Below are 57,671 nucleotides of genomic sequence, written 5' to 3' on the forward strand. Positions count from 1 at the left end.
GAACCGACCTCAGATATTCAGATCTGTATAGAGAAAATAAAAGAGGCGTATTCTACCTTTTTTATCTCCGTTAGAAAATTTATTTTGCGTTTTTACACATGATCCCTGAGTCATATAAATATATAAGATCTTTATATAGATCTTTTATTGGATCTACTATTAAGGGAAAGGATCTTTGTGGATAAATCAAAAATGATCAACAAGATCATTATGTTCAAAGCGATCAATTTTTGTGATCAAACGTTGATCTGATCGAGGATTAGCTGGGATCAAATTTGATGGTTATACACAAGCACTCTTTGGATGATAAGTTGTTATTTGGATAACTATAGCTTCTTCACTGGATCTTTTACTATTTATCCACAGACAGGATTGTTCAAATATAAACCAGATCATAACCATGGGGATAGTTTGGTTCTCCCGGAATGATAAACCTTCCGGGAAGAGAACCTGGTATCAGAGTTTAAAACGGGAGACCAACTGGTTTTGTTTATCAGAAAGCTGGCTCAGAGATTCACTGTTCCGGGCCAGTTTTTCTGAGTCCTGGGCAATATTTGCCGTCATGTCTGAGATAGCGACAACATTTTCGGCTACATCTTTAGCAACAATGCTCTGTTCTTCGCAGGCTGCTGCAATAGAACGGCTCATGTCATTGATCAGATTGAGCCTGCGAACCATGGTGTGGAGTGATTCACTGGTTTCTGCTGTTTGTCTGAGTGACTGGTCCGCATATGACTGGTTGTTTCCAACGATCGAAACTGCCTGGCGGGCTTTGATCTGTAAACTTTCGATCATCTGCCCGATCTTATCGGCAGACGATCCGGAACGGTTGGCTAACTGGCGAACTTCATCGGCTACGACAGCAAATCCTCTGCCGTGCTCACCGGCACGGGCAGCTTCGATAGCTGCATTCAGCGCCAGCAGGTTGGTCTGTTCAGAAAGCGTTTGAATTACTTCCAGTACGGCCTCTATCTGATCTGTCTCTTCAGACAAGGTTTGCATGATCCCGGTTGCTTCATCCAGTGACGATTTCAACTGATTAACAAATTCAAGATTACTTTGCATATGTTCCATGTTGGTATTGGCCAGCCCGGTGACTTCTTCAACTTTCAGGCTGGCTTCTCCGGCATGACTGGCAACCTCATTAACGGCTGATTCCATTTCAGTAATCGCTGTTGCAATAGCATCAGTTTGTAGCCGCTGCTGATCGACATCACGGCTGGTTTTCTCACTCATCATATAGCTGTCGTTTGCGACATTACTTACCGTATCCGATGATTGCTGAACCTGCCCGATCAACTGGTTAAGCTGATCTCCCAACTCATTGATATGACGGACGACGATTCCCATTTCTGAACGAAACTCAGTTTTGATTTTCCAGGAGAGATTACCGTTTGCCAGTTCATTGAGTGATTTTGTAATGACTGAAAGCGGTTTTTTGATCGAGATAATGACGGTCACAGCGATAACAACTGCAACAATGATCGAAATCAGAGCCAGAGTAATATTGATCATCACAGACTGCTTCGATTCCGCTTTCGCTTCCTGAAGGGCGTTATCCGACATGCTACGGATCCGGGTCGTCATTTCTCCGGCTTTCGTCAGGATAGAATCAACGATTTGTCCGATTTTCTGTAATTGTTCGGCACTGCTTTGTTGCAGAGCGATATATTTCAGATGTTGTTGCAATAATCCTTCCGGTTGTTTGATCGAGCGGTTAAGCAGATCGAGATAGACTTTGAGAGTCTGTTCACTGGAGGGCATTGTTTTCATCACCCGGTTAGCTTTTTCCGTGAAGATCTTAAGATGATTGAAAACCTCTTTCTTCAAAGGTTGAAGATCGGCATCTTTTTCTATAGAAAGAACTTTTTGCAGGTATCCTTTGACACCTCGTCCCTGAGCTAAAAGGACATCGACATCCCAGATGACTTGCTGAATATGATCGAATTCAGCATCAGATTTCAGATCGGTCATATCCTGTTCAAAGAATAGCCATCCTGATTCAAAGTGGTTGAGCTCTGCTGCTGCATTTTCCCTGGCTTTGACTCTTTGCTCCTGAATATCCAGATGTGCTGTTGCCATACGGATAAAACCCTGTGCTTCTGTTCCTAAAGATGACAGAGATGTGGCCAATTGAGGGTAGCCTGCTAATTGCCCGGAGAAACGATTAAATATCTGCTCGTATTGCTCCACGGAATCTTTGAAACTCTGGCTGAGTTGCTGACGTTTCTCTGCATCCAGTGTATTTGCATGAACAAGAGTCTGGCGGTTGATTTTTTCAAGATTCAGGTCGAGGGTATTTGAGCTATCAAGTAAATCGGTCAGCGTTGATGCGGTGAGTTTAAGCTGCTGCGCCATTTTGACCTGAGAAATGTACGCAGAATAACCAATTCCCAGAACAAACAGAATGACTATCGCAAACCCTGCCGTGACTCGCTGGATAAGAGATAAATACATGATCAACCTCAACATGATGTGCAATTAATATTCAGATATTTGCAACATACTGTGATTTAGATTAACAATCAATAAGGTGGATGTTCCATAGAAATAGCATTGATTTGATGTATTTATTACGGGATATGGATGCCAATGACCGGAAGTTAATTTTAATATCAATGAGTTGCTGATTTAATTTGTGGAAAAGTTGGGAGTTGATTCAAGGCGATTTTAAACCGCCCTGTGGATAAATATTTTATGAAAGGTTGAATTGAGTCATATGATTCGCCAGCCATTCGCCAGCGGCATCTTCCGGAACCGGATATTCCTGAATATCAATAGTGCAGCAGTCAGCCAGAGGAGTTGCTCCGATATCGAGCAGGAGATCGTATGCATGTTTACCGGCTGCACAAAAGGTGTCGTAGCTGGAATCTCCGATCGCTATGACTGCAAATGATAGTTTATCAGTTCTTGGTGGTGTGTCCTGAAGAGCCCGGATAAATGGCTGGATATTATCCGGATATTCTCCGGCACCATGCGTTGATGTAACAATCAGCCAGATTCCTTCCGCCGGAATATCCGAGAAATCAGGCTGATTGTGTATCACAGTTTCATGTCCTTGTTCTTGCAACATCTCATCAAGATGATCACCGACATATTCGGCGCCTCCCAGAGTGCTGCCTGTAATTATGTGGATCATATTTATCCTCTTCACTATATGGAATGCTTTGATTGTTTTGAAATAAAAGTGTCGATATACAGACTTTAGCGTAAGAGTAATCAAACCTGAGAGGGAAAGAAAGATAAGGTCTGTATATCGTGTGGATATAATGAGTTTAACCCGTGTATGAAAATGATCTGAAAATCGATCATGGTATGTATCTTTATGTGTGTTATTTGTGGGTAAAGATGAGGATAAATAAACAAAGGTTCAAAGATCCTGCCGTTCCTCGATCCTGATACCGACCGGGCTAAATTGTATAGAATAGTGTTGATCTTCTGATTTCATGGATCAACTGGTGACTGGACGAATAGATGTCTTGTTGACATTTAAGGACTTTCAATGATGGTATAGTTGCTTATGGTTCAGATAATACGGCTGGTTTTATCAGTACTGAAAATATGAGGAAGGAACAGTCATATGAAGCACTCAACAGATTTGCATCCGGCACTTGCGCCTGTGTTTGCTACGGCATTGCAGGAGAAGAGACTCGTTGGATGTGTCGCCACCGTTTCGCATCGCGGAGAAATCATTTACCAGCAGGCTCATGGAATGGCCGATCGGGAGAGTCAGCAGCCGATGGCCGAAGGGACATTATTCCGTCTGGCTTCAGTTACAAAACCAATTGTTACTCTGGCTGCACTCCGTTTGGCTGATAAGGGAATTCTTGATTTACAGGCATCGGTGACCCGCTGGCTGCCTGATTTCAGGCCTGAATTAGCCAATGGTGTTCAACCGGAGATTACTATTCACCATTTACTCACACATACAGCTGGTCTCGCCTATGGATTTAATCAGCCTGACTACATTCAGCAGGGGATTTCTGACGGTATTGATCGGGTCGATTTCGATTTATATGAAAACCTGCGCCGGATTGCTGCTGCGCCACTGTTATACGAGCCGGGGAAAGGCTGGAACTATTCGCTGGCAATGGATGTGCTTGGTGCTGTGATGGAACAGGCTACCGGTCAGTCTCTGGCGACGGTGATTGAGGAAGAAGTTTCCCGTCCCCTGCAGTTAAAAGGTCTCGGCTTTGTGGCCGCACAAGAGATGAATTTAGCAACACCTTACGCCAACGCATCTCCTGAACCGGTCCGGATGACGGAAAACATGAATGTATTGTTCCCTGATGGTGGGAATGCTGTGCGTTTTTCTCCATCAAGAGTATTCGCTGCGGATGCTTTTGCATCTGGTGGTGCTGGTATGTTCGGCTGTTCTGATGATGTGTTCCAGGTGCTGGAAACGTTCAGAACTAATCACAATAACTTTTTGTCTCCGCAGCTCTATCAGACACTGTTTAAAAACTATGCTGTTCCATCTGCTGCAGTCGGTGATCCCGGCTGGGGATTCGGCTACGGTGGTGCATTTCTTTTTGATCCGCTGCAATCCGGTACGCCTCAAAGTGAGGGAACACTTCAGTGGGGCGGTGTTTACGGGCATAACTGGTTTATCGACCCGACCCAGGAACTGACGGTTCTGCTCCTGACAAATACTGCCTATGAAGGCATGATCGGTCGGTTGACTCTGGATATCCGCAATTCGGTCTATCAATTACTTGCCTGATGAAACCAAAGTAATTATTCAGGCTGGTGGAGTGGGGGATAAATAGTGCAGGCTTGCCGTTAGGAAGTACTGGCACCGGTATTTGGGATAAATAGCCGGTGCCATAGATGGGTTAAGACTCAGACCTGAATCGGATGATACCCAATCGACTCTTCCAGATAACGCTGTAATACTTCCCGGGTAAACTGAGGTTCTTCAATACCGCTGCCCTGCAAGAAACGTTTTACATGGCTGCAATCCCATCGATAGGTATCCTGATATAGCTGAACAGTTGACTGGTCATCTACCATTTTATCTTTGAACAGACTGAGCAGTGGGTAAAGCGGGGCTTCCGGATTATTTTCCCATTGTGTCAGCCAGTCATGAAACGGAATAGTTTGAAAGGTGAGATCAAATTGTTGAGCCAGCAGCCGGAAAAAAGTTTTCAGTGTCAGGTTATTCTGCTGTGCATGAATTAAGTTGAATTTAAGACCGAGCGCATTTGGATTGCGGCTGATGTATGCGATGGCCTGAGTCATGTAGTCGACGGTTGTCAGCCCTTCTCTTAACTGACGCAAATCCGGGATAGTTTTATGCTCAAGGCAGGTTTTGACCAGACGTCCCCACCATTGATAGTCGGCGCTGACGCCTGTCTGACTGTGGCAGGTCGCGTACCCCAGACGAAAAGTCATAAGTGGCAATCCTTTACTCGCAGCCAGATCTGCGATTTTCTCCATTACCCATTTACTGCGGACATAACCAATGTCTGTAATCACAGCCGGCAGGTTCTGGTCAATATCATCATCTTCATGCATGACATGCTTACCTGTGTGGAGATGCCCCCAGCTATACACAGATATTGTGGATAATAATATCAGGGGCTTTGTACGCTGGTGGACAGCAAACCGGAGTATCTCCTGTAAGCCCTGAACATTATCCCGTTTCATATAAGAGTAGGGTTGAATGAAATTCACCGAGCTGGCTGAATGATAGATGAGATCAACCTGTTGGCTCAGTGCAACATAAATAGCCGGAGGTAGTGCAAAGTTTGGTTCGGCCAGATCTCCGTAGAGTGGCTGAATACGGATCAAAGCTTCTTCCGGCAGTTTAATTTTGTAACGACACAAGGTTTGGAGAATACGTTGTCCTGCGTGTTCCTGAGATTGCGCCCGCACCAGACAACAGATTTGTGCATGAGTTGTCCTGAGAAGCTCTGCCAGTAGATGTGCACCGATAAATCCGGTAGTTCCAGTCAGAAAAATAGTGTTAGGAGCATGGAGCTGCTGTGTATCGAAGTGAAATGTCGGCTGCCAGTTTTCGGGGAGACGAATATCTTCATGAAGCGCATAGACAGGCTCATGATCAACATCTGGCTGTTGATATCCGGCTCGTTTAGCAAATACTTTTGCCTGTTGTCCAAGAGTCGGGTAGTCATAAATGTCCCGGACATAAGCCCGGATTCCCAGTTTTTGGGTAATGAGAGTAGTGAGCCGGACAGCCATCAGAGAATTTCCACCAGCATCGAAAAAAGTATCTTCCGGTGTAACTGAAGGGCGATCCAATAAGCTGCACCAGATGGTTGCTAACTGTTGCTCCTGTTCAGTCATGAATATACTGGTTTTTTGCTGAATCAACTTGCGGTAATTCTGATAGGCAGCCAATAACGCTGGTTTGTCTATTTTTCCGTTCGGGTTTATCGGTAATGACTGCAACGGCACTATCTCTGCGGGTTGGAAATAATCCGGCAGAGATAAGTGGATATGCTGTCTGATTTCCTGAATGACATCTGATTGCATTTCTGGTGTCTGATCCTGTTTGTTCAGGACAATAAAAGAGAGAATTTTTTTATCTGCCAGATGATGATTTTCTGTGACAATCGAAGTCGCATTTCTTACTGATGGAAGCTGAAGAATAATGTGGGTCAGTTCTGTCAGTTCAATTCGGTTGCCACGGATTTTGATCTGATCGTCAAATCTTCCCAGATACTGCACCATACCGTTTGGCAGCCACTGAGCACGATCACCACTGCGGAACAGTTTTTTCCCGGTCAAATGGGGTAGAGATACAAACTTTTCCCGGCTTAAATCAGGTGCATCAAGATAACCGAGTGCAACCCCCGGACCTGCGATGTACAACTCGCCGGATTCTCCCATTTTTACCGGCTGCTGCTGTTCGTCCAGAATCCAGATTTGAGCACCGGCGACCGGACGGCCGATGGTATCCGGCGGATTCCGGCTACAACAACCCACCGAATTACAAGTGGTGAAAATGGTTGTTTCTGTTGGGCCATAATAATCGATTAATTGATAAGTGATTTGTGTCAGGTTCACCGGATGCAGCTTTTCTCCGGCAGTGAACAGATAATCCAGAGCGAGATGTAATGGTTGTGGAATTGAAGTGATTTCTGCAACCATTACGGTAGGAACAAAAGCGTGAGTCAGTTGATGATCCGCGAAAAATCCCAGCAGTTCTCTGGGATCTCGTCGGGTATTTTCATGCGGAATACAGAGCGTTGCACCACAAATGAGTGTTGACCAGATTTCCCATTGGGCAACATCGAATCCGATACCGGCATTCAGAGAAGTGCGGCTTTTCGGTGACATTTCAAACCTGTGGTTATGCCAGTCGAGCAGGTTGTACAGTGAGGCATGAGATATCATGACCCCTTTGGGTTCACCGGTTGTTCCAGAGGTGAAAATAATATAAGCCACTGACTGTTCCTGTACATCCACATACTGAGGATAATGTTGCGGATACTGATTCAGTGTATCAATGGCAATCACAGTCTTATCCATATAAGGAATCAGAAAATTCAGTTCCTGATGCGTGGTTAATACCAGCGGCGAGCGACTTTGCCGGGTGATCATCGTGATTCTTCTTTCCGGATAACTGGCATCAACCGGAATGTAAGCAGCACCAGTTTTGATGATTGCAAGTATTCCGATCACCAGCTCAACACTCCGACAGGCAATGATCGGAATATTATCGCCGGGAATTACACCTTGCTGTTGTAATACGCCAGCCAGATGATCACTTGCCTGATCCAGTTCCTGATAGGTCATTTGCCTGTGTTGATCAAACAGTGCGGTATGGTAAGGGGTTAAAGAGCACTGCCGGAGAAAACCATGAAATACGGTTTGTGTCATTGAACGCTCCTGACGTTTCTGTGAAATAACCGTGATGGTGCAGATGGCAGCGCATGTTCTGAATACAAGGGATTCCCGGGGAAGTTTATCCTTTCTTATGCCGGAGCCTGGGTAACGGACAGATATCGGTCCATCAGAATGCTGCATTGTACTAATGATCGGTACTGAGCTGATAGATTTCGCTGTGAAGGGCTCTTGTTGTAAAAAGAAACAATATCTCGCCGCAATCATCGTCACGCACGGATGATTGATTCATTTGAGTATAGAAGTCTGGTTTTCGGCAATTGATCCAATCTATCAGGATGAGATAGAGCGCTATTTTTCAGGCTTTCTTAGGATGTGCTTCATCAATAAGTGTTGTGGAAATCATGCCGTTGTTGGATTCCATGACTCATGTTATACATGAAAATTACACGTATTTTCCCGGATGAAAACCGACAGGCTTAGAGAAATAGGCAATAAATGGGCGGTTTCATTTATTGTGAAACTATAGATGAATGTAATAATAGCAACCTGAAAAATAGGGAGTACGTGATCTCCTAACCAAGATTTTTGTATTGAGGTAAAAATAAATATGACCACAGATAAATTGGCTATCAACTCTCCGTCACAAGTTGGTGTCTGGAGTGCTGTTCTTTCAATGTCATTGTGTGTTGCCATGCTTATCGCCTCAGAATTTATGCCGGTGAGTCTGTTAACTCCGATGGCTCATGGGTTGTCTGCAACGGAAGGACAGACCGGGCAGGCGATTTCGGTCAGTGGGCTGTTTGCTGTTGTTGCAAGCCTTGCTATTACAACGGTTGCCGGAAGAATTAACCGAAAAGTAGTTTTGCTGGCGATGACCACTTTCATGTTGTTATCACTGGTAATGATTGCTGTTGCTACCAATTTCACCACCCTCATGATCGCCCGTGCACTGCTGGGAATTTGTATCGGTGGCTTCTGGTCACTGGCAACCGCAGTCATCATGCGACTTGTACCTGAAGACCGGGTTTCTTCTGCTTTGGCGGTGATGTATACCGGTCAGGCGATGGCAGCTGCTTTTGCTGCGCCAATCGGAAGCTATCTGGGCGGCATCATTGGCTGGCGGGGTGTATTCTGGGTGCTGGTTCCTATTGTGACGATAAATCTGATCTGGCAACTGATTTCTTTACCATCACTGCCAGTGAAAAAGAGCCAATCTGTCGGAGCGGTGATTCAGGTGATGAAACGTCCTTATTTTATCCGGGGCATTTTAGCCGTTCTGTTTACCTTTTCCGGTGCTTTTTCAATGTTTACCTATCTTCGGCCATTCCTCGAAACAGTGACGGGTGCCGATGTTACGTTACTATCGCAACTGCTTCTCGCTCTTGGATGTGCTGGATTTCTCGGTACCTGGATTGGTGGTAAATATGCCAATAATCATGTGGTGAGAATGCAACAGGGGATTCCGGTTTCAATGGGATTGGTCACTGCGGGTTTGCTTGCATTTGGTCAAAGTGCTGCGGCGGCAGCGCTGTTGTTGATTATCTGGGGGGCAATGAACACCGTTTTGTCTATCTGCTGGATGGCCTGGATTTCTCAGAATGTTGATGATGAGCCTGAGATTGGCGGTAGTCTGATGGTTGCGGCAATTCAGGCGGCGATTCTGTTTGGTGCCGCCTTTGGTGGTGCGCTGCTGGACAGCTTCAGTATTGAAGAAACCTTCATTGGTAGTATTACGTTATCAGCATTGGCGCTTTTGGTTGTCGGTAGCGGTAAAGGTCTGCAGAAAGCAAGATAATACGCGGATAAGAAACAATGTATTCAGCCAAATCCGCCGACAAATGTCGGCGGATTCATTTTATTAACGAAGGAAATTTTTATGACAGTTAAAGCTTATGGTTCCCTTGCAGGAGATAAACCGTTAGAAAAACTGGATATCACCCGTCGCGCACCCGGCGCACATGATGTACAAATCGATATTCTTTATTGTGGGATCTGCCACTCTGATCTTCATCAGGCCAGAGCTGAGTGGGCTGGTACGCTGTTCCCTTGTGTTCCCGGACATGAAATTGTTGGTCGCGTCAGTGCTGTTGGTGGGCATGTGACCTCTCACAATGTCGGTGATTTGGTCGGTGTTGGTTGTATGGTGGACAGTTGCCGTGAATGCTCCGAGTGTCATGACGGACTGGAAAACTACTGTGACGGTATGATCGGCACTTATAACTTCCCGACATCTGATGAGCCTGGCCACACGTTAGGTGGGTATTCACAGCAGATCGTGGTACGTGAAGAATATGTGCTGAAGATTCGTCATAAAGAAGAAGAGCTGGCAGCTGTTGCCCCGTTGCTTTGTGCCGGGATTACTACTTATTCTCCGTTGCGTCACTGGAAAGTCGGTCCGGGGATGAAAGTCGGGATCGTCGGTATTGGTGGTCTGGGTCATATGGGAATTAAACTGGCAAGTGCGATGGGCGCACATGTGGTTGCGTTCACAACTTCTGAAAGCAAGCGTGAAGAGGCAAAAGCGCTGGGAGCTGATGAAGTGATTCTGTCTAAAAGTCAGGATGAAATGGCATCGGTAGCCGGAAAGCTGGATTTCATTCTTAATACAGTTGCAGCGCCGCATGATTTGGATGCTTACCTGAATCTGCTTAAACGCGATGGCACCATGAGTCTGGTTGGCGCACCATCAGAGCCGCATCCGTCACCGGGTGTTTTCAACCTGATCTTCAAACGTCGGAGCATTGCCGGTTCGATGATTGGCGGGATTCCTGAAACGCAGGAAATGCTGGATTTCTGTGCCGAACACGGTATCACATCCGATATTGAAATGATCCGAGCCGAAGATATCGAAACTGCTTATGCTCGTATGCTTAAAGGTGATGTGAAGTATCGTTTTGTGATGGATATTGCGACGATTTAACCGGTTGATATTGCAATCAACTCAACAGAAAAATGCCTGACAATCGTCAGGCATTTACTGGCTTGGCTGAAAGTACAGCTAAGAATTATGGGTTACTCACCACATCAGAAATGGTATGCTAACCCCAGGCGCAGGGCGATCAGAGAAGTAGATTTATCATCACCTGCAACATTGATCTCGTCACTCGCGAAACTGACTTCGAAATTTGTTGATAGGTTGTCACTGAACTGATACCCCGCGCCGATTCCATACAGCAGACCAAAACCACTTTGATCGGCGTGCTGGCCGTCTAATGTCACGTCGTACTCCAGATTAGCAAGCCCGGCAATCACATAAGCTGAACCTCCCCATTTCCAATCATGACCCAGATGGGCTTTTACACCATACTGAGACTCTACATTGACGGTATCGCCGTTCGAATCATGATTATTCTGGGCTGTATCGTTGTAAAAAGCTTCGCCTGCAACAAACAATCCACTGATAAGCGGGTGTTTATATCCAACGAATACTCCGGCGGATGTCATCGAATGATCTTGCTCTTTAGTATTTGCTCCTTCATCAACAACAAATCCTGAATGGACTGCTGCAACACCAGTGTAAAGACCGTAATCTGCCGCATGAACGCCGGCGGAAGCTGATACTAATATTAATCCCGGGATGGTGAGTAATATCTTCTTTTTCATATTTTCCTTTTCCTTAGGTTGTGTTGGAACATATTGCTTCAAGTTTATTTTTCATCATGAGTTTCATCCGTATATTCCAGAATATCGCCAGGCTGGCACTGTAATACTTCACAAAGCTTTTCGAGTGTTGAAAAACGAATCGCTTTTGCCTTGCCCGTTTTCAGAATCGATACATTAGCCAGTGTCAGGCCGACCTGCTCTGAAAGTTCAGACAGTCGCATTTTTCTTTTAGCGAGCATGACATCCAGATTGACGATAATTGGCATAGTTGATCGTGTATTTCCTATGTTTTTAAATCGGTATGTTGAGAGTCATTCAAATCGTTAAGTCCGCTTCTTCCTGCATAAGCGCTGCCTGTTCCATAATCTTGGCAATCAACCAGAAAAACAGACCGGGAACCAGATAATCAACATTGAATATCAAGGCATACTGTAGATCAGGCATCTGTGGCAGGATTTGACGATAATACAAATATCCGCCAACCAGCGGGATTAAGGCCACCTCAGATAAGCATATTCCGAGGAGTAACCAGCCTGTTTTCATAAAGCAATAGGCATTTTGTACGGTAAATACCTGATTGTTGCGGTAAAACCGACATAGTCGCCAGAATTGGTACAGGATACCGAGCCATAGCACCTTTTCGATACTCAGTAATCCAAACAGAACGAGCTGATCCTGCATCGCAAAGCTGGAGAATTCTTTTGTCCACAACTCTCCCTGAAGGTAGAGCGTAATTGGGATGTCGCTGAAAAAGAAAAATCCGGTTTCGATCAGAGCAAAGATCGCGGCAGCCCAAATTAACAAATTCAGCCAGAGGGCAATCCGCTGAATTTTCGATGTTTCATCAGTCGGCGAGGTCATATATCACAACCAGTCAGTCTCTATTATTCGTGTTCACAATAAGGATAAAGGAAAATGTTGTCAAAGAAAATTTATCGTTTTTCGATAAATTTTTATTGTTATAAGCTAAATATAATCCCGGTTTTAGCGTATGTCTGGCTGCTCTAATTTACTGGATAAGGCGGTTTTTGTCGGTGAATGGAATAGAGAGTTGCGGGAAGTGCGGTTGTATCTCAATAACCTGATTACCTTTGATGAAATGCAGTTACAGCAAGAGGATGTGGTGTAGGTTGAAATGCGAAAGGAGAGCGAAGCTCCTTTATTATCGGTAGATAAAAATTGTCGTTGTTGGAGCCACAATTACGTTACTGATCTTTTTTAAGTAAGGTTCGAAGTGCGGCAATATTGGCTTTTGCACCTTTTGCTTCTTTTAGGCGGCGACGTTGATCAGCGAAGCGCTCAAACTCTAATTTTGCTTTGTCATCCATAACGAAGCCTTTGATCAGATACTCTTGTGAGGTTTGCGTTGCCCATTGGCGAAACTGAGTGCCACGGCTCGACCGGACGCGATAACCAACAGCTAAAACTAATGGCAGGCTAAAGAATTGAACATTGTATGATTTGCCATCTGCCGCAGTTGTTCGGTATAACCGAACAACTGAATTTTCGTCCAATTCACCTTCAGTAAAGATATTTTTTATACAATAACTTACCCACTTCACTTCCCGATACAGAAACTAGAAAAGATCCGTCCCAGTAAGTCATCAGAACTGAATTCACCGGTGATCTCGTTGAGATGTTGCTGGGTGATGCGCAGTTCTTCGGCGAGGATTTCTCCGGCCATGTAGCCTTCGAGCTGTTGCTGGCCGATAGTTAAGTGCTCGGCGGCTTTGTCCAGTGCATCGAGGTGGCGGCGGCGGGCCATGAAACTGCCTTCCTGACTACCGGTGAATCCCATGCAGTCTTTCAGGTGGTTCCTCAGTGCATCGACACCTTCACCGGTTTTGGCTGACAGCCGGATAAGAGTCGGCACACTGACATGACAAATTCCCATTTCTTCACTGGTTTGATCGGCTTTATTACGGATTACCGTCATACCGATATTGTCCGGCAGACGATCAACAAAATCCGGCCAGATTTCTTTGGGATCGGTTGCGGACGTGGTGGTTCCGTCAACCATAAACAACACGCGATCGGCTTGTTTGATCTCATCCCAGGCCCGTTCGATTCCGATCCGTTCCACTTCGTCAGAAGCTTCCCGCAACCCGGCGGTATCGATAATATGCAGCGGCATTCCGTCAATGTGGATGTGTTCTCTGAGCACGTCGCGGGTGGTTCCGGCGATGTCGGTCACAATAGCTGACTCTTTACCGGACAGTGCATTGAGCAGACTGGATTTTCCGGCATTCGGCCGACCTGCGATGACCACTTTCATTCCTTCACGCATAATCGCGCCCTGACTGGCTTCCCGTTTCACCTTTTCCAGATTATCGATAATGGTTTGCAGATCTCCGGCCACTTTGCCGTCGGCCAGAAAGTCGATTTCTTCTTCCGGGAAATCAATCGCTGCTTCAACATAGATACGCAGGTGAATCAAAGACTCAACCAGCGTATGAATGCGGTTGGAAAATTCTCCCTGGAGGGACTGAAGGGCTGATTTCGCGGCTTGCTCCGAGCTGGCGTCGATCAAATCGGCAATAGCTTCGGCCTGAGCCAGATCCAGTTTATCGTTCAGAAAAGCCCGCTCTGAAAATTCTCCGGGACGAGCTGCCCGAACACCGGGAATCGATAGAATTCGCCGGATCAGCATATCCATGACGACGGGGCCGCCGTGTCCTTGTAGTTCAAGAACGTCTTCCCCGGTAAAAGAGTGCGGATTGGGAAAATACAAGGCAATTCCCTGATCAAGCTGAATGCCGTCTTCATCCTGAAAGGGAAGATACTCGGCATATCTGGCCCGGAGTGTTTTGCCGGTTACCTCTTTGGCAACTGCTGCTGCGTGTGGGCCGGAAACACGAATAATCCCGACACCACCACGGCCTGTCGGTGTTGCCTGTGCAACGATTGTGTCTGTTGTCATCATCAGTTTGTCTGTTTAATCAGTGAGGGCTGAATGTGTATTGATATTGTCTCTATGAAGCATTGTAATCAGCAGCTAATAAAAAGGCGACCTTTTGGCCGCCTCTTTCAGATTTGCTCAGGTCTACTTTTTCGAGTGTAAACCTTTTTTCTCCAGTGATTTGTAGATCAGTGTCTGCTGGATCAGTGTTACGACGTTCGAAACCAGCCAGTACAGAACCAGACCTGACGGGAAGAACAGGAAGAAGACGGTAAATGCGACTGGCATAAACGTCATAATCTTCTGTTGCATCGGATCGGTAACCGTTGTCGGGCTCATTTTCTGCAGCATAAACATACTGGCACCCATTAATAATGGCAGGATGTAGTATGGATCTTGTGCAGACAAGTCGTGAATCCAGGCAAAGAATGGCTGGTGGCGCAGTTCGACAGATTCCATCAGTGCCCAGTAGAGCGAGATGAAAATCGGCATTTGCAGAATAATCGGGAAACAGCCGCCCAGCGGGTTCACTTTTTCTTCTTTATACAGCGCCATCATTTCCTGACTCATACGCTGACGGTCATCACCGATACGCTCACGCATGGCTTGCAGTTTAGGCTGTAACATCCGCATCTTGGCCATGGAGGTGTATTGTGCTTTGGTTAGCGGATACATCGCACCACGGACAATAAATGTCAGACAGATAATGGCAACACCCCAGTTAGAGACGAAGCTCTGAATGAAAGAAAGCAGACTGTGCAGCGGCTTGGCGATAAACCATAACCAACCGTAGTCGACCACCAGATCCAGATTTGGCGCTGTTGCTGCCATCTGGTCTTGCAGCTTAGGACCAACCCACAGCGTTGCTTCGAATTTGGTATTTTCGCCGGTTGCAATCGTACGGGTTGGCTCTTTAATACCGATGTCACCGATATTACGGCTGCTGATCACCCGGGAAAACAGCTTGGTGTCCGGTGCGTTACGTGGAATCCACGCAGCCGCAAAGTAGTGCTGGATCATTGCAGCCCAGCCCTGACCATTATTCAATGTTTCATTGAGGTTATGGTCTTCCATATCGCTGAAACTGAATTTCTTGTAGCGGGTTTCTTCAGTTGAGTAAGCACCACCATGATAAGTTGACATGGCAAAACTACCGCCGGATGTTTCCAGATTCTGGCGCAGATGAGCATACATACCAACCGTTGCATTTTGCCCTGATTGGTTATCAATGTTGAAATCAACATCAACCGCATAGCTGTTCCGTCTCAGGATAAACGTTTTGGTATAAGTGATCCCGTTAGCCTGATAAGTCAGCGGTACGCGTAGTTCATCCTGACCATCAGCCAGTTGATAATTGCTTTGAGTCACCTGATAAGTCGGACGACCGCTGCTTTTATCGATTCCCTGAGGACCAATCAGACCACTCTGGGCAATAAACTGCAGATTGTTGTTATCTTGCAACAGGGCGAAGGGCTGCTCGGAATCCAACTCTTTTGAATATTTATTGAGTTCCGCAGAAACCACATCACCGCCCACAGTATTGATGGACAGAGTGAGAACATCGGTTTTCACGGTCACTGTTTTTCCTGCAACATCCTGAGTTGATACGGGTTCAAACTCATCTGAGCCTGGAGGAGCAGCAGGAACTGAACTACTTGATTGTGTCTGCTCAACCGCTTGTGGTGCCGGATTCTGTGCTACTTGCCATTTCTGGAACAGTAGAAAGGAAACCAGAGCCAAAGCGATTAACAGGATATTACGTTGAGAATCCATCGTTATTTATCTCTGTCTTGTCTTCGGTTAGGTGGAACGGGGTCATACCCCCCTTCATTCAGAGGGTGGCATTTTAATAGACGTTTGCCTGATAACCAACATCCTTTTACAAAACCGTGAGCTTTCAATGCATCGATCGCATATCGGGAACAGGTTGGAGTAAATCGACAACGTGGTCCTATCAGAGGGCTAATCAGCCACCTGTATAGGTAAATGAGTCCGATGACTAACCACGATAAGGGCGAGACAGGCGTTGCCATAGTTTATCAAACAGCTTCGTTATTTCGTCATTGCTGAGTTCCTGAGCGCTTTTCTTCGCAATAACGACAAAGTCTTTATGCGGCAATTCGTGCTGCTTCAGGCGAAAACTTTCCCGGGCAAGTCGTTTAAAACGGTTGCGGCCAACGGCAGTTTTTATCTGTTTTTTCGGAACGGCTAATCCCAATCTTGGATGGGAGAGGGAGTTTTTACGGGCAATGATGGTAAAGTGAGGCGAGCCAGCACTATGGGCTTGCTGGAATACGTGTTGGTAGTGTTCGGGAGTTAACAAACGTAACTCCCGACGAAAAGCGTACTTGTTCAAAATAAGTCAGAGATTATTTTGACAGGCGAGCACGGCCTTTCGCACGACGTGCGTTAAGTACTTTACGACCGTTCTTAGTTGCCATACGAGCACGGAAACCGTGAGTACGTTTGCGCTTCAGAACTGTAGGTTGAAAAGTGCGTTTCATGGTTTTTACCTTACTGATCAGTAGTTTCTAGGTTCTTGTTAAACCCGGCGTTGGGTTAGCTCTCCCTCTTTTTCAAGAGGCAAAATTCCGACGCCTTTCAACAAAGAGGCGGAATTGTAATCACTGCCACCGATGGTGTCAATAATTGGGGAAACGAAGTTCTTGAATCTCTCTCATTGATTGCCTATATAAAAGCAAACAATCCGATGATTCCGACTTCTGTTTCAACTTGGTCGGGCGATTATACGTTGTACGGATAAAATCTCAAGGATCCTTAATCGATCCCGACCTGATTTAAGAATTTTTGTAAGCGGATATCCTGTGGATGATTGAATATATCCTGTGGAGATCCTTGCTCAACGATTTTACCTTCAGCCATAAAGATCACACGATCGGCGACTTCTCTGGCAAATTGCATCTCATGTGTCACCACCAGCATGGTCTGATGAACCCGGGCAAGTTTTTTCATTAAACTCAGGACTTCGCCCACCCACTCTGGGTCGAGAGCAGATGTCGGTTCATCAAATAACAGTAGTTCGGGTTCCAGTGCCATTGCCCGGCCAATCCCGACCCGCTGTTGCTGACCACCGGAAAGAGATGCCGGATATTGATCACTTTTATCCCCAAGCCCGATTTCACTGAGAATTTCGCGGGCACGATCATAAGCCTGATCTTTTTTCCAGCCGCGTACGGTGATCAATCCTTCCGCAATGTTCTGTTTCGCTGTCAGGTGGGAAAATAACGCATAGTTCTGGAATACGAATCCGGTTTTCCGACGCAGGGCCAGTACGTCATTTTTATTCGGATTTGCGCTGTCGACACTGACATCGCCTATGGTAATGCTGCCTTGATCGGCATTCTCCAGAAAATTAACACAGCGCAGGAGTGTCGATTTACCGGTGCCGCTGGAACCGATGATGACAATGATCTCGCCCTGATTGATCTCAAGATCAATACCTTTGAGAATTTCACTCTCTCCGAAACGTTTATGAATATTAGTTAACTTGATCATCTCATATACGCCTTATTGAGTTTGTGTTCTGCCCAGTTCTGGACTCGGGTCAGGAGAAGTGTAACTCCCCAGTAAATAAAAGATACCGCGAGGAAGGCTTCAAAATAATGAAAGCTCGAAGACGCTTCCATTTGCGCTTTGGCCATGATCTCGGCAACGCCCAGAGTAAATGCCAGTGAAGTTGATTTGATCATATCGATGAAATAGTTCATCAGTGAAGGCAGCGCGATGCGGGTTGCTTGCGGTAAAATAATGCGACGCATTGCCTGGACGGTGGTCATACCGACCGAAAGACTGGCTTCCATCTGGCTCCGGTCAACACCAATAATGGCGGCACGAATCGTTTCTGCCATATAGGCAGAAAAATGGAGTGCCAGACCCAGAATTGCAGCACTGTAGGCGTCCATTCCAGTCATGACTGGAAAAATTTGCGGTAATCCGTAATAAAAGAGGAATAGTTGCACCAGTAGTGGTGTACCACGAAAGTAGCTGATATAAAGCTGGCAAATCTGATCGAGTACTGGAATTCGAAAGACCCGGATATTTGCAATGATGACTGATAAAATGATGGAGAGCACCATACCCCAGCAGGCTAACTCTATTGTTATTCCGAGATACTTGAGCAGAATTGGCATCAGCTCCAGCATGTATTGAAAATCAAATCCCATAATCTGTGTCTTCTTTTTTATCGTCTCTCTGTTATCAGAAAATGCCTGTTAAAGAAGCGGTATTTTCTGAATATGAGTGTGTAAATGCATGTATATACCCAGATGACCTCAAGATGCAGTTTCGGCGAGAATCACTGGGTATAGATGTCGGTAAAAAATAAAACCCACTGCACAGCATTTTGGGCAGTGGGTTACGATATAATTCTGGTTCTTCAGAATCATAGCTGTGGTTCAATTATTTTTTAGTAATATCGGTATTGAACCATTTTTCTGAGATCTGGCTGAGTGTACCATCTGCCCGCATTTCAGTGAGAGCCTTGTTGACTTCTCCCTGAAGTTTTTTGCCTTGTGCATTGTTCAGAAATGGCCAGGCATTCTCGATGGTTTCAAATGGTTTTCCGGCCAGTTGCAGTGGCAAACCTGACTTCTGAATCACTTCCAGAATAGACAGACGATCCATTACAAAGGCATCAACCCGGCCAAGTGCAACATCCTGTTCAAAGCTTGAGTCATAAGTTTTGATGTTGATTTGGTTATCGGTGTCGTATTGGCGCAGTAGTTGCTCAAAGTTAGAACCCAGATTGACAGCAACTGTTTTACCTTTGAGGTCATCCAGGCCGTGAATCGTATCATTGCCTTTGCGTACTGCAATTTGAGCGCCGTCGATCACATACGGATCAGAGAACAGATACTTCTGTTTACGGGCATCTGTAATCGTGATCTGATTGGAAATAGTATCGATACGTCCGGTTTCCAGCAGACCAAACAATCCAGAGAAGCTCGCTGTGACGAATTTCACCTGATAGTCATTACGCTTGCCGATTTCTTTCCATAGATCAACTTCGAAGCCTTGTAATTCATCTTTTTTGACAAACGTGAACGGAAAGTAACGACCGGACATGCCGACTTTAACTTCCGTTGCTGCCTGTACATTCATTGTTGTAAAGACGAGAGCTGCAATTGCAGCGGTGAACCATTTTTTCATGTTGATCTCCAAAATCTTTCGTACGCTTATTTTAATGATATATATCATAACAAAAGAAATAACGATAAGTTATGGATCATAACCTATGCTCGATATATGAATCATGATCCATATTTTCATTTGTCTCAAAGATCTTTAGCAGGATTCGATGCAGGTCACTCCTTGCTTAAAGTGAATACTCTAAACTGGGGATAACTTTGCAGGATCAACCTTTTTGTGCACGGATATGTGGGTAAATTAGGGACATTTTGGATAGATCCAAGAATAAATAGGGCAAAATGTGTGAATAACTTGGATCTAGTTTACAGGTTTGTCGATCATTTGCTGGCGATCTTTGAGATCAACAGGTAGAATTGCCAATCTTTATCGATCATCTAATCAGAGTGAGGGAACAGGTGTCATCTTCTCTTTGGTTGCAGTGTCTGCAACAGCTTCAGGAAGAGCTTCCGGCGACAGAATTCAGCATGTGGGTTCGACCGCTGCAAGCCGAGCTCAATGACAATACTCTCACTTTATTCGCCCCAAACCGTTTTGTGCTTGATTGGGTACGGGATAAGTATCTCAATAGCATCAATCGTCTTCTCAACGAGTATTGTGGGAATGATATTCCAAGTTTACGTTTTGAAATTGGAACCCGTCCGGTTGCTGAACCCAAACCGGCTCCGGTAAGAACGCCGGCAGATGTTGCTGCTGAATCTTCAGCACCGGCCCGGCTTCAGGCCAGAAAACCCGTACATAAAACCTGGGATGATGAATCTGCACCGATCGAAATTAATTATCGATCGAATATGAACCCGAAACATAAGTTCAATAACTTTGTTGAAGGTAAGTCCAACCAGCTCGGTCTGGCTGCGGCAAAACAGGTTGCTGATAACCCCGGCGCCGCTTATAACCCGCTATTTTTATACGGTGGAACCGGCCTGGGTAAAACTCACCTGCTGCATGCTGTCGGTAATGCGATCGTTGATCATAATCCACATGCAAAAGTGGTTTATATGCATTCTGAGCGTTTTGTGCAGGATATGGTTAAAGCACTGCAAAACAATGCGATAGAAGAATTTAAGCGTTACTACCGTAGTGTTGATGCACTTTTGATCGATGATATTCAGTTCTTTGCAAACAAAGAACGATCTCAGGAAGAATTTTTCCATACTTTTAATGCGTTGCTTGAAGGCAACCAGCAAATCATTCTGACTTCCGATCGTTATCCGAAAGAAATTAACGGTGTGGAAGATCGTCTCAAATCCCGTTTTGGTTGGGGACTGACCGTCGCAATTGAGCCGCCGGAGCTGGAAACGCGTGTGGCGATACTGATGAAGAAAGCGGAAGATCACCAGATTCATCTGGCTGACGAAGTGGCTTTCTTTATTGCGAAACGGCTACGTTCCAATGTTCGTGAGCTGGAAGGTGCATTGAACCGTGTAATTGCCAATGCTAATTTTACTGGTCGGCCGATTACGATTGACTTTGTTCGTGAAGCTTTGCGTGATTTACTGGCTTTACAGGAAAAACTGGTCACGATTGATAATATTCAGAAAACCGTTGCTGAGTATTATAAAATCAAGGTTGCAGATTTACTGTCGAAACGTCGTTCCCGTTCGGTTGCCCGCCCTCGTCAACTGGCAATGGCACTGGCCAAGGAACTGACAAACCATAGTCTGCCGGAAATCGGCGATGCGTTTGGTGGACGTGATCATACGACTGTCCTTCATGCCTGTCGTAAGATTGAACAGCTAAGAGAAGAAAGTCACGATATCAAGGAAGATTACTCAAACCTGATTCGGACGCTCTCTTCCTGATATTTGTATAGAAAAAACAGCTATATTGAACAAATAGTACTGTGTTGATGGATAACCCGGTCTTTATCGGTTGGGTTCCATAAATAAAGAGCGAACTATGAAATTTACCATTGAACGTAGCAATTTGATTAAACCGCTTCAGCAGGTATCCGGAACGGTTGGCGGACGGACAACTCTGCCGATCCTTGGCAATTTGTTGCTGGCGGTTGAAGGTGACATGCTTATGCTGACGGCCACCGATCTGGAAGTTGAACTGGTGGGTAAAGTCGCTTTGGAAGGGGATGTGGAAACCGGCAGTGTTACGGTACCTGCCCGGAAATTCCTCGATATCTGCCGGGGTTTGCCCGATGATGCTGTGATTTCTGTTTTACTCGATGGTGATCGGTTACAGATTCGTTCCGGACGCAGCCGGTTTTCTCTGGCGACTCTGCCGGCAAAAGATTTTCCAAATATTGAAGACTGGCAGAGCGAGCTGTCACTGACTTTATCGCAGGCTGATCTACGTGGCCTGATCGAAAAAACTCAGTTTTCAATGGCAAATCAGGATGTTCGCTATTATCTCAATGGTATGTTGTTTGATATTGAAGAGACAACATTGCGCTCGGTGGCAACCGATGGTCACCGGATGGCTGTCGCTCAGGTTGAATTGCCTGAATCATTGGCGGCCCAACAAATAATTGTTCCGCGCAAAGGTGTTCTGGAACTGGTAAAATTGTTGGATGCGCCGGAACAGCCGGTTATCGTACAAATTGGTAGTGCCAACGTCCGTGTTGAAGTTAATCAGTTTATTTTTACTTCAAAATTGATTGATGGGCGTTTTCCTGATTATCGTCGGGTATTGCCGCAGAGTACCAATAAAATGTTGGTTGCATCCTGTGATGTATTGCGTCACGCGTTTTCCCGCGTTGCCATCCTGTCGAATGAGAAATTCCGTGGTGTACGTCTGAACGTTGACGGTAATGAGATGCGGATTACAGCAAATAACCCGGAACAGGAAGAAGCAGAAGAAGTGCTGGATGTTAATTTTGACGGAGACTCGATAGAGATCGGTTTTAACGTCAGCTATGTTCTGGATGTCCTGAATACTCTGAAGTGCGATAATGTGCGGATTTCTATGTCGGATTCGAATGCCAGTGCTTTGATCGAAAATGTTGAAGACGATAGTGCAATGTATGTCGTCATGCCGATTCGGTTATAAGTCTGATCGGATGAATTCGTCTTTAACGATAGATTGTCTTTAAGATTGATTGAAGTATGCCTCTTTCGCGCTTAATGATTCAGCAGTTTAGGAATATCAAAGCCTGTGATATCTCATTATCATCAGGCTTTAACTTTCTTATCGGCGCGAACGGAAGCGGCAAAACCAGTGTCCTTGAAGCGATTTATATGCTGGGACACGGGCGTTCCTTCAAGAGTAATTTAACCGGCAGAGTGATTCAGAATGAGTGCCAGGAACTGTTTGTTCACGGCCGTTTTTTGAACCCGGACCAAATTGAGATACCTGTCGGCATTAATAAGCAGCGTGATGGCTCAGTTGAGGTTAAAATAGGGGGTCAGTCCGGGCAAAAACTGGCTCAGCTGGCACAGGTGCTTCCCTTGCAATTGATTCACCCGGAGGGCTTTGAGCTACTTACGGATGGTCCGAAGCAACGGCGGGCATTTATCGACTGGGGTGTGTTTCATTCCATTGCGGCTTTTTTTGATGCCTGGGGGCGCTTTCGTCGTTTGAGTAAGCAACGTAACGCATTGCTCAAGACGGCGACAGACTACCGGGAGCTTAAATACTGGGATGCGGAACTTTCGCTTCTTGCCGAGCAGATTGATGCATGGCGTGCGGATTATGTGGCCCAGATTAAGCCGGTGGCAGAGACACTTTGCCGGTCATTTTTACCGGAATTTGAAATCCAGTTACAATATTACCGTGGCTGGGAAAAAGAGACGTTATATCAGACGCTTCTCGAAAGAAATTTTGAACGCGATAAAATGTTAGGCTACACGTTCAGTGGCCCGAACAAAGCGGATTTAAGAATAAAAGTGAACGGCACACCGGTTGAAGATGTGTTGTCCCGTGGTCAGCTCAAGCTGATGGTTTGCGCCCTGCGGGTTGCACAAGGGCAACATTTGACATCGTTAACCGGTAAACAATGTATTTATCTCATTGATGATTTTGCTTCCGAGTTGGACAGTGAGCGTCGTAAAAGACTGGCTGACTGTCTGAAAGCGACCGGAGCACAAGTTTTTGTAAGTTCTATTACCCGGGATCAGGTGAATGACATGTTAATGTCGGACAGCAGGTTGTTCCATGTGGAACAGGGCCGGATAGAGCAAGGATAAAAAATAAAGAGAGTAACTCATGTCGAATAATTACGATTCATCGAGTATTAAAGTACTGAAAGGTCTGGACGCAGTAAGAAAGCGTCCGGGGATGTACATCGGCGACACGGATGATGGTACGGGCCTGCACCACATGGTCTTTGAGGTGGTGGATAACTCAATTGATGAAGCGTTAGCGGGTTACTGTAAAGATATCATTGTGACGATTCACGAAGATAACTCTGTATCTGTCAGTGATGACGGACGTGGTATTCCGACCGAACTTCACGCGGAAGAGAACGTTTCTGCGGCAGAAGTTATCATGACGGTGCTGCACGCCGGCGGGAAATTTGACGATAACTCATATAAAGTTTCCGGCGGATTGCACGGTGTGGGTATTTCTGTGGTGAATGCACTGTCTGAAAAAGTTGTGCTGACGATTCACCGTGGTGGCCAAATCCATACCCAGACTTATCATCATGGCGTACCTCAGGCACCATTGGCTGTGGTCGGTGAAACTGAAAAATCAGGAACGACGGTTCGTTTCTGGCCGAGTAATGAAACATTTACTAATGTCGAGTTCCACTACGAAATTCTTGCCAAGCGTCTGCGTGAGCTTTCTTTCCTCAACTCTGGTGTTTCGATCAAGCTGAGTGACGAGCGTGATAGTAAGCAGGACCACTTCATGTATGAAGGGGGAATTCAGGCATTTGTTTCTCACCTGAACCGCAATAAAACCCCGATTCATGAAAGAGTGTTCCACTTCAATCAGGAACGGGAAGATGGCATCACGGTTGAAGTCGCAATGCAGTGGAATGATGGTTTCCAGGAAAGTATTTACTGCTTTACCAACAACATTCCTCAGCGGGATGGCGGAACCCACATGGCAGGTTTCCGGGCTGCACTAACACGGACACTGAACTCATTCATGGATAAAGAAGGTTTCAGTAAGAAAGAGAAAACAGCGACATCCGGAGATGATGCCCGTGAAGGTTTGACCGCCGTTATTTCCGTGAAAGTTCCAGATCCTAAATTCTCCAGCCAGACCAAAGACAAACTGGTTTCTTCAGAAGTGAAATCTGCGGTTGAAACTACGATGGGTGAAAAACTAGCTGAGTTTCTGATTGAAAACCCGAATGAAGCCAAAATTGTTTGTTCGAAAATTATCGATGCAGCCCGTGCCCGTGAAGCGGCGCGGAAAGCGCGTGAGATGACTCGGCGTAAAGGTGCATTGGATCTAGCCGGCTTGCCGGGGAAACTGGCGGACTGTCAGGAAAAAGATCCGGCTCTTTCTGAACTGTATATTGTGGAGGGTGATTCGGCTGGTGGCTCTGCCAAACAAGGCCGGAACCGGAAAAATCAGGCGATTCTGCCGCTGAAAGGTAAAATCCTCAACGTTGAAAAAGCCCGCTTTGATAAAATGCTGTCTTCTCAGGAAGTCGCAACTCTGATCACTGCTCTGGGCTGTGGTATTGGCCGGGATGAATATAACCCGGATAAACTGCGTTATCACAATATCATCATCATGACCGATGCGGACGTCGATGGTTCTCACATCCGTACGTTGCTGCTGACTTTCTTCTACCGCCAGATGCCCGAGTTGATCGAGCGCGGTTATGTGTATATTGCTCAGCCACCACTATATAAAGTGAAAAAAGGTAAACAAGAGCAGTACATTAAAGATGAAGATGCGATGAATCTGTATCAGATTTCACTGGCACTGGATGGTGCATCTTTCCACGTGAATCCCGATGCTCCTGCTCTGGCCGGAGAAGCTCTGGAAGGGTTGGTTCAGCGTTATAATTCAGCAATGAAGCTGATTGACCGTATGAGTCGCCGTTATCCTCATGCCCTGGTTGGTGAGTTTGTTTATGTGCCTCGTCTGACTGAAGCTGATTGTGCTGATGAAGCGAAAGTTGAAGCCTGGACCAAGCAGTTGATTGAGCAGCTCAATGCCAAAGAAGTTGGTGCAAGTCAGTACAGCTATTCAGTTGAACAGCATGAGGAAACTGGTATTTATTCGCCGAAAGTGACAGTTCGGACTCATGGTGTGACTTATGAGTATGCGCTGAGTGTCGATTTGCTCAATTCGAAAGAGTACGGCTCGCTGGCTGCATTATCCGAGGAATTGAACGGACTGATTGAAGATGGCGCCTATATTCAACGTGGTGAACGGACTCAGCCGGTCAGCAGCTTTGCTGAAGCAATTCAGTGGCTGGTTAAAGAATCCCGCCGTGGTTTGTCATATCAGCGATACAAAGGTCTGGGTGAGATGAACCCTGATCAGTTGTGGGAAACAACCATGGATCCTGAAACGCGCCGCATGATGCAGGTGACGATTGAAGATGCCGTTGGTGCCGATGAACTGTTTACCACTCTCATGGGTGATCAGGTTGAACCACGCCGGGCCTTTATCGAAGATAATGCGCTGAAAGTAGCGAATCTGGACGTGTAATTATTTCAAAAAAGGGTCCCGGAAGGGACCCTTTTCTGCTACGGATAGATTGAAATTTGATAGACCCATTCATATCCATCTGCGTTACATTTAGGCGAATTGTTATTAGAGTTTCCGGTAATTATCCAAACCTGTTTATTCGATGTTAGTGCAGTTAGAGCGATAGAAAACATCTGTTTTCTTTGATCCGATACAGTGTCTTCACTAATAATAAAAAAAGGATTCGGATTCTGTTGTGTGCTATTGCCACAGTCATGCCATGTTGCATTTTCAAATCTAATTAGTGTTTTATTCCCATCTGCTACTTTTATTTCTGCTATTTTATCTAGCTGGCTCCAAGCTAATGCTGCCTGGCAATAGAAGAAAACAAAGACTGCCAGTAATACTTTTTTGATCATTTATTACACCTTTATACCTATGTTTATTATTAGTGAGTTATATATTAATACAATGTTTTTCTGAAATCCTACTTGAAATTAATTTTAATACCCTTATATCTATGAATGAAGAGGATGCCTTATTGGACCTCTGGATTGGATAGCAACCTTGCTCTGATGAGAAGGTAAGTTTATCCGGAACAAGACTGTTCGCTCTCTGGGTCATCTGAACAGAAAGTTGAACAAAACAATCATATGCAAATAAGCATGATAACTATTGCTTCATAGCGAGGATAGGATATGAGAACCATCGATTTCACACCTTTATACCGTAATGCCATTGGTTTTGACCGTCTGTTTAATTTAATGGAAGCCGCCAATACTAAAAATGGCTCTTCAGGTTATCCGCCATACAACATTGAACAAAAAAACGAAAATCAGTATCGGATCACGATGGCTGTTGCCGGGTTTGCTGAACCGGAGCTGGATATTACCCAACAGGAAAATACCCTGATTGTTCGTGGTGAACGTAAACCTGAAGATGAGAAAACATATATCTACCAAGGAATTGCAGAACGTAATTTCGAACGCAAATTCCAGTTGGCTGATTATGTCAAAGTTGTGGGTGCGACCATGGAAAATGGCCTGCTACATGTTGATTTAGAACGGGAAATTCCTGAAGCAATGCAGCCACGCAAAATTGCAATTAACGGTAAAAACCTGATCGAAAATAAATAATTATTTTCCGCAGGGAAAGTTGTGAAAGAGCGCCATCCGGCGCTCTTTTTGATCTGTCTGGAAGTTTGTCATGGCCTGACATTGTTGTTCCTGCCTTTGTGTTTCTTCATTACAAAAAACATTTAATCCCGTGTAATAAATTCCCATCCTGTCCGTCTAATAAAAACAGAACTGTTGAGTGACGGCGAATTCAAAACATTCGTCCTGGCTGGTGTTGCCATTAAGCGATACAGTTTGATAAAGGCTAAAAAACAACCAACGCGAATCAGGGTATGGAAGGATAGCTTATGTTGATCAGGAAAAAACCACAGCTTACGGAAGCTGATGTTACACCGGAAGCCATTTACCGGGCCCGCCGGAAATTTATGCAAGGATCTCTGGCTCTTGGAGCCAGCGTGATGCTCCCATCGCTGTCTGTAGAAGCTAAACCCGGTCAGGACGCGGGGGATTTTCAGCCGGAAGCACCACAATGGCTGAAACAGCAATTGAGTGATGCTCAGGCAAATCAGCAGGTCATCAGTGATCCTTTAACGCCTTATAAAGACGTGACACAGTACAACAATTTCTATGAATTCGGGTACAGCAAAAGCGATCCGGCTGATGAGAGTGATACTTTTCAGCCATTTCCGTGGCAGGTGGAAATCGGTGGAGAAGTTGCTAAGCCGGGGACGTATCATTTAGAAGATTTACTGAAAGGCATCACACTGGAAGAGCGCATTTACCGACTACGTTGTGTGGAAGCCTGGTCAATGGTTATTCCCTGGATCGGTTTTCCTTTAGCCACGTTACTCAAACGGTTTGAGCCAACCAGCAAAGCGAAGTATGTCGCTTTTACTACCGTGGAACGTCCTGAGCAGATGCCGGGACAGAAGAGTCTGTTCAGTTCGATTGACTGGCCTTATGTTGAAGGATTGAGAATTGATGAAGCCATGCATCCGCTGACAATGATTGCCGTTGGTTTATATGGAAAAACACTACCGAATCAGAATGGTGCGCCATTCCGGCTGGTGGTGCCGTGGAAATATGGTTTTAAAAGTATCAAATCAATTGTCAAAATTGAGCTGACAGAACAACAGCCACCGACTACCTGGAATCTGCTGGCGCCGCATGAGTACGGATTTTATGCCAATGTGAACCCACAGGTCGACCATCCGCGCTGGAGTCAGAAAAAAGAGCGGCGTCTGCCATCGGGTCTGTTACGGCCGAATATTATTCCGACCCAACTGTTTAACGGTTATGACGAAGTCGCTTCTCTGTATCAGGGAATGGATTTGTCGCGTTATTATTAGGAGAGCAACATGCCGGTTACTTTACGTCGTATTGTGATTTTTATTCTGGGGTGTGCGCCGGTATCGTTGCTGATATGGGGAATCGTTAACCAGAGTCTGGGAGGTGATCCGGCTAAAACCATCGTACTGGAAACCGGCTTGTGGACGCTGCGTTTTCTGCTGATCACGCTGACCGTTTCGCCTTTGGTCCGGCATCTGAAGTGGCGCTGGCTGATGACGCACCGCCGGATGCTGGGACTCTTTGCTCTGTTCTATGGATTGCTGCATCTGCTGGCATACTATCAGTTCATTCTGGGCGGTAATCTGGCTTTTTTAGGGGCGGAGATCGTCAAGCGTCCTTATATTCTGGTGGGTGCACCGGCGCTGCTGATTCTGATTGCTTTAGGTATAACATCTACCAAAGGCTGGATGAAACGGCTGGGGAAACGCTGGCAGACGCTACACAGGCTGGTTTATGTTGCGTTGATTCTGGGTTGGATTCATTTGTTCTGGCAGGTCCGTTCAAGCTATTACGAAGCCGCACTTTACGGTTTTCTCGGAGGACTGTTGCTCAGTTTTCGAATGCCGCAGTGGTGGAATTTCTGGCAGTCCCGTTTTCGGCGTCGGATCAGTTCCCAAACCCATCATCAGTAAGCGTATTACCTGAATCTCGCGGGCAACTTTTTGCTCGCTGGGCAAGATCTTGCTCGACTCTGGGCAACTTTTTGCTCATACTTATTTGTTTGTTTTTATAAGTTATTGATTTTTAATGTTTGCACAGTTGGCATAGCCTTTGCTCTTATTCAGTCATAGTGTCGTTCGGCTCAGAACGACAAAACGACTGATAATTGAAGGAATTACACTATGCCAACTCCATGTTATATCTCAATCGAAGGTGAAACTCAGGGACTGATTACCGCAGGTGCCTGTACAGCTGATTCTATCGGTGACTCTTTTGTTGAAGGTCACGAAGACGAAATGATGGTTCAGCAGTTTGACCACGTTGTGACTGTCCCAACTGACCCTCAGTCTGGTCAGCCATCCGGTCAGCGTGTTCACAAGCCATTCAAATTCACTGTGAACCTGAACAAAGCTGTTCCTCTGCTATATAACGCGCTGTCTTCAGGTGAAAAAATGTCTGCTGTAACGCTGAAGTGGTACCGCACTTCAATCGAAGGCAAACAAGAAAACTTCTTCACTACAACACTTGAAAACGCAACTATCGTTGACATCAAGTGTGAAATGCCACACTGCCAGAACCCAGCAGACGCAGATTTCACTCAGAATCTGACTGTATCTATGTCTTACCGTAAGATCACCTGGGATCACGTTAACGCTGGTACTTCTGGTGCTGACGACTGGCGTAAACCAGTCGAAGCTTAATTGTCTGATACGCAGGTACGTGATGTGCCTGCGCGGCAATGCTTTGATTGTCTTGTTGCTCACCTGTTGGTGGGCAACATTATTTTGACTAATATTGTTTTTTCTTCTCAGATATTCTCTTCTGTTACCACATCAATTGATTCATGGATACAAAATGATACGAGCGTATCGGGCTACAGATATTGATCGGATTCTGGAAATCTGGTTTGCGGCTTCGCTTCAGGCTCATCACTTTATTGCGCCTGAGTTCTGGCAGTCTCAGCTTGAAAATATGCGTCATCTCTATCTTCCTGCTGCGGAAACTTACCTCTATGAACAGGATTCGGAAATTGTCGGCTTTTGCTCATTATATGAAAATAATCTGGCTGCAATTTTTGTGATTCCGGAAAAGCAGGGGCAAGGCATTGGTAAGCAGTTACTCACCCACGCCAGAAGTTGCAGAGAGTCTTTAACGCTGACGGTATATCAGGCCAATGAAGCGAGTTACCAGTTTTATCTCTCTCAAGGCTTCAAGGTGATCGGTGAACAGGTCGATGAGCATACCGGATGTCCTGAATATCTGATGTACGGCTAATTTTTTGCAATCGGGATCCTTTTGTGAGGATATTCTTTTGTAGGTATAGTTTGCAGCAATACACCCGGAGATATGGAATCAGAATGAAACAACAGGAAGTGACTACATATTATCTTGAAATGCACTCTGCGGAAGAGTTGAATGCAAAGCCTCAGCCTGAAGGGCTCGAAGTTATTGAAGCGGAAGTAAAAAATTACCGTTTTAACCGTTATCTCTATCAGTTAGTCGGAGAACCCTGGCAATGGCGGGATAAGCTGATGCTTTCCGATCACGAATGGCAGGCATATGCTGAATCTCCACAAGTGAGAACCTGGTTTGCTTTAAGTCAGGGAAGTATTGCCGGTTATTACGAGTTGCAGCAACAGGCTGGCGGGAATATCGAAATTGCTTACTTCGGGTTGTCTCCGGATTTTATGGGGCAGGGATTTGGCGGATATCTGCTGACTCATGCACTGAAGTCTGCATGGAACTGGGATGACCCGCAGCGGGTTTGGGTACATACCTGCACCCTTGATCATGAATATGCGTTAGCGAATTATCAGGCAAGAGGGATGAAAATTTATAAGAAAACCGCATCGTAGCTGTTTATAAAATAAAGGAGAGGTCAGTCAGCCTCTCCTCTCAGTACTTAAGCACTTTCCTGATATGCCTTCTCAATTTCTTCAGCGATGATGGCAATTCCTTTCTGCATTTGTTCGTCATCCTGCACGTAGTTCATGCGTAAACACTGATGAGCGTGATCCCATTCTTCCTGCTGGCCGATAAAGAAATATTCGCCGGGAATCACCAGTACACCACGGTTTTTCAAGCGCTGATATAGTTCCATGGTGGTGATCGGGAGTTCGTCAAACCACAGCCAAAGGAAAATCGCCCCTTCCGGTTTGTGGATGCGGAAACGTGGATCGGGAATTGCCTGTTGCAGCAGTTCAATCGCCCGCAGAGATTTCTGCCGATAGAACGGTTGAATCACGTCAGCGCTAAGGCGCAGCAGATCGCCCTGTTCAATCATATAGTTTGCAACGGTCGGGCCAATACCACCGGGAGAAAGGCTGATAATGCCGTTCAGATTACTCAGTGCCTGAGTAATCTTCTCATTGGCAATTACAATACCGCAGCGAACGCCCGGCAGGCCAAGTTTTGACAGGCTCATACACAGAATGGTGTTGTCGTTCCAGAACGGTTTGACATCTTCAAAGATGATATTCGGAAACGGCAGGCCATAAGCATTATCAATGATGAGCGGAATATTGTGCTGGCGCGCCAGCTGATCCAGCTTGTGAATTTCCTCATCGGTCAGCACATTGCCGGTCGGATTGGTCGGACGGGAAGCACAAATGGCGGCAATCGAATCATCCACCTGCAAGTGTTCGAAATCGACATGGTATTTAAACAAACCGTTATCGAGTATTTCGATTTCTGGTTTATAGGAGATAAAGATATCTTCATCGATACCGGCATCACCATAACCGATATATTCCGGGGCCAGTGGCAGCAGAATTTTCTTATGTGAGCCGTCCGGTTGAGTACCAGTCAGCAGATTAAACAGATAAAAAAATCCACTCTGGCTGCCGTTGGTCAGACTGATGTTTTTCTCGCTGATATCCCAGCCGAGTGTTTCTTTCAGCAGGGCTGCCAGTGAGCAGAGAAAGGTATTTTTTCCCTGAGGACCATCGTAGTTTGCCATTGCGGCAACCAGTTCGCCGCTATCGAGCAGCGACTGACTCGCCTGATGAAAATAATCGAGCATGGTTGGAATGGCTGCCGGGTTTCCGCCCCCGAGCATAATGGCTCCGGGAGTACGGAGGCCAGTATTCAGATCATCCATGAGCTGAGTGATACCTGAGTATCGGTTAAATTTTTCACCAAACGAAGAGAACTGCATGACGGAGTTACCTGATATGTTTTTTGTAATAGGAAAGAATCGCTTTTCGTTACGGATATGGTGCCGGTGAGCCAGAGTATTGGCTTTATCGATAAGTCCCACAACAGGCATCATACCTGACTTAACCGTAATGATTTTTGTCTGAAAAGCAACTCTTACCTCTTTATTTCTCTCCTTCACTGCTGCGGGAGGTTTCTCTACCGGTTTTCCGGCGGAGCATGTTATATGCGCTACTCTGTCTCCGAGAGCGAGCTGAGATAATGCCGCCAGCCACCCAAATGGCTGATATCTTCTGCATTGCTAAGGCCGATCGGTTCACAGATAAAGCCTTTCACCCAGTCACCTCCTTTCAGCTCCACGCTTCCCAGACCGAGCGGATGTGGAATCTGACTGAGCAGAGTGCCGATTGCCTGAACCGGAACCGACCAGACTTCAACCTCAATCGCTGTTCCTTCGGTTTCACTGCGGATCAGACCGGGGCGTTTGGGTGGATCGCCGGCCAGAGCATACAGGAGGTAGCTCGACGCGGTGCGGGTGCGTTGTTTGAGTGTCGCACCAATACCTGTGAGCTGGTGGTTGAGAGGTAATCCCTGCATATGTGCACCACAGACCAGCAGATCAATATGTGTATTCCGGGACGGATACTGGCCGCTGGCGCCGACAGGCAAATGGATGCGTTGTTGCCATTGGCTGGCCAGATCCATCAGCATTCTATCGGAGAATGCCGGACCAAATAGTGTAAAGCCGAACGGCATGTCAGCGTCGGTGAATCCGCCCGGAATTGCGATCGCACAGTAATCGAGTAAGTTCATGAAATTAGTGTAGTAGCCGAGATTGCTGTTGAGAGTCACCGGATCCTGATTGACATGATCAATGGTGTAAGTGGTGCCAGTGGTCGGTGTGAGCACGACATCAACATTTTCCAACAAAGCATCACAGGCCACTTTGTAGTCCTGTAATTGATATAAACCCCGGAAGGTATCAACAGCTGATAACTGCTCTGCCTGACCGATTATTGTCTGAATCACTGGCAGGCAGCGCGAGGAATCCTGTTCGAAAAACTCTTCAATTGCAGCATAGCGTTCAGCGACCCAAGGTCCCTGATACAGCAGTCTGGCTGCGGCGAGAAACGGAGATAAGTCAAAAGGAACCAGTTCTGCGCCAAGGGCTGTCAGTTTTTCCTGCACTTGCTCGAAACAGGCCTGATAAGCCTGATCGCCGAAAAAATTCAGTTGGTCTGGCAGAGGCACTCCAATACGCAATCTCTGAAACGTAGCTTTCGGAGCGGTGCTGACAGGATAAATATCCGGCCGGGCGTAGCTGTCCCGGCGATCATAAGTTGCAGCTACCTGATGTAGCAGTGCCAGATCTTCTCCGTGACCGGTAAAGAAGGTGACACAGTCCAGACTGCGGCAGGCCGGAACCACACCACTGCAACTGAGCAGCCCTTTGGTCGGTTTCAGTCCATAGATGTTATTGAAAGCCGCCGGAACCCGGCCGGAACCTGCGGTATCCGTTCCCAGCGCAAACAAAGCCTGACCGGTTGCCACAGCCACGGCACTACCGGCGCTGGAGCCGCCGGAAATATAGTCGGGATTAAAGCTATTGGTCGTTGCTCCCCACGGACTGCGTGTCCCGACCAGCCCGGTCGCAAACTGATCCAGATTGGTCTTTCCCAGCGGAATCGCTCCGGCTGCGATCAGGAGTTCGACCACAAACGCGGAGTTTTCCGGATGGTAGCGATACGCTTCGCACCCGGCGGTTGTCGTCAGTCCGGCCAGATCGATATTATCCTTAATGGCAAAAGGAACGCCGTACAGCGGGAGTTCATCTACATCATAGGCAGACAATGCGTCGAGGTATTGATCGAGTTGTGCTGCGGTCAGTGTGCTGATCCAGGCATGGTGTGTGTCAGCCTGAGCCTGCATCAGTTGTTCGTGTAAGAAGGTGCGTACCGAGAGTTTTCCGCAACGGTACGCCTCCTGTAATTGTGCAATGGTGAGGATTGAAGTCATCACTTAGCTTCCTTGCATCATTAAACGGGTTGAGTGGTTAAGCAGGCAGAATCCGCCGTACGAATGGTTAAAATGGGCTGACCTGCCTGAACCGGTGAGCCTGAGGTATGGCAAATGGTTGCAACGGTGCCGCCGACGGGTGAAGTGACTTCCAGCTCCATTTTCATCGCTTCGAGCACAGCAACCGTCTCACCTGCTGCAACGGTTTGGCCGGGTTGTACCAGTATTTGCCAGATATTACCGGTGACATGACTTTCAACGGCTTCACAACCTTCATCAGGAACCCAGCTCTCAGCCGGGGTTTCCAATGTGACATCTTCAGCAATGAAATTCGCCTGTCCGCTGTCGGCCCAACGTTGTCTTTCAGCCTCGAAAGCCTTCTGCTGGCGGGACTTACACTGTTCTATCGCTTCGGCATTGTTTTCGATCAGCGTGTGATAATCAGCCAGTGAAAAGGTGGTAGTTTCGATTTTTAACGGATACTGACCCCGCGGATGCTGCTGACGAATGGTCTGTAATTTTTCCGCACTGACCGGATAGAAACGGATCTGGTCAAAAAAGCGCAACAGCCAGGGTTGTTGGAAATAAGGTGTGCTCCGGTAGCGGTTCCACATTTGCAGGGTTCGTCCGACAAACTGATAACCTCCCGGACCTTCCATGCCATAGACACACAGATATGAGCCGCCGATTCCGACGGCATTTTCAGGCGTCCAGGTCCGGGCCGGATTATATTTGGTGGTGACCAGCCGGTGACGCGGATCCAGCGGCGTTGCGACCGGTGCGCCGAGATAAACGTCGCCCAGTCCCATAACCAGATAGCTGGCCTCAAAAACAATCTGTTTGACTTCATCAACAGATTTCAGACCGTTAATACGGCGGATAAACTCGATATTATCCGGACACCAAGGCGCATCCTTCCTGACCACTTCTTCGTATTTGCGAATCGCCAGCCGGGTCGCTTCATCATCCCAGGACAAGGGCAGATGAACAATCCGGGCCGGAACCGTCAATTGGTCAATATCACCTAACTGTTGTTCTAATCCGATTAATGTGTCGAGAAGCTGCTTACGTGGTAAATGCAGATTGTCATAGTGGATTTGTAGGGAACGAATCCCCGGAGTCAGTTCCTGAACTCCGGGTAGTTTGAGCTGTTCCAGACTGAGCATCAGGGCGTGAACGCGAAAACGCAGACGGATGTCCAGCACCTGCGGGCCGTATTCCACCAGCAGGAAATCTTCACCGCACTGACGGTAGACGACCTGTTCCTGATTTGCTGTCGCCGGGATTTCAGCCACAATCGGTGTGTCTGGCTGTCCGGGAGTGAATGAATAGGATTCGACCTGACACTGGCGGATCTGAGCATGTTGCCTCTGCTCGGCCTCTTCCGCTTCTGCCAGAGAAACCGGTACAAAGCGGATTTTATCTCCGGCTTTGAGCTGGCCGATTTTCCATAAGTCAGCTTTTATCACCGTCGCCGGGCAGACAAATCCGCCAAGGCTGGGACCGTCCGGTCCGAGAATCACCGGCATATCTCCGGTAAAATCGATGGTGCCGATCGCATAAGCGTTGTCGTGAATGTTGGACGGGTGCAGACCTGCTTCTCCGCCGTCCGGACGGGCCCAGTCCGGTTTTGGGCCAACTAAACGGACGCCGGTGCGGCTGGAGTTGAAATGCACCGTCCAGCTGGCAGCAAAGAATGCCTGAATATCATCATTGGTGAAAAAATCCGGTGCACCATGCGGGCCATACATGACATGAATCTGCCAGCTGTCGGATAGTTCCGGCAGTATCACCGGGTGTTCTGCGGCGCTGTCGGATTTGCTGACTGACGGATCGAAGTGCAGCACATCTCCGCTACGCAGTGCGCGTCCGGTATGACCGCCGAACTGACCTAATGTAAAGGTTGATTTGCTGCCGAGATAATTCGGACACTGAAAACCGCCTTCCACCGCCAGATAGCTCCGGGCTCCCGGACCGGTGATTTTGCCGAGTCGTAAGGTTTGCCCGGCATGAACCTGAGTGATTACTCCCATTTCCAGTGGCTTGTTATCCAGTGTCGCCTGAATGGTTGCACCAGTCAGGACAATCTGTCTGGTCATGTTGAACCGGAGTGTCGGGCCGGTGACGATGATTTCCAGCCCGGCGCAAGTTTCATCATTATGTAGTAACTGGTTTGCCAGCCGGAAGCTGAGGGAATCCATTGGCCCGGACGGTGGAACCCCGACATGCCAGTAACCCTGACGGCCCGGATAATCCTGAATCGTAGTCTGAGTGCCGCCATTGAGAATATCGACGGTCTGCGGCTGATAAACAAAGTGATCGAGACTACGGGTCAGAATTTTGCCTTCCCGGAACAGCGGGGTCTGAATCAGCTGTTGCAGATAACACAGGTTATGCTCCAGACCATACAAACTGATTTGACTGAGCGCCTGCTCCATGCGGGCCAGAGCCTGAGCGCGATCGTCTCCGTGGACGATAATTTTTGCCAGCATCGGATCAAAGTATGGGGAGACTTCGACTCCTGCTTCAATCCAGTGTTCGATACGCAAACCGGGCAGTTGCGGCCATTCGACATGACTGAGTAATCCGGCACTGGGCTGGAAGTTTTTATGCGGGTCTTCAGCATAGAGGCGGACCTGAATCGCGTGACCATTAGGCTGTCTGTCGTTTTGCCACGCCGATAGATCGAGAGTTCCCGCCCCTTGGCGCACCATCCACTCGACCAAATCGATACCGAATACTTCTTCTGTCACACCGTGCTCTACCTGTAAGCGAGTATTCACTTCCAGAAAATAGAAATCTTCGCTTTGCTGATCGAGAACGAACTCAATCGTCCCGGCACTGCGATAGTTGACAGTGGCGGCCAGCCTGATGGCGGTCTGGCGGAGTGCCTGACGGGTTGTCTCGCTCAGATTCGGTGCCGGTGTTTCTTCAATGACTTTCTGATTGCGGCGCTGTGCCGAGCAGTCCCGTTCACCGAGAGCAATCACCTGTCCTTGCCCATCCCCGAAAATCTGGACTTCAATATGGCGGGCCTGTTCGATAAATTTTTCTAAGAAAATACCGCTGTGACTGAAATTGTTTTCGCTGAGTCGCCGGACGGAATCGAGAGACTGAGCCAGCTCCGCAGCATTATCACAGCGCTGCATACCGATGCCGCCGCCACCAGCGGTACTTTTCAGCATCACCGGATACCCGATTTGTTCTGCCTGTATCTGTGCATCCTCAAGGTTGTTAATCAGATCACTTCCCGGCAGCAGAGGCACACCGGCTTGTGAAGCAATCGCCCGGGCAGAGTGCTTCAGACCAAAGATGGTCATTTGTTCCGGCGTCGGGCCGAGAAAAGAGATTTCAGACTGTTCACATAAGGTGACAAACGCCGGGTTTTCACTCAGAAAACCGTAACCGGGATGAATTGCATCCGCGCCACAGGATTTCGCCAGCGCGATGATTTTCTGCTGATCGAGATAAGTGGCGGCCGCTGCTCCTTCTCCGAGAGAGTAGGCTTCATCAGCCTGAAGGACATGCAGACTTTCAGCATCCGCTTCACTGTATACCGCGACACTGGTGATATTCATCTGTTTCAGTGTTCTGATAATCCGGCAGGCTATCGCACCGCGGTTGGCAATCAATACCTTATTCAACATAAGTTATTCCGTCGTTTTCGGGTCGTCCCGGCTGGTATTGTGAGCGGAATCGGGGTCGTCCCCGGCTCAGATTTTCAGACTGGCTGGGTTCAGGCGTCCCAGACCAACACTTCTATCGGGGTTGGATTGTAGGCATTACACGGATTGTTTAGTTGCGGACAGTTAGAAATCAGCACAATGACATCCATGGCTGCTTTCAGTTCGACATATTTGCCCGGCGCACTGATACCGTCTTCAAAGGTCAGGCCGCCGGATTCTGTGATCGGGACATTCATAAAGAAATTGATATTGTGGGTAATATCGCGTTTCGTCATGCCGAATTCTTCATGTTCGCTGACAGCCAGCAGCCAGCTATCGCGGCAGGCATGCATACATTTCTTGTCGGTGGCATAGCGAACGGTATTGCTCTCGGTCGCACAGGCACCGCCCAGCGTATCGTGACGGCCACAGGTATCGGCGACGATTTCCAGCATCAGATTGCCCTGATCGGAGAGTATCCGGCTCCCGGCAGTCAGGTAGACATTGCCCTGTTCACGAATGGTATCAATCGCGCTGTAGCGTTCTGCCGGGTCGTTGGCGCTGTAAAACAGTGTGTCTGCGGCCTGATTGCCTTCCAGATCGAGGATCCGGACCGTTTGTCCCTGATAGACGACTTTCATGTAGTAGTCACCGGCCGGAACGGTATCGCGGCGAAATGCATCTTCAGCTTTTAGTGGACTTTCAATAATCATCAGAATACCTCCTGAGGGGATATGCAGTGGTAGCGGCGGTTATTTTCAAGACCGCGTTGATTCTCTTCTTTTCCATGAGTGGGTTGTGGCAGGATGACGGTTTCACTGGATTTGGTCAGTGTCAGTTGCACCGGCTTAAACGGATATTCCGCAGCGGGGTTAAGCGGATGCGGGCAAGTGGTCAGGATGACCAGTGTTTCCATCTCGAAATGCAGCGCGATAGTATCGCCGGGCTGACTGTGGTGTTCCACATAGCTCAGATTACCCGCAGCATCGGTGCGAACCTGACTGAACAGATTCAGGTTGGCTGCCAGATCCCGTTTTCCGAGGCCATATTTGGCAACTTCGACTAACAGTGCATCATAACCGTTCTGTTTCCATTGGTTTCGGTCGGTCTGATAGGTCCGTTCTCCCCATTTCTGGGTAACGCTGGCTTTATTGGCAACCCCGCAAACCGTATCGATCCATCCGGTATCATCGTGAATGACACGGCAAAAAATTCGTCCCATATCAGAGTAGAGACAGTGACCGGCGGTAAGTTTAAAGGTGTGCTGGCACTTGAGTGTATCCGGAGCATTGTAGCGTTCGAGCAGGTTTGCCGGATTGTAAAACAGCAGACTCAGATTCGCGCCGCCTTCCATATCGGTTGCCGTCAGCGTATATCCGCGTGGTATTTTCATTGACCAGTGAGATGCGCCGGGAATGATTTCGGTAAAGATAATATCGGGTTCTGAAAGTTCAGTTGGTATTGCATAAGACATAATTTCGCTCCTCAGATTGCGTCGGCAATTGGTTGTATCGTCGGGCTGAACGATTCGGTCAGCGATTGCAGAGTCTGGGCTGGCCGGGCTGCGGTTTTATGTAAAGGAATATCAAAGGTGACCTGTGCGCCGTAGCGTTCCGGAGACTGTGGATCGAGACGCGGATGGTCAAATACCCAGATCCGGCTGCCGAGATGGAAACCTTCGCTCAGGTCGTGAGTAATCATGAATACGGTCAGGTGTTGCTCCTGCCACAGCTCCCGCACCAGTTCATGCATGTCTTTGCGGATGCCGGGATCCAGTGCGCCAAACGGTTCATCAAGCAACAGAATACGAGGCTGTTTCACCAGCGACTGAGCAATGGACAAGCGCTGACGCATCCCGCCGGAAAGCTGGTGGGGATATTGATGTTCGGCATGACTCAGTCCTACCTGTTCCAGCATGGTGCAGGCTTGTTGCCGGGCTTGTTGCCGCTGGCGGCCAAAAGCTCGTCCCAACAGACGTCCACTGAACTGAGAGTTGCCGAATTCCAGCCCGATCATGACATTTTCCAAAACGGTCAGATGTGGAAAGACCGAATATTTCTGAAAAACAATGCCCCGCTCGACGCCCGGTTCCTGCCGGAGTGGCTGACCATCCAGCAGGACTTCTCCCCGGCTGACCGGCTCTGTTCCCAGTAGCAGATTGAGAAATGTCGTTTTGCCGCAGCCGGAGGCGCCGACAATACTGACAAATTCTCCTTCGTTTACGTTCAGATTGAGCCGTTCAAGGACGATATTGTCGCCATACTCTTTCCACAGGTTGCGGATTTGCAGCATCGGTTCTTTCATTGACTTACCCTCCCTGAGTCTGATGATGCCAGGGACTGAGCCACCGGGAGAGTTGCCTGAGCAGCCAGTCCATCATAAAGGCCAGCAGTGTAATCCACAGCACATAAGGCAGAATGATGTCCATCGACAGGTAACGCCGGACCAGAAAAATCCGGTATCCGAGACCTTCAGTGGCGACAATAGCTTCGGCTGCAATCAGAAATAGCCAGGCACTACCCAGTGTCAGCCGGACTGCGTCGATCAGATGTGGCAGGATTTGCGGGATAATCACGCGGACAATAATTTGCCAACTGTTACCTCCCAGAGTCTGTGCTTTGATTAGCTGTTCTTCTGGTAGTGACTGGGTTTTCAACTGGATATCACGAATGATGATCGGGCAGATACCAATTACGATCAGAGTAATTTTGGAGACTTCTCCCAGCCCCAGCATGATGAACAGAATGGGGAGGATCGCCATTGGCGGGATCAGGGAAATCGCGGTAACAAGCGGTGATAACGAAGACCTGATCAGGGGGAGAATGCCATTGGCGACCCCAAAGCAGAGACCGATGAGTGCGCTCAGTCCGACACCGATACCCAGCCGTTGCAGGCTGGTCAGGGTATCGTTGAGCAGCAGATACTCTCCGGTCCGTTTACTCGGTGTGAATGCCATCCGTTCAACGGCAGTGGTGAAACTGCCAAAAGAGGGCAGCAGTTTGTCTGCCGGATTAACGCTCAGGCGGGCATCTGAGGCGACAAGATAGATAATAAGGACGATTACAAAGGGAAAAGCCCCTAACATCAGACGCAGTAACGGTGATGGTTTCCGGTTAATGAGTCGGGTCATAACTACTCCAGATCCACAGTTCGTCGGCTTCGGTTCATGGTTACAGTTTGTGTTCGGCGGCCATTTTCATGTAGGCCGGATTGAAGCGGAGTCGGATATTGTCTGAATTACCATACACACCCGCCGGGGTTTCGATCCCGATAAAGGTGGCATCCGGTGCTCCTTCGCCCAGCAGACCGTGGTCAAAAGAGAACTGCGCGACTTTCTGCATGGTTTTCATCAGCGAAACACTGTCGGTAAATTGCACGGCATCGGCAGGAGAGAAGAACATTCTGGTCGCTTGTAACTGAGCGTTATAGCCTGCCAGATCGGTGCCGGATGCTTTTGCCATGACAGTTTTGGCTGCATCGGCTTTATCCTGTGAGTTCATTACTGACATCACTTCATACCATGCGCCGGTCAGGGCTTTGGCAAACTTAGGGTTGTCTTGCAGGGTTTTGGTATTGGCGACCAGCAGGTCGATAATTTCTCCGGGAATTTTGGCTGAGTTGAATACCAGTGAAGTTTTGGGCAGCGCAGTAATTTCGCTCAGTAACGGATTCCAGGTGACAACTGAAGTGACATCCGGTGTCTGGTAGGCCGCCACAATATCCGCATCGGAGGTGTTGACGACATGGACATCCTGTTCTGACAATCCGACCGCTTCGAGTGCCCGGGCCATCAGATAGTGTGACACACTGAGTTCGACCAGATTGATATTCTGACCTTTGATGTCAGCCAGCGTTTTATGATCACCTTTTAAGATGATGCCGTCATTGCCATCGGAAAAGTCACCCACGATTAACGCGGTTGAATCTACACCACTGGCTGCCGGAATTGTCAGAGCATCCATATTGGTCATCACGGTTGCATCGAACTGTCCTGCGGTGTACTGGTTAATTGATTCAACATAGTCGTTGACCTGAACGACGTTGATTTTAATTCCGTATTTATCGGCCCACTTTTTCAGAATGCCGGATGAATCGGCGTAATCCCACGGCATCCAGCCGACATAAATTGACCATGCCAGCGTAAATTGTGATTTTTCTTCGGCAGATGCCGGGCTGGAAAGTGTGAGGGAAGAAAGTAGTGTGACAGATAAAGCCAGGGCCGTGAGATAAGGTTTCAGGAAAAATTTCATAGACCACCTCCACTGTGGGTCATTGGTATGAACAAGCGCATCAGAGACATAACCAATAATATTGGTTGGCCTCCCGGGCTTTTGTCCCGCCGTGTGACCTCAGTTGAGGTTGATATCTCTCGGACCAGTCACTGCCGTGGCAGCCGGAACCCTAGACATCTATTTGACAAATTGTGGTTAGAAATACTACTGCATTATGCTCTTCGCAACTAACAAGAAAGAACAGCAAAGGACATGCCAATAGATAAATTTATATAAATAACAATTAGTTATGCTATTTTACCTATTCTGAGTATGGTGGAACAATCACCATGCTGGTGCATTTTTACACAATTTTGGTGCGTAATGTATAAAAAAGCCCTGAATCAACAGGGCTTTGCAATCATTGTGTTTATCTGAACTGATTATTTCTGCAATACTGAAATATCAGCAATTTCTAAGAATAGGTTACGCAGATTGTTCAGTAGCGTCAGACGGTTGAGTTTCAGGGCTTCATCATCGGCCATCACCATGACATCTTCGAAGAAAGCATCGACCGGTTCTCTCAGTGCTGCCAGCTGACTCAATGCCGACTGATAGTCACCGTTGGCAAATGCCGGTTCCAGAGCTTCACTCAGTACGGCAACATTTTCTGCCAGTGCAACTTCAGCACTTTCCTGAAGCAGTGCCAGATCGACTTCTTCTGCCAGTTCTCCGTCAAACTTTGCCAGAATATTACCAACCCGTTTATTGGCCGCAGCCAGTGATTCGGCAGCTTCCAGCGTACGGAAATGAGAAACGGCCTTAACCCGTTGATCAAAGTCGGCAGGTTTGGTCGGATGGCGGGCCAGTACGGCCTGAATGACATCGACACTGAAACCTTCATCCTGATACCAGGCGCGGAAACGGCCCAGCATGAATTCGATCACATCGCTTTCTACATTTGTGTTGGTGAGTTTGTCGCCGAACTGTGCTTTCGCTTCTGCAACCAGATCAACCAGATCCAGATGATAGCCGTTTTCGACGATAATCCGCAGAATACCCAGAGAAGCACGGCGCAATGCATATGGGTCGGAGCCTTTCGGTGCCTGACCGATACCGAAAATTCCCACAATCGTGTCCAGTTTATCTGCAATTGCAACAGCGGATGAGATGCCATTGCTTGGCAGACTGTCACCGGCAAAGCGTGGCATGTACTGTTCATTCAGTGCCAGTGCAACTTCTTCGGCTTCTCCGTCATGGCGTGCGTAATGCATTCCCATGATTCCCTGCGTGTCGGTAAATTCAAATACCATTGAGGTCATCAGGTCACACTTTGCCAGTAGTGCAGCGCGGGTTGCTTTGTCGATATCTGCACCGATACTTTTCGCAACATAACCGGCCAGCACGGCAATCCGGTCGGTTTTATCTCTGATGCTACCCAGTTGTTTCTGGAAGATCGCGGTATCCAGTTCTGGCAGACGATCGATCAGCGGACGTTTGCGGTCGGTATTGAAGAAGAACTCGGCATCAGCCAGACGCGGACGCACAACCTTCTCGTTACCTTCGATAACATGGCGTGGTTCTTTCGATTCAATATTGGAGACGAAAATAAACTTCGGCAGCAAGTTGTTATTCTGGTCGTAAACCGGGAAGTACTTCTGGTCACCTTTCATGGTGTATACCAGCGCTTCAGAAGGAACTTTGAGGAATTTTTCCTCGAAAGATGCCGTCAGAACAACCGGCCATTCCACCAGTGATGTTACTTCTTCAACCAGATCTTCTTCCAGATCGGCGGTTCCGCCAACGGCTGCGGCAGCTTTCTGCGCATCAGCAACGATGATTGCTTTACGGGCTTCGTAATCAGCCATCACTTTGCCGCGTTCCTGCAGAATTTCAGGATACTGACTGGCCGAATCGATGGTGAATTCTGCTTCACCCATAAAACGGTGACCACGGATTGTACGGCCGGACTGAACGCCCAGAATCTCGCCTTCGATTAGTGTGTCATCCAGCAACATAGTCAGGGTTTTGACCGGGCGGATAAACTGAGTGTCTTTGTCTCCCCAGCGCATTGGTTTGGCGATCGGCAGATTAGACAATGCTTTTGCTGCCAGATCGGCAACCAGTTCCTGTGCTGCTTTGCCTTTGACTTCCTGCTTGAACAGCAGCCATTCACCTTTATCGGTTGCCAGACGTTCCGCCTGAGCGACGGTAATGCCGTTACCACGCGCCCAGCCTTCCGCTGCTTTGGTCGGATTGCCGTCGGCATCGAATGCAGCAGAAACCGCCGGCCCACGTTTTTCGACGACTTTATCCGGCTGATTTTCTGCCAGCGCGGAGACTTTCAGCGCCAGACGACGTGGCGTGGCGTACCACTGCATCGCATCATAAGGTAAATCAGCAGCTTTAAGCTCGTCCTGAAAGTTGGTGTAAAAGGCTTCTGCCAGAGTGCGAAGCTGTGTTGGCGGGAGTTCTTCCGTTCCCAGTTCAATTAAAAATTCTTTAGCCATTCTTTTCTCCCCTTATGCCTGTTGGTCTTGCTTTTTGCACATTGGGAAGCCCAGTGCTTCACGAGATGCGTAGTAGGCTTCTGCGGCTGCTTTAGTCAGATTGCGAATCCGCAAAATATAGCGCTGACGTTCTGTTACCGAGATCGCTTTGCGCGCATCAAGCAGGTTAAACGCATGTCCTGCTTTCAGGATGCGTTCGTAGGCAGGCAACGGGAGTGGTGTTTCCAGTTCCAGCAGATGCTGGCATTCTTTTTCACACTGATCAAAGAAGGTGAACAGGAAGTCCACATCAGCGTGTTCAAAGTTATAGGTTGACTGTTCGACTTCGTTCTGGTGATAGATGTCACCGTAGGTAACTTTACCCAGCGGACCGTCGGTCCAGATCAGGTCATAGACAGAATCGACACCCTGAATATACATAGCCAGACGTTCGATACCATAAGTGATTTCACCGGTCACTGGTTTACATTCCAGGCCACCGACCTGTTGGAAGTAAGTAAACTGTGTCACTTCCATGCCGTTGAGCCAGACTTCCCAGCCAAGTCCCCAGGCACCCAGTGTCGGGTTTTCCCAGTTATCTTCGACAAAGCGGATGTCATGGACCTGCGGATCGATGCCCAGCGCTTTTAGTGAACCCAGATAAAGTTCCTGAATGTTGTCCGGTGACGGTTTGATCATCACCTGAAACTGATAATAGTGTTGCAGACGATTGGGGTTTTCGCCGTAGCGGCCGTCTGTCGGACGACGGGATGGCTGTACATAAGCAGAGGCAATCGGCTCCGGGCCAATCGCTCGCAGACAGGTCATCGGGTGAGATGTCCCTGCACCAACTTCCATGTCTAAAGGTTGAACAATGGTACATCCTTGCCGGGCCCAATAATCCTGCAGCGCGAGGATCATCCCCTGAAAGGTTTTGCTGTCATAGTTTGTTTGCATAGTCGGGTTCGCGCGAATTTTCTGAATCATTAAAAAATAACGTTGAATTATACCGATATATTGACTCGTCGAGTAGTGGCAATCTTGTTTAATTGTTGTTCATTGTTCTTTTCACGACACAAAGCCTATGCCGTGCTTGTTTTCCGTACCGAAGCCCGCTAGAATCGCGGGCGTCTTTGGGGAGTAGCTTACCACTTCATTTTGCGCGGAATTTTATCAATTCTGTTGCAGGGTCAGTGGTTCGTTCGTCAACATCCTTGGTGCCCATCACCATGGCGTTCGAGACTCGCAGGAGTTTAGCAAGACCTTAGGCAAACATCGCGAAACCGGGGTAGGGCGCGAAGTTTGTCTATGGTTATTATAATCATCCTGCCCCGAGAGCATGTCGTGAATATTTTAGCAATATCAATTACAACAGTTACACTGGCAGAGATCGGTGACAAAACTCAGCTGCTTTCGCTGATGCTGGCAAGTTGCTACCGCAAGCCGCTGCCGATCATCAGTGCCATCTTTTTAGCCACCATTGCCAATCATGCTTTAGCCGCCTGGCTGGGCGTTGTCGTTGCCGAATACCTTTCTCCGGAGATCCTGAAATGGGTTATCTTTGTCAGCTTTTTAGCCATGGCTGGATGGGTGTTGGTGCCTGATAAACTGGATGATGAGGGAACCTGCTCGAACCGGGGGCCGTTTGTTGCAAGTTTTATTGCGTTTTTTGTCGCTGAAATCGGCGATAAGACGCAGATTGCCACTTCCGTTCTTGGCGCTCAGTTTGCCAATGGTCTGCTTTGGGTTGTGCTGGGAACAACCATTGGGATGATGGTAGCGAATGTGCCGGTAGTCCTGATTGGTAAGCTTTCTGCCGATCGGCTGCCACTGGCGCTGATCCGCAAAGTAACCGCAATTCTGTTTGTCGGTCTGGCCGCTGTTGCGGTTCTGTACTGAGTTAAGCGAGCTTCCGGATACATGAGTAGGTTCCGGAAGCGTTTGGTTATAGCGTTAGTAATTAACGACGGCGATAATGGTCTTTAGGTTTATACGTTTTTTTGATGATACGGCATCGATCTGCGTGGTTAGATTTAGATGATGTTAGTATCATATCACTCAGTAACGTTTTTGGAGTTTTGTTAGTTTGGCGACTGATCAGATCGCACAAATGCTACCGGGTTCCCTTCTTTTACTTACCAGTAATCATTTAGGAACAATTAGTTAAAAGACACTGTTAGGTATTTAATCTAAGTATGGAGAAAAAATGAGAAGTATATTATTTATATTGGCAACGTTAGCTTCTTTTTCTGTGTTGTCAGCTGAATGGGTTGGTCCGCTTGATACGGGAGCAATTGAAGTTCATCAATCTGGTGTGTATTTCGTGCAGACAACACCTATCGTTACAAATATTTCTTGCAAAAATTACAACTACATTAAATTCCCTTCTGATAATGCAAAATTAGCTGACAGAGCCATGTCAATTGGTCTTTCAGCATCAATGGCTAGAAAAAAAGTGAAGTTTTACATCAGTCAGTGCGATGGAGAATACTTAGTCGCGAGTGCAATTATGCTTCCAGAATAACTGACGGGAAGTGGCTATCGCTGCTGAAAATCATCTACAGCAAAGTCAATCAGAGCGCGGACTTTGCGTGGCATGATGTTACCCGACAAATACATGGCGCAGAGCGGATGCGTTTTCATGCTGTAATCGTTCAGTAGTGGAATCAGGGTTCCTGCCTCGATATCTTTTTGCAACACGAAATTCGGGCACAGGGCAATACCATGCCCATGCAGTGCCCAGTCTCTGGCGATTCTGGCACTATTGACCATCAGATGTCTTGGTGGTGTGAAAGGATATTCGGCCTGATCTTGATAAAATGTCCAGCGGGCTGAATTTTTTCTGTTGGTATCAATGATACAGGTATGTTCTCCCAGTTCATCCGGCGTTGCCGGTGTTCCCCGGTTCGCCAGATAATCGGGTGATGCCACCAGAACACTGGTGATTTCTCCGAGTTTACGGGCCTTCAGTGTTGTCACCTCCGGCAAACCAATCCTGAATGCGAGATCAAATCCATCGGTAGCCAAATCGACATGGGAGTCGTTTAAACGCAGATCAATCGATAGTGCCGGGTGAAGCGCTGCAAACCGGGCAAGCATGTCGTTGATATACATTTCTCCGAAAGTGACCGGTGCTGCAATGCGCAGCAAACCACTCAATCCTTTACTCTGTTCCGATACCGTTCCAAGCAAATTGTCCAGTTGATCCAGTAATACCGGGGCGTGAGCCAGTAATTCCTGTCCGGTTGGCGTGAGTCCGACTTTGCGGGTGGTGCGTTGCAATAGTCTGGCTCCGACGCGCTCTTCCAGTTGGGCGACATATTTAGAAGTCAGGCGGTTAGAAATTCCCAGACGTTCTGCTGCATCGGTAAAGGAGCCGGTCTGTGCGGTGGCAACAAAGGCTTTTAAGCCATCAAGAAGATCCATGATTTAATCTTAATTAGGAACAAAATGAGGATTATCATTCTATATAATCTCCATTGTGTTGAAAAGGATGGCGGCGCATAATTTCTCCATACCAAGCAGATAGCCCACAACACCGGGCAATGAAATGAATAGAAATGGAGAAACATTATGAATATCGCAATTATTGGTTCAGGTAACATCGGTTCTGGTCTGGCTCGCACTTTCGGCGCAATCCATCAGGTTGCTGTGGCATCAAGAGATGAACAGAGCGCACAGGCACTTTCAGCCAAGCTGGCTCAGGATGGTATTCAGGTTCAGGCCCTGCCTGTTGCAACTGCTGTCGCAAATGCTGATGTTGTGATGCTGGCGATTCCTTACGGTGCAGTTGCTGAGTTAGCTACTCAAGCGAATTTCTCAGGAAAAATCATCGTTGATGTGACCAATCCGGTGAAAGATGATTTCTCAGGTATTTCGGTTGGATTCAGCACATCGGCTGCTGAAGAAATTCAGAAGATTTTTGCTGATGCAACGGTTGTAAAAGCATTTAACACTGTATTTGCACAGGTTTATGAACAAGGTCTTGATTTTAACGGCCGTCAGGTTCCGACTTATGTCGCAGCAGATGATGACGCAGCAAAAGAAACCGTCATTGCGATTGCCAGTGATGCCGGGTTTGATGCCATCAATGCCGGACCGCTGACCAATGCCCGTTATATCGAACCATTGGGTTATCTGAACATTCAGTTCGGTTACATGCTGGGCTTCGGTACTCAAATCGCTCCGGCCTGGTTATCCCGCTAATTGATTGTTTCTTCAGGAGTGACTTGCAAAAGCAGGTCGCTCCTGAATTTTTCCGGGAGAACTATTGGTAAATATCGGTGACAAGCGTGATATCTGACATACTTGCTTCATGATTCCCATGCTACTTTGACTCTAGGGAGTCAAGATAAGGGGAAAAGGTGTATGTTAGTTCGCTACACAGGCATGAGCTTAAAAAGCCAGATCTACCTGTATACTTTTGGGTTCATTCTGACCATTCTGGGAATGATGTTAACCGATATGTGGCTACCTATGGTCGTCGGAGCCATCATTCTTATGGGACTAATGGTTGAATCCTGGATCCAGATTATTCACGTAGTACCGCTGCATCAGGAAGTCCGGGCGATGAAGAAACAGCTCGAAAAACTTCAGCAGCATTATCAGGATGAAAAGAATCTCTGACGGTACTCGCTGGGTGTTGTGCCGGTGATTTTCTTAAACAGACGTGAAAAGTAGGAAACATCCCGGTATCCGCACTGATAAGCAATTTGTGAAATGTGATTCTCTTTATGGGTCTGGAGTAACTTCTGGGCCCTTTCTATCCGCTTTCTGCATACATAGTCGCGAAAACCAATCCCGGTTGCCTGACGGAACAATTTTGAGAAATAGCTGGGCGTATAGTGAAAGTAAGCCGAAATGTCGTCTTCTCTCAGTGAGGTATCAAGGTTGTGGTCGATATAATGCAGAATATCGAAGAGAGACTTTTCCTGCTCCGCTGAGAGATGACCCGCCGGTGTTATATCCGGTGCAATATCAGCAATGGTCTCCGGTTCATGGTGATTTGATGAATTGCTCAGTGAGCGGAGCAGCTCATCGGTCTGACGCTGGGTATGATTTTTCGATAAATCAATCACCGCTTTGATGACATGGCACCATTCGGCACACTGATGGAAAAGGTTATTGTGCACAATGATAAGCTGCTTGTTGAGGTTTTCACATATCTTAAGCGCAATGATCAGTTCATTTTGCTGCTGACTTGTCTTCATATAGAAAAAAGCAACTTTCAGATTCGGCGCGCTCAGAATGGAAATATCATGTTCGTGCTCAACCACAGTAAAATGATTCTGGATGGTTGTTCTGACATCCTCTGGAAGACTGCTGATACTGTCTCCCAACCAGTGCCCGATTGTTTTGATATTCATTGTCACCTGTTAGTGATAAAAGACTAATCATTCCAGATAAAGATTAGAACCCCCGCTTTAAAGTGCAATGAAGCGGAATTGTTTTTGCCAAATCTTCCGTGTACATATGAAACACATCACATTATCATGTATGCCTCTGATTCTTTTTTCATTCGTACCGTCTGATGTCACGCATCTCAAATATGAAACACTTCCGTGATGTGCATTCCATTTCGTTTGGGCAACTTTTTGCTCGCCGGGCAACTTCTTGCTCGACGCTGGGCAAGATCTTGCTTGTATTTATATTTCTGTTTTTATAACTAATTGATTTTATTGGTGTGTGTTAGTTGGCACAGCCCTTGCTCTAACAGAATCAGAGCCAACAGGTTCTAGTGCATTAAAAACATGAACTTATTATAGATAATTGAAGGAATTACAGAATGCCAACTCCATGTTATATCTCAATCGAAGGTGAAACTCAGGGGCTAATCACGTCAGGCGCTTGCACAGCAGATTCTATCGGTGACTCTTTTGTTGAAGGTCACGAAGACGAAATGATGGTTCAACAGTTCGACCACGTTGTAACTGTTCCAACTGATCCTCAGTCTGGTCAGCCTGCTGGTCAGCGTGTTCACAAACCATTCAAATTCACTGTGAACCTGAACAAAGCTGTTCCTCTGCTATATAACGCACTGGCTTCAGGTGAAAAAATGTCTGCTGTAACGCTGAAGTGGTACCGCACTTCAATCGAAGGCAAACAAGAAAACTTCTTCACTACAACACTTGAAAACGCAACTATCGTTGATATCAAGTGTGAAATGCCACACTGCCAAAACCCAGCTGATTCTGACTACACTCAGAACCTGACTGTATCTATGTCTTACCGTAAGATCACTTGGGATCACGTTAACGCTGGTACTTCTGGTGCTGACGACTGGCGTAAACCAATCGAAGCTTAATTGTCAGATGCACAGGCACGTGATGTGCCTGTCAGACAATGCTTTGATTGTCTTGTTGCTCACCGTATGGTGGGCAACATTGTCTTTATTTGCAATCCGTTATTGTTAAAACCAATAGTTGTTAAAAATAATTGTTATTAAAACTAGCGATTAGAAAATATAAAAGAATCAGAAAATATACCTGAGTGACTTTGGTCAGGCCGTATCCGCTTCGGAGGTTATTCTGGTATGTGTGTTGTTAGGGCTAGCCCTAGGATAAGGAAGATGGTCGGGGTGATGGTTCAGAACTGAGATGTTCCTTCAGGAAAAGTGCTTTCCTATTGATTTTCCCGCCAATTTTTCACTTTCATCAAGACTCATATATTCATCCGGTTATAATCGGTGTTTTGCATAAGAACTTTTGTTTCATTAACTAAAAACTTATTTCATTCACTAAAAACAATGTCAGGTAAATCGTATGGGAACGTTGAACTTCCGTCTTGTCAGTGGAGCCGGAGAATCATTGGTGGTTCGCGACTATCAGGGTCACGAATCAATCTCTGATTCATTTGATGCACAGGGAAATCCGGTCTACGGCTTTCGTTACCAAATCGAACTGGCCAGCCGCGATTCAGGCATCAGTGCCGAGCAGCTGGTCGATACCGCAGCCGTGCTGGAGGTCATTCGCAATGACGAAGTGGTGCAGCAGGTTCACGGCATTGTGCGCAGCTTCAGCCGGGGCGATACCGGACATCATCATACCTATTATTCCCTGACACTGGTGCCTTCTCTCGAACGGCTTTCCCTGCGCCACAACAGCCGGATTTTCCAGCAGAAAACTGTCCCTGAGATTCTGGCAATCCTCCTCTCTGAAATGAACATCTCCGACTACGCCTTCTCCGTAAAACGGGAATGTGCGCCACGGGAGTTCTGCGTTCAGTACCGGGAAACCGATTTAGAATTCTTCCACCGTCTGGCGGCAGAAGAAGGCCTGATGTACACCTTCAGTCATGAAGCCGAAAAACACACCTTAATCGTCACCGATAACAGCGCCGGGTTTACCCAGTTGAATGGCACCGTGCCGTATAATGTGTTGTCCGGCGGCGTGGCCGACACACCGTATGTTTCCGGGATAAGTGAAGAGAAACAGTCTGAGGTAACAGAAGTTGCCTTTGGTGAATACAGCTTTAAAAAGCCAACCTACAGTTTTAAACAGTCGGCGCTCGGCAGTGAAATGGACTATCAGTTGCCAAACTACCAACACTATGATGCGCCGGGACGTTATAAAGACGATGCCAGCGGCAAAGCTTTCAGCCAGATCCGGCTGGAATATTTGCGCCGGGCCAGTCATACCGCTTCAGGTAAAAGTAATCAGGCCAAACTTCAGGCCGGTGTGGTGTTCACACTGGCGGACCACCTTGATACGGCGATGAACCGCAGCTGGCTGATTGTTGGTATCGACCATCAGGGTAGCCAGCCACAGGCACTGGAAGAGTCCGGTGGCAGCGGCGCAACCACTTACAGCAATCAGTTTGTTGCCATTCCGGGGGAAAATCTGTGGCGGATGCAGCCGCAGCCTAAACCGCAGGTCGATGGCCCGATGGTGGCGACCGTGGTCGGCCCGGAAGGTGAAGAAATCTACTGTGACGAACATGGCCGGGTGAAAGTCTCTTTCCCGTGGGACCGCTACAGCAATGAAGACGAAAACAGCTCCTGCTGGGTACGGGTTGTGCAGGGCTGGGCCGGTGCGCAGTATGGCATGATGGCGATTCCCCGCATCGGCCACGAAGTGATTGTCACCTTCCTCAACGGTGACCCGGACCAGCCAATTATTACTGGGCGGACGTATCATGCGACGCACACACCGCCGTATACATTGCCGGACAACAAAACCAAAACCGTCATCCGGACTCAAACCCATCAGGGCACCGGTTTTAACGAACTGAGTTTTGAAGACCAGTCGGGCAGCGAGAAGATTTACCTGCATGGTCAGAAAGACTATGAAGCGCTGGTTGAAAACGACAGCACCACCCAGATTAAGCACGACCGTCACCTGACGGTTGAAAACGACCGCTACAGCCATGTGCAGATGAACGACCATCTGAGTATCGACGGCGAACAGCGCACCGGCATCACTCAGAACCTGACGCTGGAAACCGATGCCTCGCTGCATCAGAAAGTCGGTGAGAAGACCATCTTTGATTCCGGCAGTGAAGTGCATCTCAAAGCCGGTAATTCCGTGGTTCTGGATGCAGGCAATGAAATCACAGTCAAAGTCGGCGGCAGTTTTGTCAAAGTCGACGCCGGTGGCGTGCATGTGGTCAGTGGTGCGATTAACCTCAACTCCGGCGGCAGTGCCGGCAGCGGCTCCGGCTACGGCGGTCAGGTTGCGACGATGCCGAATGTTCTGACCGCGCTGACAGCGCCGGAGGAAGCGCAGGCGCTGGATATCAGTGCCAGCCAGACGCCAGCTTCGCCGGAAGTCTACACACTGGCTTCCCCGAAAAATATTCAGGCGGAAGCGTTTGAACGTGTTTCTATGCAAAACACACCGATGTCGAAAATGTGTCAGCGCCAGCCGGACGGGACTTGTCCACGGTCAGACTGCCCTTGCACAGCGGCGGAGGCGTAAACCATGAGAATATTTCCAGAATTACCGGACAATTCACTGGAGCATTGGCTGGTTGTGGACTCTGTCCGTGTTCCGGACATTGAACAGCTTGTCTATCAGCATGAGAAAAAAGTTGAGCTGCACCGCCTGTTTGCCGGTACGCCGTTTGACCATTTAATGAAGCAGAGCCCGGTTGCTTTCCGTTACACCGGAGTTGCAGAGATAGAGCGGCAACTGAAGGAAGACTTTGCTCTGCGTAGCAGTAGTGTGCTGTTTTCCTGTGATGCTTCTGTCTCAACTGAATCTGTGATTCAGCACTTTCAGGCATTACTTTATGTCGTCGTCGATGAGTCACCCATTCTGTTTCGTTACTACGCCAGCCCGATGTGGGATGATGTTGCCACCGAATTATCAGAAGAAGATCGATGCACTCTGCTTGGCCCGTGTCAGGTGATGAGTTGGGTCGATAGTCAACAGAATGGACATTCACTCAGACAACTGCCACAAGCCGGAGCCGGGAGTGATTCCCAGTTACCGTACCATTTAAAATCCCCCGTATTCAAAGCATTGGTAGAACAACGTTATGGCTAATACAACCGATACGCCTAGAATTTATAAAATAAAACCCGATGACTGTTTAAGTCTGCTTGCTGAACGCTTCGGCACATCAACAGAGGCGCTTAAAAAGCTGAATAGTGATCTGATTGATGATATCGATCTGATCTATGCCGGGGACGAAATTCTTCTGCCCGGAGAAGATGCGGAAACGGCGATTGATAACCAGCCCGGCAGCCGGGATGAGATTCCTAAACCGCCGGAAAAGGATGCCTGTTCCGGTGAACTCTGCTCGAGCAAAGACACACCGTATACCGATATTCTCTATGTTCCGTCGCATCCCAAGACTGAGAAAAAAACGTTTTACGCCATTACCGACGAAGTGAAAAAAGCGATTCAGTCTGAGCATCAGTTACTGGCAGAATCTGTTGTTGAAGATCAGACGAAGACGATTCAAAACCTCAATCGTCTTGGTGTTCTCTCCCGCTTTTATACCAGCCCGCATGAGATGTTCCTCGAATCAGAGGATGATCTGAACCGTTACCGCTTTTTATTCCATGCCAGAAAGACCATTCGTTCCGGCGCGGCTAAAAAGTATCACAACGGTGGTGAAAATGGTTTCATCATGAGTCTGGCCGAGCAGGAAGGGATCGATACTAAAAAACTGCTCAATCGCTATGTCACTTTGGAAAAACTCAAGTCCTATATGATACTTAGCGTCATGGCGACCAACACTGTCGGCCTGAGTTTCCTGCTCACCAGCCAAGATATGAAAGACTATTTTAAGGAATCCATTCAGGAAGCTCACCAGTTGGAGAAGGCCAGAGAGAAATTAAAGGAAACATTACAGGATCATCTGGACGACGAGATCAAAAAACTGGATGACGTCGCAGAACTCACGGCGAAAAATAAAAAAGCTGATGACGGCTCTGCCTATGTTTATGACAAGAAACTGCGTTACTTTACCAGTGGCTATGAAAAAGAGATTGCCAGTGCGGTGAAGATGATTATCCGCGAGCGGAGAATCTGGGGCACTGAGGCTGATCTGGCGCTTGATACACACGAACAGGCCACAGAGGAAGTGACACGTTTCTGGGACCGGGAAGTCAAACTCGCCAACGAGTTTATGGACAAATGTGCTGCGGCTCGTGATGCCGGTGAGTCGGAGCAGTATGTGACCGCCGGGCCGTATTCCTACAGTAATCTGCCGATGGCCTTTACATTTGCCATGTATCTGAATGAGCTGAACAAGCATGGTTATGTGGTGAAAGAGCAGTGCCTGACCATGGCAGAGCTGGAAGGTACATCAACAGCGCATCTGGGGCCGGAAACGCTGGAAAAAGATTACAAAGACTGGCGGAAAAACAAATTTTTCACGGACAATGGTCTGCCGGTCAAAATCACCGAAGGGAAGAAGCTGGTCGAAGATTTGCTGAATGAACTCGGTGTGAATAAAGAAGCGCTGCATGCCAAAAATATGGATGGCACCCGTAAGGTGACTGAAGAGAGCATGGTGAAATCACTGCTCAGTCAGGGCAGTGCCGGTCAGTGGGCATATTATCCGTGTCTGGCACTGGTCAAGCTGGTGGATGCGACGCTCTCTAAATGGCTGGCGGATTTAGACGACCTGCTGGGGCTCGATAACGGCGCTCAGGATAAACGGATGCCGGCACCGGATATGTTCGGTGACCTGCTGTGGCTGAAAAAACTGGCGATGGCGCGGATGGAAGCGCTGAGAGTACTCGCGGAGTCGCGAGCCAAAAAAGGCAAAGATTCGCTGAGAAACTTCTACCTGAGCGGCGATAAAATCCCAGTCAGCTATCTGCTGTTGTGGGAAGAGAAAGAATATAAACCGAAAGAGAAGAAAACCGGTGTTTTCCGTAAGGATACCGGTAAGGCCGACCTTCAGGTGGTGGAATGTGTGCTGATGTCGGAAGGCACATTGGGCTGGGTACGCGGCCCGGCCTGGTATCTGCCTGCCGATAAGGAAGATGAGCAGAAAGCAAAAACACATATCAAAGATATTACCACCAAGGTTGCGCTGGTCAGCCCGGCGGCAGACAGCAAAACGCCGGAGAATATCAAATCGGTGCAGGCCAATGCTTTCCCGACGCTGGCTGAAACGATGAAAGCGATCCGGACATTAGTCAAGACAGGTTCGGCGAATGCTTTTAAAGCAAGTATGTTTAATGGTAAGTTTCTGCTCAATCCTCTGAATCTGGCAGCGGAGAAAAAATCGGAGCCACCGGCCTTCTGGTCGGACAGTTATCACTGGGAAGAAGGGTTAGGGCCGGACGGCAAATCCTCTCAGTATGTGGTGGACGCTTCGGCGCAGTTTATGCGTCTGTCGTCGAGTGCGAAGACGAATCTGAACCTGCCGTTGAGCGAATACAACGACCTGATGGTCAATACGGATACGACGCTGGGTGGTTCAATCAATCTGAGTGCGGAACTCTTCCGGGCACAACTGACGGCGAAAGCGTGGTTCCCGCTGAAAGACGTCAATGCCGACGGGAAAGACAAAAAACACTTTGAAGGGCAACCGCTGGAGATTCGTTATGTTGCGCGGATCGATGGTAAGGAGCAGGATAAGATCTATCCGGGCGGCGAGATGTTCCTGAAGGTTTCCGCGACGATTTACGGCCTTGCTGCGGCGAGTGTCAGTATTGCCGGGAATCTGTGTTTCGGCCCGGCGACGACCAAAGATGGTTCGCTTGGTGTGCGGGGCAAGGCGATTACGGTTGCTGATTATAATGCCGGAGAGGTGACTCAGGTGCGGGCTGCACCAGAGCAGAATCTGCCGCAGTCGGAGCAGTCTGCCGGGAAAAAAGTGGCCGATGCGGTGAGAAAGAATTCAGCCGCAGAAGCAGGTATAACGATGGATGCCTTTGCCGGAGTTGAAGTCGGTGGTGAGCTGAGTGGCGAAGTCTACTGGCGCCCGCCGGTGGTTGATATTTCCGGCAGCGCCACCGGGGATCAAATGATGCGGCTGGGCAGTCTCGGTGTTCAGGCTGCGGTCAGTTATGGTGTCGGTTTCTCCGCCCAGTTCCGGATTACCTTCCACCGCGGCTCGCTGTATGTGATTGCTGCGGCGAAACTGGTCTGCGGCCCCGGCGCCTCGGGCAAGGTTGCCATTGCGCTGGATGCCCTGAACGTTGACCGCTTTATTCAGTGTTTGCTGGCCGTTCTGAACGAATCGGGCTTTAAGCGCATCGAAGCATTTGGTGAACTGGACAACGAAGGGCGGAACGAAGACTTTGAAGAACTCAACCGCCGCCTGACCCTCGCCGTTGCACTCGGCCTGACACTGGGTGAAGCACTGCTCCTGCCGGCCAAAGCCCTTGAATTTATCCGCAAGGATGGGTTGCAGGAAGATTATGCGCCGTTGATTGCCAAGAATATCTTGGATAAGACCAAAGCAAATCGTAATCAGGAGTGGGTTTCGAACCTGCCTCCGGAGACTTTGTGTAATTTGCTGGACTGCCTGAGTAACCAGAACGAGGCTGGCTGGTTCGAAAATAAAGAAGAGGAGCGGATCCGGCAGAATCAGGAAGTCGACAAAGCTCT

The 57,671-nt window shown here is 47.7% G+C and carries 49 protein-coding genes, 1 pseudogene and 1 riboswitch (1 of these 51 running past the window's edge); of the genes and pseudogenes, 22 read left to right on the forward strand and 28 right to left on the reverse strand.

Annotated elements, in window-relative coordinates; translation table 11 throughout:
- Positions 1-456: 456 nt before the first annotated feature.
- Together OCU74_RS00005 and mioC are read right to left on the reverse strand one after the other, a co-directional pair.
- Positions 457-2,457: a methyl-accepting chemotaxis protein gene (locus OCU74_RS00005; RefSeq protein ID WP_159457475.1), complete on the reverse strand. Its 2,001-nt coding sequence runs from the start codon at positions 2,455-2,457 to the stop codon at positions 457-459.
- A gap of 238 nt (positions 2,458-2,695) precedes the next feature.
- On the reverse strand, positions 2,696-3,139 hold the full coding sequence (gene mioC, locus OCU74_RS00010; protein WP_087482697.1) for an FMN-binding protein MioC: 444 nt from the start codon (positions 3,137-3,139) through the stop codon (positions 2,696-2,698).
- Between the two features lie 441 nt (positions 3,140-3,580).
- On the opposite strand from mioC, the gene OCU74_RS00015 reads away from it, so the two are divergent.
- Positions 3,581-4,723 (forward strand): serine hydrolase domain-containing protein, encoded by a 1,143-nt coding sequence (locus OCU74_RS00015; protein ID WP_200807787.1) that lies wholly within the window; start codon positions 3,581-3,583, stop codon positions 4,721-4,723.
- A 119-nt stretch (positions 4,724-4,842) separates the two neighbouring features.
- Here OCU74_RS00015 and OCU74_RS00020 read toward each other — a convergent pair whose 3' ends face one another.
- A complete protein-coding gene (locus OCU74_RS00020) occupies positions 4,843-7,848 on the reverse strand; it encodes an amino acid adenylation domain-containing protein (RefSeq protein WP_087482698.1) in 3,006 nt (1,001 codons plus the stop codon).
- A 574-nt stretch (positions 7,849-8,422) separates the two neighbouring features.
- Here OCU74_RS00020 and OCU74_RS00025 point away from each other — a divergent pair.
- Positions 8,423-9,610 carry an MFS transporter gene (locus tag OCU74_RS00025; protein WP_087482699.1) on the forward strand — a complete coding sequence of 396 codons (1,188 nt, stop codon included), beginning with the start codon at positions 8,423-8,425 and terminating at the stop codon, positions 9,608-9,610.
- Positions 9,611-9,691: 81 nt separating this feature from the next.
- On the forward strand, positions 9,692-10,735 hold the full coding sequence (locus OCU74_RS00030; protein ID WP_087482700.1) for an NAD(P)-dependent alcohol dehydrogenase: 1,044 nt from the start codon (positions 9,692-9,694) through the stop codon (positions 10,733-10,735).
- A gap of 104 nt (positions 10,736-10,839) precedes the next feature.
- Here OCU74_RS00030 and OCU74_RS00035 read toward each other — a convergent pair whose 3' ends face one another.
- Genes OCU74_RS00035 through OCU74_RS00045 form a run of 3 tightly spaced genes read right to left on the reverse strand, consistent with a single transcriptional unit; the run spans position 10,840 to position 12,279 of the window.
- Complete coding sequence (locus tag OCU74_RS00035) at positions 10,840-11,418, reverse strand: outer membrane protein (protein WP_087482701.1); 579 nt, start codon at positions 11,416-11,418, stop codon at positions 10,840-10,842.
- Positions 11,419-11,462: 44 nt separating this feature from the next.
- Positions 11,463-11,684, reverse strand: coding sequence for a helix-turn-helix domain-containing protein (locus tag OCU74_RS00040; RefSeq protein ID WP_087482702.1), 222 nt, complete (start codon positions 11,682-11,684; stop codon positions 11,463-11,465).
- A gap of 49 nt (positions 11,685-11,733) precedes the next feature.
- A complete protein-coding gene (locus tag OCU74_RS00045; RefSeq protein WP_087482703.1) occupies positions 11,734-12,279 on the reverse strand; it encodes a DUF2975 domain-containing protein in 546 nt (181 codons plus the stop codon).
- A 130-nt stretch (positions 12,280-12,409) separates the two neighbouring features.
- Here OCU74_RS00045 and OCU74_RS00050 point away from each other — a divergent pair, with 130 nt between their 5' ends.
- Positions 12,410-12,547 carry a hypothetical protein gene (locus OCU74_RS00050; RefSeq protein WP_159457476.1) on the forward strand — a complete coding sequence of 46 codons (138 nt, stop codon included), beginning with the start codon at positions 12,410-12,412 and terminating at the stop codon, positions 12,545-12,547.
- Positions 12,548-12,734: 187 nt separating this feature from the next.
- On the opposite strand, the pseudogene rhuM reads toward OCU74_RS00050, so the two are convergent.
- The 9 genes and pseudogenes from rhuM to OCU74_RS00095 form a co-directional block, all read right to left on the reverse strand.
- Positions 12,735-12,980: pseudogene (gene rhuM, locus OCU74_RS00055) on the reverse strand (RhuM family protein); the annotation flags it as partial.
- Positions 12,977-14,338 carry a tRNA uridine-5-carboxymethylaminomethyl(34) synthesis GTPase MnmE gene (mnmE, locus tag OCU74_RS00060; protein WP_087482784.1) on the reverse strand — a complete coding sequence of 454 codons (1,362 nt, stop codon included), beginning with the start codon at positions 14,336-14,338 and terminating at the stop codon, positions 12,977-12,979. The pseudogene rhuM and the gene mnmE, both read right to left, overlap by 4 nt.
- Before the next feature lie 123 nt (positions 14,339-14,461).
- A complete protein-coding gene (yidC, locus tag OCU74_RS00065; protein ID WP_087482704.1) occupies positions 14,462-16,090 on the reverse strand; it encodes a membrane protein insertase YidC in 1,629 nt (542 codons plus the stop codon).
- A gap of 2 nt (positions 16,091-16,092) precedes the next feature.
- Positions 16,093-16,350 carry a membrane protein insertion efficiency factor YidD gene (gene yidD / locus OCU74_RS00070; protein WP_087482705.1) on the reverse strand — a complete coding sequence of 86 codons (258 nt, stop codon included), beginning with the start codon at positions 16,348-16,350 and terminating at the stop codon, positions 16,093-16,095.
- Complete coding sequence (rnpA, locus tag OCU74_RS00075; RefSeq protein ID WP_234993637.1) at positions 16,317-16,640, reverse strand: ribonuclease P protein component; 324 nt, start codon at positions 16,638-16,640, stop codon at positions 16,317-16,319. Before rnpA ends, yidD begins: the two co-directional genes overlap by 34 nt.
- 46 nt (positions 16,641-16,686) lie before the next feature.
- Positions 16,687-16,821 carry a 50S ribosomal protein L34 gene (gene rpmH, locus OCU74_RS00080; protein ID WP_087482707.1) on the reverse strand — a complete coding sequence of 45 codons (135 nt, stop codon included), beginning with the start codon at positions 16,819-16,821 and terminating at the stop codon, positions 16,687-16,689.
- A gap of 274 nt (positions 16,822-17,095) precedes the next feature.
- Complete coding sequence (locus tag OCU74_RS00085) at positions 17,096-17,833, reverse strand: amino acid ABC transporter ATP-binding protein (RefSeq protein ID WP_087482708.1); 738 nt, start codon at positions 17,831-17,833, stop codon at positions 17,096-17,098.
- Positions 17,830-18,501, reverse strand: coding sequence for an amino acid ABC transporter permease (locus OCU74_RS00090; RefSeq protein WP_087482709.1), 672 nt, complete (start codon positions 18,499-18,501; stop codon positions 17,830-17,832). Before OCU74_RS00090 ends, OCU74_RS00085 begins: the two co-directional genes overlap by 4 nt.
- Before the next feature lie 235 nt (positions 18,502-18,736).
- Positions 18,737-19,486, reverse strand: coding sequence for an amino acid ABC transporter substrate-binding protein (locus tag OCU74_RS00095; protein ID WP_087482710.1), 750 nt, complete (start codon positions 19,484-19,486; stop codon positions 18,737-18,739).
- Positions 19,487-19,881: 395 nt separating this feature from the next.
- On the opposite strand from OCU74_RS00095, the gene dnaA reads away from it, so the two are divergent.
- From dnaA to gyrB, 4 genes are all read left to right on the forward strand, one after another.
- Positions 19,882-21,285, forward strand: coding sequence for a chromosomal replication initiator protein DnaA (gene dnaA, locus OCU74_RS00100; protein WP_087482711.1), 1,404 nt, complete (start codon positions 19,882-19,884; stop codon positions 21,283-21,285).
- Between the two features lie 97 nt (positions 21,286-21,382).
- Entirely contained in the window at positions 21,383-22,483 is a 1,101-nt protein-coding gene (dnaN, locus tag OCU74_RS00105; RefSeq protein ID WP_087482712.1) for a DNA polymerase III subunit beta, read from the forward strand.
- A gap of 56 nt (positions 22,484-22,539) precedes the next feature.
- Positions 22,540-23,619, forward strand: a complete 1,080-nt coding sequence (gene recF, locus OCU74_RS00110; RefSeq protein ID WP_087482713.1) for a DNA replication/repair protein RecF — start codon at positions 22,540-22,542, stop codon at positions 23,617-23,619.
- A 19-nt stretch (positions 23,620-23,638) separates the two neighbouring features.
- The gene (gyrB, locus tag OCU74_RS00115; protein WP_087482714.1) at positions 23,639-26,053 is read left to right on the forward strand and encodes a DNA topoisomerase (ATP-hydrolyzing) subunit B; all 2,415 of its coding nucleotides are present in this window, start codon (positions 23,639-23,641) and stop codon (positions 26,051-26,053) included.
- A 38-nt stretch (positions 26,054-26,091) separates the two neighbouring features.
- Here gyrB and OCU74_RS00120 read toward each other — a convergent pair whose 3' ends face one another.
- The gene (locus tag OCU74_RS00120) at positions 26,092-26,451 is read right to left on the reverse strand and encodes a hypothetical protein (RefSeq protein WP_087482715.1); all 360 of its coding nucleotides are present in this window, start codon (positions 26,449-26,451) and stop codon (positions 26,092-26,094) included.
- A gap of 279 nt (positions 26,452-26,730) precedes the next feature.
- Between OCU74_RS00120 and OCU74_RS00125 the strand changes: the two genes are divergently transcribed.
- The 6 genes from OCU74_RS00125 to OCU74_RS00150 all read left to right on the forward strand — a co-directional run bounded on the left by OCU74_RS00125 (position 26,731) and on the right by OCU74_RS00150 (position 30,974).
- Positions 26,731-27,168 carry an Hsp20 family protein gene (locus tag OCU74_RS00125; RefSeq protein WP_087482716.1) on the forward strand — a complete coding sequence of 146 codons (438 nt, stop codon included), beginning with the start codon at positions 26,731-26,733 and terminating at the stop codon, positions 27,166-27,168.
- A 287-nt stretch (positions 27,169-27,455) separates the two neighbouring features.
- Complete coding sequence (gene msrP / locus OCU74_RS00130; protein ID WP_087482717.1) at positions 27,456-28,457, forward strand: protein-methionine-sulfoxide reductase catalytic subunit MsrP; 1,002 nt, start codon at positions 27,456-27,458, stop codon at positions 28,455-28,457.
- 9 nt (positions 28,458-28,466) lie between these two features.
- Positions 28,467-29,090, forward strand: a complete 624-nt coding sequence (locus OCU74_RS00135) for a protein-methionine-sulfoxide reductase heme-binding subunit MsrQ (protein ID WP_087482718.1) — start codon at positions 28,467-28,469, stop codon at positions 29,088-29,090.
- 210 nt (positions 29,091-29,300) lie between these two features.
- Positions 29,301-29,819, forward strand: a complete 519-nt coding sequence (locus OCU74_RS00140; RefSeq protein ID WP_087482719.1) for an Hcp family type VI secretion system effector — start codon at positions 29,301-29,303, stop codon at positions 29,817-29,819.
- 154 nt (positions 29,820-29,973) lie between these two features.
- Positions 29,974-30,393: an N-acetyltransferase gene (locus OCU74_RS00145; protein WP_087482720.1), complete on the forward strand. Its 420-nt coding sequence runs from the start codon at positions 29,974-29,976 to the stop codon at positions 30,391-30,393.
- A gap of 83 nt (positions 30,394-30,476) precedes the next feature.
- On the forward strand, positions 30,477-30,974 hold the full coding sequence (locus OCU74_RS00150; protein WP_087482721.1) for a GNAT family N-acetyltransferase: 498 nt from the start codon (positions 30,477-30,479) through the stop codon (positions 30,972-30,974).
- 47 nt (positions 30,975-31,021) lie between these two features.
- Here OCU74_RS00150 and OCU74_RS00155 read toward each other — a convergent pair whose 3' ends face one another.
- The 10 genes from OCU74_RS00155 to glyQ form a co-directional block, all read right to left on the reverse strand.
- A complete protein-coding gene (locus OCU74_RS00155) occupies positions 31,022-32,275 on the reverse strand; it encodes a valine--pyruvate transaminase (protein WP_087482785.1) in 1,254 nt (417 codons plus the stop codon).
- Between the two features lie 230 nt (positions 32,276-32,505).
- Positions 32,506-34,290, reverse strand: coding sequence for an allophanate hydrolase (atzF, locus tag OCU74_RS00160; RefSeq protein ID WP_087482722.1), 1,785 nt, complete (start codon positions 34,288-34,290; stop codon positions 32,506-32,508).
- A 20-nt stretch (positions 34,291-34,310) separates the two neighbouring features.
- Complete coding sequence (gene uca, locus OCU74_RS00165) at positions 34,311-37,937, reverse strand: urea carboxylase (RefSeq protein ID WP_087482723.1); 3,627 nt, start codon at positions 37,935-37,937, stop codon at positions 34,311-34,313.
- A gap of 89 nt (positions 37,938-38,026) precedes the next feature.
- Positions 38,027-38,668, reverse strand: coding sequence for an urea amidolyase associated protein UAAP2 (locus OCU74_RS00170; protein WP_087482724.1), 642 nt, complete (start codon positions 38,666-38,668; stop codon positions 38,027-38,029).
- The gene (locus OCU74_RS00175; protein WP_087482725.1) at positions 38,668-39,429 is read right to left on the reverse strand and encodes an urea amidolyase associated protein UAAP1; all 762 of its coding nucleotides are present in this window, start codon (positions 39,427-39,429) and stop codon (positions 38,668-38,670) included. The genes OCU74_RS00170 and OCU74_RS00175 overlap by 1 nt, the downstream gene beginning before the upstream one ends.
- An 11-nt stretch (positions 39,430-39,440) precedes the next feature.
- Positions 39,441-40,259 (reverse strand): ABC transporter ATP-binding protein, encoded by an 819-nt coding sequence (locus tag OCU74_RS00180; RefSeq protein WP_087482726.1) that lies wholly within the window; start codon positions 40,257-40,259, stop codon positions 39,441-39,443.
- A 4-nt stretch (positions 40,260-40,263) separates the two neighbouring features.
- Positions 40,264-41,085 (reverse strand): ABC transporter permease, encoded by an 822-nt coding sequence (locus OCU74_RS00185; RefSeq protein WP_087482727.1) that lies wholly within the window; start codon positions 41,083-41,085, stop codon positions 40,264-40,266.
- A 40-nt stretch (positions 41,086-41,125) separates the two neighbouring features.
- A complete protein-coding gene (locus OCU74_RS00190) occupies positions 41,126-42,205 on the reverse strand; it encodes a putative urea ABC transporter substrate-binding protein (RefSeq protein WP_087482728.1) in 1,080 nt (359 codons plus the stop codon).
- Between the two features lie 68 nt (positions 42,206-42,273).
- Positions 42,274-42,371: riboswitch (guanidine-I (ykkC/yxkD leader) on the reverse strand.
- 238 nt (positions 42,372-42,609) lie between these two features.
- A complete protein-coding gene (glyS, locus tag OCU74_RS00195; protein WP_087482729.1) occupies positions 42,610-44,676 on the reverse strand; it encodes a glycine--tRNA ligase subunit beta in 2,067 nt (688 codons plus the stop codon).
- Between the two features lie 12 nt (positions 44,677-44,688).
- On the reverse strand, positions 44,689-45,612 hold the full coding sequence (gene glyQ / locus OCU74_RS00200; protein WP_087482730.1) for a glycine--tRNA ligase subunit alpha: 924 nt from the start codon (positions 45,610-45,612) through the stop codon (positions 44,689-44,691).
- 387 nt (positions 45,613-45,999) lie between these two features.
- Here glyQ and OCU74_RS00205 point away from each other — a divergent pair, with 387 nt between their 5' ends.
- Both OCU74_RS00205 and OCU74_RS00210 read left to right on the forward strand, forming a co-directional pair.
- Positions 46,000-46,554, forward strand: coding sequence for a TMEM165/GDT1 family protein (locus OCU74_RS00205; RefSeq protein WP_087482731.1), 555 nt, complete (start codon positions 46,000-46,002; stop codon positions 46,552-46,554).
- Between the two features lie 307 nt (positions 46,555-46,861).
- A complete protein-coding gene (locus OCU74_RS00210; RefSeq protein ID WP_087482732.1) occupies positions 46,862-47,179 on the forward strand; it encodes a hypothetical protein in 318 nt (105 codons plus the stop codon).
- A 14-nt stretch (positions 47,180-47,193) separates the two neighbouring features.
- Here OCU74_RS00210 and OCU74_RS00215 read toward each other — a convergent pair whose 3' ends face one another.
- On the reverse strand, positions 47,194-48,081 hold the full coding sequence (locus tag OCU74_RS00215; RefSeq protein WP_087482733.1) for a LysR family transcriptional regulator: 888 nt from the start codon (positions 48,079-48,081) through the stop codon (positions 47,194-47,196).
- A 147-nt stretch (positions 48,082-48,228) separates the two neighbouring features.
- Here OCU74_RS00215 and OCU74_RS00220 point away from each other — a divergent pair, with 147 nt between their 5' ends.
- Both OCU74_RS00220 and OCU74_RS00225 read left to right on the forward strand, forming a co-directional pair.
- On the forward strand, positions 48,229-48,861 hold the full coding sequence (locus OCU74_RS00220; protein ID WP_087482734.1) for an NADPH-dependent F420 reductase: 633 nt from the start codon (positions 48,229-48,231) through the stop codon (positions 48,859-48,861).
- Positions 48,862-49,023: 162 nt separating this feature from the next.
- Entirely contained in the window at positions 49,024-49,281 is a 258-nt protein-coding gene (locus OCU74_RS00225; RefSeq protein WP_087482735.1) for a hypothetical protein, read from the forward strand.
- On the opposite strand, the gene OCU74_RS00230 is transcribed toward OCU74_RS00225, so the two are convergent.
- A complete protein-coding gene (locus tag OCU74_RS00230; RefSeq protein ID WP_087482736.1) occupies positions 49,260-50,021 on the reverse strand; it encodes a helix-turn-helix transcriptional regulator in 762 nt (253 codons plus the stop codon). The two genes, OCU74_RS00225 and OCU74_RS00230, sit on opposite strands and share 22 nt — an antisense overlap.
- Before the next feature lie 419 nt (positions 50,022-50,440).
- Here OCU74_RS00230 and OCU74_RS00235 point away from each other — a divergent pair, with 419 nt between their 5' ends.
- From OCU74_RS00235 to OCU74_RS00250, 4 genes are all read left to right on the forward strand, one after another.
- Positions 50,441-50,959, forward strand: coding sequence for an Hcp family type VI secretion system effector (locus OCU74_RS00235; protein WP_087482737.1), 519 nt, complete (start codon positions 50,441-50,443; stop codon positions 50,957-50,959).
- A 457-nt stretch (positions 50,960-51,416) separates the two neighbouring features.
- Positions 51,417-53,570, forward strand: coding sequence for a type VI secretion system Vgr family protein (locus tag OCU74_RS00240; RefSeq protein ID WP_087482738.1), 2,154 nt, complete (start codon positions 51,417-51,419; stop codon positions 53,568-53,570).
- 3 nt (positions 53,571-53,573) lie between these two features.
- Positions 53,574-54,140 (forward strand): DUF4123 domain-containing protein, encoded by a 567-nt coding sequence (locus OCU74_RS00245; protein ID WP_087482739.1) that lies wholly within the window; start codon positions 53,574-53,576, stop codon positions 54,138-54,140.
- A protein-coding gene (locus OCU74_RS00250) for a LysM peptidoglycan-binding domain-containing protein (protein WP_087482740.1) crosses the window boundary here: on the forward strand, positions 54,133-57,671 show its 5' portion. The gene runs 496 nt beyond the window's last position; only the first 3,539 of its 4,035 coding nucleotides appear in the window; its start codon is at positions 54,133-54,135; the stop codon falls past the right edge of the window. Before OCU74_RS00245 ends, OCU74_RS00250 begins: the two co-directional genes overlap by 8 nt.

Source organism: Vibrio mangrovi, from assembly GCF_024346955.1.
Taxonomy (GTDB): Bacteria; Pseudomonadota; Gammaproteobacteria; order Enterobacterales; family Vibrionaceae; genus Vibrio; species Vibrio mangrovi.

Coding starts and splice junctions, on each gene's coding strand:
- OCU74_RS00240 (WP_087482738.1), top strand. CDS start 51,417: ATGGGAACGTTGAACTTCCGTCTTGTCAGTGGAGCCGGAGAATCATTG.
- OCU74_RS00145 (WP_087482720.1), top strand. CDS start 29,974: ATGATACGAGCGTATCGGGCTACAGATATTGATCGGATTCTGGAAATC.
- uca (WP_087482723.1), bottom strand. CDS start 37,937: ATGTTGAATAAGGTATTGATTGCCAACCGCGGTGCGATAGCCTGCCGG.
- OCU74_RS00150 (WP_087482721.1), top strand. CDS start 30,477: ATGAAACAACAGGAAGTGACTACATATTATCTTGAAATGCACTCTGCG.
- mioC (WP_087482697.1), bottom strand. CDS start 3,139: ATGATCCACATAATTACAGGCAGCACTCTGGGAGGCGCCGAATATGTC.
- OCU74_RS00090 (WP_087482709.1), bottom strand. CDS start 18,501: ATGGGATTTGATTTTCAATACATGCTGGAGCTGATGCCAATTCTGCTC.
- OCU74_RS00185 (WP_087482727.1), bottom strand. CDS start 41,085: ATGACCCGACTCATTAACCGGAAACCATCACCGTTACTGCGTCTGATG.
- OCU74_RS00045 (WP_087482703.1), bottom strand. CDS start 12,279: ATGACCTCGCCGACTGATGAAACATCGAAAATTCAGCGGATTGCCCTC.
- OCU74_RS00175 (WP_087482725.1), bottom strand. CDS start 39,429: ATGTCTTATGCAATACCAACTGAACTTTCAGAACCCGATATTATCTTT.
- dnaN (WP_087482712.1), top strand. CDS start 21,383: ATGAAATTTACCATTGAACGTAGCAATTTGATTAAACCGCTTCAGCAG.
- OCU74_RS00015 (WP_200807787.1), top strand. CDS start 3,581: ATGAAGCACTCAACAGATTTGCATCCGGCACTTGCGCCTGTGTTTGCT.
- OCU74_RS00085 (WP_087482708.1), bottom strand. CDS start 17,833: ATGATCAAGTTAACTAATATTCATAAACGTTTCGGAGAGAGTGAAATT.
- OCU74_RS00155 (WP_087482785.1), bottom strand. CDS start 32,275: ATGCAGTTCTCTTCGTTTGGTGAAAAATTTAACCGATACTCAGGTATC.
- OCU74_RS00005 (WP_159457475.1), bottom strand. CDS start 2,457: ATGTATTTATCTCTTATCCAGCGAGTCACGGCAGGGTTTGCGATAGTC.
- OCU74_RS00135 (WP_087482718.1), top strand. CDS start 28,467: ATGCCGGTTACTTTACGTCGTATTGTGATTTTTATTCTGGGGTGTGCG.
- yidD (WP_087482705.1), bottom strand. CDS start 16,350: ATGGCAACGCCTGTCTCGCCCTTATCGTGGTTAGTCATCGGACTCATT.
- OCU74_RS00190 (WP_087482728.1), bottom strand. CDS start 42,205: ATGAAATTTTTCCTGAAACCTTATCTCACGGCCCTGGCTTTATCTGTC.
- OCU74_RS00030 (WP_087482700.1), top strand. CDS start 9,692: ATGACAGTTAAAGCTTATGGTTCCCTTGCAGGAGATAAACCGTTAGAA.
- OCU74_RS00225 (WP_087482735.1), top strand. CDS start 49,024: ATGTTAGTTCGCTACACAGGCATGAGCTTAAAAAGCCAGATCTACCTG.
- OCU74_RS00120 (WP_087482715.1), bottom strand. CDS start 26,451: ATGATCAAAAAAGTATTACTGGCAGTCTTTGTTTTCTTCTATTGCCAG.
- OCU74_RS00170 (WP_087482724.1), bottom strand. CDS start 38,668: ATGATTATTGAAAGTCCACTAAAAGCTGAAGATGCATTTCGCCGCGAT.
- OCU74_RS00040 (WP_087482702.1), bottom strand. CDS start 11,684: ATGCCAATTATCGTCAATCTGGATGTCATGCTCGCTAAAAGAAAAATG.
- gyrB (WP_087482714.1), top strand. CDS start 23,639: ATGTCGAATAATTACGATTCATCGAGTATTAAAGTACTGAAAGGTCTG.
- glyS (WP_087482729.1), bottom strand. CDS start 44,676: ATGGCTAAAGAATTTTTAATTGAACTGGGAACGGAAGAACTCCCGCCA.
- OCU74_RS00125 (WP_087482716.1), top strand. CDS start 26,731: ATGAGAACCATCGATTTCACACCTTTATACCGTAATGCCATTGGTTTT.
- OCU74_RS00215 (WP_087482733.1), bottom strand. CDS start 48,081: ATGGATCTTCTTGATGGCTTAAAAGCCTTTGTTGCCACCGCACAGACC.
- OCU74_RS00235 (WP_087482737.1), top strand. CDS start 50,441: ATGCCAACTCCATGTTATATCTCAATCGAAGGTGAAACTCAGGGGCTA.
- OCU74_RS00245 (WP_087482739.1), top strand. CDS start 53,574: ATGAGAATATTTCCAGAATTACCGGACAATTCACTGGAGCATTGGCTG.
- OCU74_RS00035 (WP_087482701.1), bottom strand. CDS start 11,418: ATGAAAAAGAAGATATTACTCACCATCCCGGGATTAATATTAGTATCA.
- atzF (WP_087482722.1), bottom strand. CDS start 34,290: ATGACTTCAATCCTCACCATTGCACAATTACAGGAGGCGTACCGTTGC.
- OCU74_RS00220 (WP_087482734.1), top strand. CDS start 48,229: ATGAATATCGCAATTATTGGTTCAGGTAACATCGGTTCTGGTCTGGCT.
- glyQ (WP_087482730.1), bottom strand. CDS start 45,612: ATGCAAACAAACTATGACAGCAAAACCTTTCAGGGGATGATCCTCGCG.
- recF (WP_087482713.1), top strand. CDS start 22,540: ATGCCTCTTTCGCGCTTAATGATTCAGCAGTTTAGGAATATCAAAGCC.
- OCU74_RS00180 (WP_087482726.1), bottom strand. CDS start 40,259: ATGAAAGAACCGATGCTGCAAATCCGCAACCTGTGGAAAGAGTATGGC.
- OCU74_RS00095 (WP_087482710.1), bottom strand. CDS start 19,486: ATGAAAAAATGGTTCACCGCTGCAATTGCAGCTCTCGTCTTTACAACA.
- rpmH (WP_087482707.1), bottom strand. CDS start 16,821: ATGAAACGCACTTTTCAACCTACAGTTCTGAAGCGCAAACGTACTCAC.
- OCU74_RS00050 (WP_159457476.1), top strand. CDS start 12,410: ATGTCTGGCTGCTCTAATTTACTGGATAAGGCGGTTTTTGTCGGTGAA.
- msrP (WP_087482717.1), top strand. CDS start 27,456: ATGTTGATCAGGAAAAAACCACAGCTTACGGAAGCTGATGTTACACCG.
- OCU74_RS00230 (WP_087482736.1), bottom strand. CDS start 50,021: ATGAATATCAAAACAATCGGGCACTGGTTGGGAGACAGTATCAGCAGT.
- OCU74_RS00140 (WP_087482719.1), top strand. CDS start 29,301: ATGCCAACTCCATGTTATATCTCAATCGAAGGTGAAACTCAGGGACTG.
- yidC (WP_087482704.1), bottom strand. CDS start 16,090: ATGGATTCTCAACGTAATATCCTGTTAATCGCTTTGGCTCTGGTTTCC.
- OCU74_RS00025 (WP_087482699.1), top strand. CDS start 8,423: ATGACCACAGATAAATTGGCTATCAACTCTCCGTCACAAGTTGGTGTC.
- mnmE (WP_087482784.1), bottom strand. CDS start 14,338: ATGACAACAGACACAATCGTTGCACAGGCAACACCGACAGGCCGTGGT.
- OCU74_RS00210 (WP_087482732.1), top strand. CDS start 46,862: ATGAGAAGTATATTATTTATATTGGCAACGTTAGCTTCTTTTTCTGTG.
- OCU74_RS00020 (WP_087482698.1), bottom strand. CDS start 7,848: ATGACACAAACCGTATTTCATGGTTTTCTCCGGCAGTGCTCTTTAACC.